Raw genomic sequence first — 56419 nt, 5'->3', positions numbered from 1 at the left:
GGCCGAGGGCGCCCGGGTGGCGGTGTGCCAGGTGGACGGCCGGCGCTGGGCCACACTGGAAGGGCGCGCACGGGTACGGACGGAACCGGAACGGGTCGCGGACGCGGTGCGGCGCTATGCCGAGCGCTACCGGCGGACACCGAGGCCGAATCCGGCGCGCGTGGTGATCGAGATCGAGGTGGAGCGCGCCCTGGGGAACGGCTGAGATGACCGAAAACTTTCGGCCACCCTGGAAGTGTCCCCATCTCCCTCCATATCCCCGCAAACTGCAGCGGCGTCACCGTGTTCAGGTCACGGTGACGCCGCTGCGGGGGGAAGCGCCTGAGCGATCTTTTACGACGGGGGAATCGCGTCAGGCACTGCGGGGGGTGGCTGAGATGGTCCTCAGGTCATGGTCCGCCGGCTCCGCGAGCCGGTGGTCACGCTGGTCGAGATTCACAAAGATCATTCCGTACCGGACGGCACACCGGACCGGCTGTGGCGCGCCACGCGGCTTGCGCAGGCACCGGTACGCCCGCACGTCCTCGTCCTCGTCCCGCGTCACGACGACCGGCTCACCGAACACGGTCACCATCAGCGAGTCACCGCTGTGGGGGATGGCGGTGACCAGGTCGATGAAGTGCCAGCCGGAGCGGTAGGCCGTGGCCATTTCGCGTCGGAAGGAGCGGTCGTCGGGCGGCGTGCTCATGCCGGTACACCCGCCCGCACGATGTCCCAGCCGAGATCCTGCGCGGACTTCGCCTGGTTCACCGATTTGGTGCTGTCCCAGCCGAGATCCAGCGTACTCACCATGCCGAAGACCAGTCCTGCGGAGAAGGCAACGGCAAGTACTGAGCGAAGCATTCTCTTGCACATGATGGGCTTCGTCCTCACTTCCCCAGTGTCTCTCCCCCGCCCTCATGACGATGGCTCATCAAGCCACGTCAAAGCCACAGAACCGGTGCATCATGTTCCTGCACGTTCAGGACCCTGGGGGGTGGAGATTTGCCACATAACGAGAAAATGGGGACACATCCGCATGGGATGACGGACCTCTGCGCCGAAGGCAAGCGACTCTATGCGGACGCGCTCCGGCTCGGCCGGGTGTCGCGCTCGGAAGTGGTCCCCGCCCCCTGCCTGCTGGAATTCGCGCTGCTCCACCCGGATCCCGACGACCCGAACTGGCTGCGACCGGTCCTGCCCGCGGCCGCCCTCGCCCAGCGCCTGCATCCCATCGAACGCGAGATCCAGGAGCGCAGACATCTCGCGATCGAACTCACCGACTCCTTCGAGCCATTCCTGGCCATCAGCGCCCAGGGCCCGAGGGAGACCCACGCCGTCACGGTGCACGAGGGCATCGACCGCATCAACGCGGCCATCGAGCGGGCCACGGCCGAGTGCCAGACCGAGGTACTCACCGTGCAGCCCGGCGGCGGACGCAGCGAGCACGTCCTCAGCACGGCCCTGAAACGGGGTCAGGACATCATCGACCGCGGCATCTCCATGCGCACGCTGTACCAGCACACGGTGCGGCACAGCCAGGGGACACTCGCCTACGCCGAGATCATGGCCAAGGGAAAGGTCGAGATCCGTACGCTCGAGGAACTCATCGAGCGGCTGATGATCTTCGATCGCTCGGTGGCGTTCATACCCGCGCGCGACGACCGCCAGGTCGCACTGGAGCTGCGCCATCCCGGCCTGGTCGACTACCTCGTGAAGGTCTTCGAGCAACTGTGGCGGCGCGCGGTCCCCCTCCTCGAAGAACCGGCCTACGCCCCTCCCGTCGACGGCATCACCGGCGTCCAGCGCTCGATAGCCAAGCTCCTGGTCGAGGGACACGTGGACGAGGCCATAGCCCGGCGCCTCGGCATGAACGTGCGCACCTGCCGGGCCCACATCGCCAAACTGGCCACGGCCCTCGGCAGCGGCAGCCGCGCACAGCTCGGCTATCTCATCGCACAGTCCGGACTGCTGGACAAGGACACCTCGCTGGGCGGTGAGCAGTGACCGGCGGGCACCGAGGAGCGGCACGGTGACAGCGGGGCCGCACGCCGCACACGGCGCCGACGAACTGTGCGCTCAGGGAGCGGAGTTGTACGCGCGTGCCCTGCGCGAAGGCCACATCAGCGGCGCGGAGGCGGAGCAGGCCCCCTGTCTGCCGGCCTTCGGGCTGCTCCAGCCGGCCGTGGCGGACCTGGACCGGCTGGAGCCGGTGCCCGCGGCCGTCGCCCTGCAGGAACTCCTGCACGCCTCCGCGGAACGCATCGCCGGCGAACGCCGGCGCGAGACCCGTCTCGCCCTGGCCTTCGAGCCGTTGCTGCGGGCGAGCGCCGACCTCACCGGCGCCACCGGCGAGACGCCGGCGATCCGCGTCCACAGCGGATTCGACCGGATCAACCACGCGATCGGCGAAGCGCTGACCCGTGCCGCCACCGAGGTGCTCACCGTCCAGCCGGGCGGCAAACGCCCCGTGGACCAGCTGGCCGTGGCGCTGCCCCGGGAGCAGGCGATCCTGGCGCGCGGCTGCCGTATGCGCACGTTGTACCAGCACACGAGCCGCCACGACCCCGCCGTCCTCGCGCACTACGAACTCCTGGGCGGTGACGTCGAGGTGCGCACCCTCGACGAGACGCCCGAGCGGCTGGTCGTCATCGACCGCACGGTCGCCTTCGTGCCCGCCAGCGCCGACCGCACGCTCGCGGTCGAGATACGCCATCCGCCGCTGGTGACGTACCTGTCCACGGTGTTCGACCGCCTGTGGCGCCTGGCCACCCCGATGTACCCCCAGGCGGTCCAGCACCCCACCGTGAACGGCGTCACCCCCCGCCAGCGCGCCATCGCCGCCCTCCTCGTCGAGGGCCACACCGACGGCGCCATCGCCGACCGCCTCGGCATGAACATCCGCACCGCCCGCCTGCACATCGCCAAGCTCGCCGCCACCCTCGGCAGCGAGAGCCGCGCCCAACTCGGATACCTCATAGGGCAGTCCGGCATGCTGGAGCAGCAGGGGGAGGTGGGCCCGTGACGCACCGCGAGCACGGCGTCGAGGAACTGTGCGCCGCCGGGCAGGCGGTGTACGAACGCGCCCTGCGGGAAGGGCGCGTGCCCGCCGTCGAGGCCGCCGACGTGCCCTGTCTCACCGACTTCGGCCTGCTCCACCCCGCCCTCGACGACCTCGGCCTGCTCGAACCGGTCCCGCCCGCCGCGGCACTGCACCGGCTGCTGCGCGCCTCCGCGGCCCGTGTCGCCGAGGAACGGCGGCGCGAGGACCGGCTGGTGGAGCGGTTCGAGCCGCTGATGCGGGTCGACGTACCGCAGCCACCGGGCACCGGAACCGGCACCACCATGCTGCGGCTGCTCAGCGGCACCGAGCAGATCAACCGGGCCATCACCGACGCGATGGTCGACGCCACCGAGGAGTCGCTCACCATCCAGCCGCACTCCGGCCTGACCGGCACGCGCGGCCAGGCGGCCCGCGACACCGCCTTCCCCCGCGACCAGGCCCTGCTGGACCGCGGCGGCCGCATCCGCGTCCTCTACCAGCACACCCTGCGCCATGTGCCGCTCGTGTACGGGCCGCTGGAGCACTTCCGGCGGGGCGACACCGAGGCCCGCAGCCTCGACGAGGTGCCGGACCGGCTCATCGTCATCGACCGCAAGATCGCCTTCCTGCCGGCCGACGACGACGGCACCCTCGCCCTGGAGGTCCGCCACCCGGCCCTGATCAAGTACTTCGTCACGACCTTCGACCGGCTCTGGCGGCTGGCCACGCCGATGTTCCCGGAGGCGGTGCAGCCGCCGTCCGTGAACGGCGTCACCCCCCGCCAGCGCGCCATCGCCGCCCTCCTCGTCGAAGGGCACACCGACGCCGTCATCGCCGACCGCCTCGGCATGAACGTCCGCACCGCCCGGCTGCACATCGCCAAGCTCGCCGCCACCCTCGGCAGCGAGAGCCGCGCCCAGCTCGGCTACCTCATCGCACGCTCGGGGATTCTTGATCAGGGGCCGTGAGCGCGCCGGCCGGCAGGCCCGGGCCGCGGTGGCCGTCCAGGCCGACCTGGGCTATCCGCACGCCCAACTGAGTACGGCTGGCCGCGCCGAGGGTCTCCGACAGACGGGCGATGTGGGCGCGGCAGGTGCGCACGCTGATGCCGAGCCGCTCGGCGATCACCGCGTCCTGGTGGCCCTCGGCGAGCAGCGCGGCGATGGACTGTTCGCGGTGCGAGATGCCCTCGATGCCGGTGTCGGGCAGCGGGGCCGTCAGGGGGATGGCGAGGCGCCACAGCCGCTCGAAGACCGTCACCAGGTAGCCGACCAGGGCCGGGTGGCGCAGTTCCAGGGCCATGGTGCGGTCGGCGTTGGCCGGGATGAAGGCCACCGTGCGGTCGAACAGGATGAGCCGGTCGATGACCTCGTCGAGGGTGCGGGCCTCGACCGTGTCGCCCATCAGCTCCAGGTAGTTGAGCAGCCCCTGGCCGTGCCGGGCCACATGCGTGTACAGGTCGCGCATGCGCACGCCCCGGCCGCGCAGGGCCAGCGCCCGGTGCAGCCCCTCGGTCAGCTCGGCCTCCCGGCGGATGCCGCCCGGCTGCACGGTGAGCACCTCGGTCGTGCACGCCTCGGTGGCCTCGTCCATCGCGGCCTGGATCCGGGAGAGCCCGTCCAGCACCCGGATCGCGCTGCCCTCGGCCGGCGCGGCCAGGGCGCCCAGCTGACGGCCGAGCCCGGCGTACCACTCGAAGGCGGCCACCGCCGAGCCCACCCGTCGCTGACTCTCGCTGACCTCGTCGTAGACCCCGCGCAGCAGCCTGCTCATGACCTCCTGCGGGGAGGTCGGCACCAGCCAGTCCATGTCGTCGGGATCCGGGTGCAGCAGGGCCAGCTCCAGCAGACAGGGCACGGGCTCGGCATCAGTGCGCGCCACCCGACCCCGGCGTACGGCCCGGGAATACACGCGATCCCCGGCCGCGCACAGTCGGTCGGCGCCATGTGGATGCTGCTCCGCCCCGCGCCCGGCCATCGCCCATTTCACCCCCGGTGTGCTGTCACTTCCGCAGCGCAACTATGCGCGGCGTCGACCGGGTCCGCAACACGGCTCTCCCCAACGGGACCTCCGCAAAGCGCCGTTATGTCCGGGTATCGGCCAGGCTCCGCCCCTCGCATTGCAACAAGCTGATGGTGGTGGGGCCGAGTGCGTCACGGCATCGTTGGTCCCGCTTCCCCCGGGTGTCACCGGATCACCGGACACCCGGAGCGGCCCCGGCCCGGCTCCCCCCGCCCTGCCGGGGCCGTGCCCCGCGCCCACGGGGGTGGCGCGAGGCGCTCCGCGCGACCAGCCGCGCTGTGGCCGCCGTTCGTCTGCGGCGCCGTGGTGGCTGGTCGCGCGGTTCCCCGCACCCCTGGGGGCGCCCCTGAGGGCCGCCCATGGGGCGCGTGGGGAACGGTCCCTACTTCAGCCGGAGCGCGGCGCAGGCCGCCTTGTACGGGGCCGTGCAGATGTCAGCCACCGTGTAGATGCCGTCCGCGATGACCGTGGACTTGATGTCGCTCTTGGTCAGCGCGGTCGGCTGGATCAGCTTGGACGGAATGCTCTTGGTGGTGGGGCTGTCGACCTTGTCCTGGGTGAGCGCGTCGAACTGGATGTCCTTGCCCTGGACCTTGGCGACGGCCATCTGCGCGGCGGCCTCGGCCTCGTCCGGGTAGGCCTTGTAGACGCTCATGTACTGCTCGCCCGCCACGATCCGCTGCACTGCGTCGAGTTCGGCGTCCTGGCCGGTGACCGGGGGCAGGCTGGTGACGCCGGCGGCCTTCAGGGCCTTGATGACGCCGCCCGCCATGCCGTCGTTGGCCGCGTAGACGCCGGCGATGTTGCTCTTGCCGATCGCGGTGATGGCCTTGGCCATCTCGGACTCGGCGAGCTCCGGCTTCCAGTCCGTGGTGTCGTACGTCGCCGCGATCGTCACCTTGCCGTTCAGCTCGGAGAGCGCGCCCTCCTTGAACTGCTTGGCGTTCGGGTCGGTCGGCGAGCCGTTGACCATGACGATCTTGGCGGAGCTGTCCGCGCTCGACCCGAGGGCCTCCAGCAGGGTGCGGCCCTGCACCTCGCCGACCAGCTCGTTGTCGAAGGAGACGTACGCGTCGATCGGGCCCTCGGCGAGGCGGTCGTAGGCGATGACCGGGATGCCCGCGTCCTTGGCCTTCTTCACCTCGCCGGCGATGGCGTGCGAGTCGACCGCGTCGACCAGGATGACGTCGACCTTGTCGTCGATCATCTGCTGCATCTGCGTGGCCTGCCGGGAGGCGCTCGCGTCCGCGTTGGCGTAGTCGACCTTGCCCTGCTTCCTGGTGAGCGCGGCGACCTGGGTCTTGATGATGGGGTAGTCGAACTTGTCGTACCGGGTGTTCGCCTTCTCCGGCAAAAGGAGGCCCACCGTGATGTCATTGCCCTTGCTGGGGCTCGCGTTCGCACCGTCCCCCGTCGCGTTCAGGACGCCACAGCCGGCGAGCGAGAGGGTCATCGTGGATGCAGCCACGGATATGGCGATACGACGCATTCGAGGGCTCACTTCAGGTGCGTTCCGGACGTAGGGCTGGTATACGACCCAGGTGTCTGAAAAGACAACGCGGAGGCCACACCCGGCGTCAAGCGGAACTACTTAACGAGTCCGCAACGCCACGCTCAGCTGACCCTGTGAAGGAAGAACGGAATCACCTTCAAACGCCCTTTACGGACCCTCCATCCAACGGGAGTTCATGAGATGGCAAAGAAAGGGGCCCGGAATCCGGGCCCCTTCGGCACCGCTTCGGGTACTCAGTCCTGCTGCCGCTTCGGCCGCCACACCACCAGCGCGCTGGTCTGCTGGACCTCCTGGTACGGCACCAGGTCGCGGCGGTAGGAGGCGTGGACGGCGGCCTCGCGCTGCTGCATCGCGGCCGCCGCGCCGTCCAGGGCCGCCTCCAGTTCCACGACGCGGGACTGCAGGGCGGCGACCTGGTTCTCCAGTTCGATGATGCGCTTGATTCCGGCCAGGTTGATGCCCTCGTCCTGCGACAACTGCTGCACCTGGCGGAGCAGTTCGATGTCGCGGGCCGAGTAGCGCCGGCCCCGGCCCGCGGTGCGGTCCGGGGACACCAGGCCCAGGCGGTCGTACTGGCGCAGCGTCTGCGGGTGGAGTCCGGAGAGCTGGGCCGCCACCGAGATGACGTAGACCGGGGTCTCCTCGGTCAGTTCATACGGGTTTCGTCGACGGCCGTCCATCTCTCTCTCAGTCTCCCTTCGCGGCCTCGAACAGCTCCGCCCGCGGGTCCTCGCCCGCGGTCGCCTCGCGGTACGCCTCGAGCGCGTCACGAGCCTTCCCCGACAGGTCCTTGGGAACACGCACCTCGACGGTGACCAACAGGTCGCCGCGGGTACCGTCCTTGCGGACCGCGCCCTTGCCCCGGGCGCGCATGGTGCGGCCGTTGGGCGTGCCGGGCGGCAGTTTCAGGGTGACGGAGGGGCCGCCGAGGGTGGGCACCCGGACCTCGCCGCCGAGGGCCGCCTCGGTGAAGGTCACCGGCACGGTGACGGTCAGGTTGTCGCCCTTGCGCCCGAACACCGGGTGCTCGCCGACGTGCACGACCACGTACAGGTCGCCCGCCGGACCGCCCCGCTCACCGGGCGCGCCCTTGCCGCGCAGCCGGATGCGCTGGCCGTCGGTCACCCCGGCCGGGATGCGGACCTGCATGGTCCTCGACGACTTGGCGCGGCCGCTGCCCTTGCACTCCAGGCAGGGGTGCTCGGCGATCAGGCCGCGGCCCTTGCAGTCGGGGCAGGGGTCGGTGAGCGAGAAGCCGCCGCCCGAGCCCCGGGCGACCTGCCCGGTGCCGACACAGGTCGGGCACACGCGCGGGGTGCCGTTCTTGTCGCCGGTGCCCGAGCAGGCCTTGCAGGGCGCCTGGGAGGACATCCTGAGGGGCACCGTGGCGCCCTCGATGGCCTCCGTGAAGCTCAGCGTGACCTCGGACTCGATGTCCTGGCCGCGCCTGGGCTGGGTACGCGTGCCGGCGGTGCCGCCGCGGTTGAACAGGCCCCCGAAGACGTCACCGAGTCCACCGCCGAAGCCTCCGCCCTGGGTGTTCCCGGCACCTCCGAAGAGGTCGCCCAGGTCGAAGTTGAAGGAGCCGCCGGCGCCCGGTCCGGGGCGGAAGCCGCCGTTGCCGAACAGGGTGCGTGCCTCGTCGTACTCCTTGCGCTTCTTGGGGTCGCCGAGCACGTCGTTCGCCTCGGAGATCTCCTTGAAGCGCTCCTCGGCCTTGGCGTTGCCCTTGTTGGCGTCCGGGTGGAACTCGCGGGCGAGCTTCCGGTACGCCTTCTTGATCTCGGCCTCGGTGGCGTCCTTGGGGACGCCGAGGACCTTGTAGTAGTCCTTCTCGATGAAGTCCTTGGTGCTCATCCCCGACGTCCCTCCTTCCCCTCAGTGGTCTTCACGTCAGCCCTCGTCCGGGCCACCGTTCTCCTTGTCGTCGGCCTGCTTCGCCTCGGTGTTCTCCTCGGCGCCCTCGGCCTTGACGGTCTGCGCGCCGGGCTGCGGCTCGGCGACGGCCACCCGCGCGGGGCGGATGGTGCGCTCGCCGATGCGGTACCCGGGCTGCAGGATCGCCACGCAGGTCGTCTCGGTGACGTCCGGCGCGTAGGAGTGCATCAGGGCCTCGTGGATGGTCGGGTCGAAGGGCTCGCCCTCCTTGCCGAACTGCTGCAGGCCCATCTTGGCCGCGACGGTCTCCAGCGACTCGGCCACCGACTTGAAGCCGCCGACCAGTTCGCCGTGTTCCCGCGCGCGGCCGATGTCGTCGAGCACGGGCAGGAGCTCGGTCAGGAGGTTCGCGATGGCGATCTCCTTGACCGCGATCCGGTCACGCTCGACCCGGCGGCGGTAGTTCTGGTACTCGGCCTGGAGCCGCTGGAGGTCCACGGTGCGCTCGTTCAGCGCGGTGCGCACCTGGTCCAGCTGGGCCACCAGACCCACATTCTCGTTTCCGTCCCCGGCCGGGGCCGCCCCCTTCTCGGGGGCGGCCTTCGACTCGGCGTCGTCGGGGGTGGCGCCGGAGGGGACGTCGGGCTTCTCCTCGAAGCCCGGGGTCTCCTCCGTCACGCGGCACCGTCCTTGCGCTCGTCGTCCACGATCTCGGCGTCGACGACGTCGTCGTCAGCGGCCTTGGCACCACCGGCGGCGGCACCCTCCGGGCCGGCCTGCGCGGCCTGGGCGTCGGCGTACATGGCCTGGCCCAGCTTCTGCGAGACGGCCGCGACCTTCTCGGTGGCGGTGCGGATCTCGGCGGTGTCCTCGCCCTTGAGCTTCTCCTTCAGCTCGGCGACGGCCTCCTCGACCTCGGTCTTGATCTCGCCCGGGACCTTGTCCTCGTTGTCCTTGAGGAACTTCTCGGTCTGGTAGACGAGCTGCTCGCCCTGGTTGCGGGTCTCGGCGGCCTCGCGGCGGCGGTGGTCCTCCTCCGCGTACTGCTCGGCCTCCTGGCGCATGCGGTCGACCTCGTCCTTCGGCAGCGAGGAGCCGCCGGTGACGGTCATCTTCTGCTCCTTGCCCGTGCCCAGGTCCTTGGCGGTCACGTGCATGATGCCGTTGGCGTCGATGTCGAAGGAGACCTCGATCTGGGGGACGCCGCGCGGCGCCGGCGGCAGACCGGTCAGCTCGAACATGCCGAGCTTCTTGTTGTACGCCGCGATCTCGCGCTCGCCCTGGTAGACCTGGATCTGCACCGACGGCTGGTTGTCCTCGGCCGTGGTGAAGATCTCGGAGCGCTTGGTCGGGATCGTGGTGTTGCGCTCGATCAGCTTGGTCATGATGCCGCCCTTGGTCTCGATGCCGAGGGACAGCGGGGTGACGTCGAGCAGCAGGACGTCCTTGACCTCGCCCTTGAGGACACCGGCCTGGAGCGAGGCGCCGATGGCGACGACCTCGTCCGGGTTCACACCCTTGTTGGCCTCCTTGCCGCCGGTCAGCTCCTTGACGAGCTCGGCGACGGCGGGCATACGGGTGGAGCCACCGACGAGGACGACGTGGTCGATCTCGTTGATGGAGATGCCGGCGTCCTTGATGACGTTGTGGAACGGCGTCTTGCAGCGCTCCAGAAGGTCGGCCGTCAGCTGCTGGAACTGGGCCCGGGTGAGCTTCTCGTCCAGGTGCAGCGGGCCCTCGGCGGACGCGGTGATGTAGGGCAGGTTGATCGAGGTCTCGGTGGACGAGGACAGCTCGATCTTGGCCTTCTCGGCGGCCTCACGGAGGCGCTGCAGCGCCATCTTGTCCTTGCCGAGGTCCACGCCGTGACCGGCCGCGAACTGCTTGACCAGGTAGTCGACGACGCGCTGGTCCCAGTCGTCACCACCGAGGTGGTTGTCACCGTTGGTGGCCTTCACCTCGACGACGCCGTCGCCGATCTCCAGCAGCGAGACGTCGAAGGTGCCGCCACCGAGGTCGAAGACGAGGATCGTCTGGTCGTCCTTGTCGAGGCCGTAGGCCAGCGCGGCGGCGGTCGGCTCGTTGACGATGCGCAGGACGTTCAGACCGGCGATCTCACCGGCCTCCTTCGTCGCCTGACGCTCGGAGTCGTTGAAGTAGGCCGGGACGGTGATGACCGCGTCGGTCACCTTCTCGCCCAGGTAGGCCTCGGCGTCCCGCTTCAGCTTCTGCAGGATGAACGCGGAGATCTGCTGCGGGTTGAAGTCCTTGCCGTCGAGCTGGATCTTCCAGTCGGTGCCCATGTGGCGCTTCACCGAGCGGATGGTCCGGTCCACGTTCGTGACCGCCTGACGCTTGGCGACCTCGCCGACGAGCACCTCACCGTTCTTCGCGAAGGCGACGACGGACGGCGTGGTCCTGGCACCCTCGGCGTTGGTGATGACGGTGGGCTCGCCGCCCTCCAGAACGCTGACGACGGAGTTAGTCGTGCCCAGGTCGATGCCGACCGCACGTGCCATGGTTGATTCCTCCAGCTGACTTGAGTGGAACGGACTCAAGTGTGCATGACTCGCCTCGCTGGGTCAACAGACCTGAGTCGACGGGGCTCAAGTCTTATCCGTTCCTTACACGCAATGGCCCGCTGACCTGCGTCGATGGCATCCTGCGAGGGTGCTGGACAGGGATACGAAGGAGGACGAGCACCAGGAGCAGCGCCCCTCCGGCCACCCACAGCACGGCACCCTCGCCGGTCCATCCGGTGTGCACGAGCACGCCCACGAGCACCGTGGAGAAGGATCCGGCACTCAGCAGAACGACCGAGCCCGGCGGGGTGAGCCCGAGCCCCCGCAGCCGGTGCGCGAGGTGGTCGGGGCCGCGCCGCAGCAGCGGGCGCCGGGCCAGCAGCCGGGCCAGGACCACCAGGAGGGCGTCGGCGAGGGCCACCGCGCCGAGGCAGAACATCACCGCCGCGCTCGGCGCCAGCCCGTACCCCGCACGCGTGAAGACCAGGGCGGACGAGAGCAGGAACCCGGTGAACAGCGAGCCGCAGGCGCCGAGACCGATCCGCGCGGGATGCCAGTTGTGCATCAGGAACCCGGTGAGGGCGGCCGCGAACACGCTCAGCAGGACGGCCAGCCCGTCCATCACCTCGGCGGCGGCGCAGGCCCCCGCCCCGAAGGCCGTGACGACCCCGACGGTGCCGGCGAGCCCGTCCGCGTGATCGAGCCCCTTGAAGGCGAGCGAGGCGACGACGATCCAGCCCACGGCGAGGATGCCGCCCAGTACGCCCGTCTCGTCGTACGGCACCACGCAGGCCGCCGCCACGACCGTACCGGCGACGAGCACGCGCGGGCGGAGCCGCCAGACGTCGGCGACCAGGCCCAGCGCGGCGACCGAGGTGGCGGCGACCAGCAGATCCCCGACCCCCTGCCCGAGCGGCGCGATCGCGGTCCACTGGCCCACCCAGGCGACGAGGCAGGTGACGGTCACCACCGCGAGCCCGCCGAGCAGCGGCAGTCGCCGCTGCCGGCGCCGGTCGACGATGCCCGCCCGCAGCGCGGGCACCCTGAGCAGGGCAGCGAGGACAGCGGCGAGGAGAAGGGCGGCGGTGGCGGCGGCGATCCCGTAGAGCACGGCTCTAAGGTAGGGGCGAAAGTATCAATTCGGTACGAATAACACGATCCGATGACCCGTGGGATGATGCGCATCACCCCGAGCCCTGCTGCATCCCGCAGGAAGATGGGGGTAGTCTCAGACGGACTACATAAGTTACCGCTTAGTAATTTCGCTTCCCCTGAACCACCTCGCAGGCCCGAGGAGCCCCCATGCAACTCGCCGCGATCATTGTGTCGCTGGTCCTGACCGTGGTCGGCGTTGCGCTCATCGCCCGAGCCGTCGCGCAGATCTATCGGTTCATCAAGCTCGGCCAGCCCGTCCCGGCGGGCGCCCGCACCGACGACTGGAAGGCCCGCACGCTCACGCTGGCCAGGGAGTTCGTCGGGCACACGCGGATGAACCGGTGGGGCGTCATCGGCGTCGCGCACTGGTTCGTCGCAGTCGGCTTCCTCACCCTGGGCCTGACGATCGTCAACGCCTACGGCCAGCTGTTCAAGGCCGACTGGACGCTGCCGGTCATCGGCGACTGGCTGCCGTACGAGTTGTACACCGAGTTCATCGGCACCATGACGACCCTCGGCATCATCGTGCTGATCGTCGTCCGCCAGCTGAGCCTGCCCTCGCGGCCCGGCCGCAAGTCCCGGTTCGCGGGCTCCAAGATGGGTCAGGCGTACTTCGTCGAGTACGTCATCCTCGTCATCGGCCTCGCCATCATGACCCTGCGCGGCCTGGAGGGCGCCCTGCACGGCGTGGACCACTACGAGGCCGGGTACTTCGCGTCGTACCCGCTCGTCGCCGCCTTCAAGGGGCTGAGCGTCTCCACCCTGCAGAACCTCACCTACCTCGTGGCCATGATCAAGCTCGGGGTCACCATGACCTGGGCGATCACCGTGGGCCTGAACACCAACATGGGTGTGGCCTGGCACCGCTTCCTGGCCTTCCCCAACATCTGGTTCAAGCGCAACGCCACCGGTGAGACCTCCCTCGGTGCCCTGCTGCCGATGACCTCCGGCGGCAAGCCGATCAACTTCGAGGACCCCGGCGAGGACGACGTCTTCGGCGTCTCCCAGGTCGAGCAGTTCTCCTGGAAGGGCCTGCTGGACTTCTCCACCTGCACCGAGTGCGGCCGCTGCCAGTCGCAGTGCCCGGCCTGGAACACCGGCAAGCCGCTCTCCCCGAAGCTGCTGATCATGTCCCTGCGGGACCACGCCCACGCCAAGGCGCCGTACCTGCTGGCCGGCGGCGGCAAGTCCATGGAGGGCGAGGAGAGGGCGTCCGAGGAGCAGCTGGCCGGGGTGCCCGCCGCGGCTCTCGCGGAGGCCGAGCGCCCGCTCATCGGCACCGCCGAGGAGAACGGCGTCATCGACCCCGACGTCCTGTGGTCCTGCACCACCTGCGGCGCCTGTGTCGAGCAGTGCCCGGTGGACATCGAGCACATCGACCACATCGTCGACATGCGCCGCTACCAGGTGATGATCGAGAGCGCGTTCCCCTCCGAGGCGGGCACGATGCTCAAGAACCTGGAGAAGAAGGGCAACCCCTGGGGCCTGGCGAAGAAGCAGCGCCTGGAGTGGACCAAGGAGGTCGACTTCGAGGTCCCGGTCGTCGGCAAGGACATCGAGGACCTCACCGAGGTCGAGTACCTGTACTGGGTCGGCTGCGCCGGCGCCCTGGAGGACCGCGCCAAGAAGACCACCAAGGCCTTCGCCGAGCTGCTGCACATCGCGGGCGTGAAGTTCGCGATCATGGGCGGCGACGAGAAGTGCACCGGTGACTCCGCCCGCCGCCTGGGCAACGAGCCCCTGTTCCAGGAGCTCGGCATGGAGAACGTCATGGCCCTGAACACGGCGTTCGGCGAGGAGCTGGACGACGACGGCAAGGTCACGGCGGAGTCGAGGAAGCCGAAGTCCGCGAAGAAGATCGTCGCCACCTGCCCGCACTGCCTCAACACGATCGGCAACGAGTACCCGCAGCTCGGCGGCGACTACGAGGTCATCCACCACACTCAGCTGCTGCAGCACCTCGTCGACGAGGGCAAGCTGGTCCCGGTGACCCCGGTCGAGGGCATCATCACCTACCACGACCCGTGCTACCTGGGCCGCCACAACAAGATCTACACGCCCCCGCGCGAGATCATCGGCAAGGTCCCGGGCCTCAGGAACGAGGAGATGCACCGCCACAAGGAGCGCGGCTTCTGCTGCGGCGCCGGCGGCGCTCGGATGTGGATGGAGGAGCGGATCGGCAAGCGTATCAACAACGAGCGCGTCGACGAGGCCCTCTCCCTCAACCCGGACATCGTCTCCACCGCCTGCCCGTTCTGCCTCGTCATGCTGACCGACTCGGTCAACGGCAAGAAGAACGACGGTACGGCGAAGGAGTCCATCCAGGTCGTGGACGTCGCCCAGCTGCTCCTCGACTCCGTCAAGACGCCCGTCGACCCGGCCGGCGCGGCGGAGACCGAGAGCGAGCCGGAGCCCGAGCCGGTCAAGTAACCGCGGCTCCACCGACGTACGGCGCCCCCTGCTGCGCACAGGCAGGGGGCGCCGTCGTTCGCCTACGCCTCCTTCGGCCCCGCCTGCTGCACCACCTCGAAGGACCACAGGGTGGAACCGGAGGCCGCGGGCTTCGGCCGCTCGGCGCCCTCGGCGCCGCCCTGGTGCGCGGCCTTCATCGGCCCCTCCAGCCACGCCTGGAACGACGCCTCGTCCCGCCAGCGGGTGTAGACGAGGTAGGTGTCGGTGCCCTCGACGGGCCGCAGCAGCTCGAACCACTCGAAGCCGTCGGAGTTCTCCACCGCGTGGACCCGCGAGGCGAACCGCTTCTCCAGCACCTCCCGCTGCTCGGCGGGCACGGTCAGCACATTGATCTTCACTACGCTCATGGCACCATCCTGGCCCACCACGACCGCGCCCCGGCGCTGCCCCGGGGTGTCGCGGTGAGTCGAACGCGTGCACCGTCGCCGGGCGTTGCCGGCGGGGTGGACCGGGACTCGTACGGCGGCCGCCCTCGGCTGTGTGCTCCGGCTCGGCGCCTGTGGCCCGGCGGCGAGGAGTCCGCCGCACCGGGCGAACCCCCGCACGCCGCCACCCGGCTCCCGTACCGCACGGCACGGGCAGCGCGGTCCCGGACCTCAACCACAGCAGCCACAGGAATTTACCGTTCTCACGTACAACCCTTACGTATCCCTGCGTGTCTCCTGACCACCGGCCGCCCGGTGAACCGTGGGACAACGCACGGCGAACGGGGGCGGTCCGCACCCCATCGACTGCGGATGCCCGCCGGGCATCCCCGCATGCCGCAGGAGAAACCCGCATGCACAGACCCCTGCGACTCGCCCTCGCGACGGCCACCGCGGCCGCGCTGACGGGCGGTCTGCTCACCTTCTCGGCCGCGACCGCCACGGCCGCGGACTCCACCACCGTCCCGCAGGCCGACTTCAACGGCGACGGAATCGGCGACGTGGCCTTCTCGGCCGACAGCGCCTACGTGAACGGCAGGGACGCCGCCGGCCAGCTGGTCGTCCTCTACGGCACCAAGAGCGGCGTCTCCTCCGCCAAGCGCTCCACCATCAGCCAGAACACCGCGGGCTCGCCCGGCACCGCCGAGGCCGGCGACCACTTCGGCGCGGAGACCGCGTACGCCGACTTCAACGGCGACGGCTACGACGACATCGCGGTCGGGTCCCCCGGCGAGGACGTCGGCAGCGACAAGGACGGCGGCGGCCTCGCGATCCTGTGGGGCTCGGCCTCGGGCATCACCGGCAAGGGTGTCACCGTCTCCGACCCGGCCCCCTCCAGCCACGACTACTGGGGCAAGAACCTCGCCGCAGGCGACTTCGACGGCGACGGCAAGGCCGACCTGGCCGTCGGCAGCTCCGCCGCCACCATCTACGTCCTCGAGGGCGGCATCAACGCCTCCGGCGTGCCCGGCGGCAAGTACACGATCAAGCCCAGGATCATGGGCGCGGACGCGAGCGGCCCGCTCAACCTGACCGCCGGCAACATCAACGGCGGCCGGGAGACCGACCTGGTCGTCGACGGCTACGAGACCGACACCAAGTACGGCTGGAACCGCAACTACTACATCCCCGGCACCTCGAGCGGCCTGGACATGTCCCAGTCCATGACGCTCAAGCCGGGCGTGATCACCGCGATCGGCGACATCGACGGCGACGGCTACGGCGACGTCGTCAGCGGCGCCTACTGGAACCCCACCACCGACGACGGGACCTCCGTGCCCGACTCCGGCAAGGGCGGCAAGGTCTGGGTGACGTACGGCTCCGACGGCGGGCCCCTCACCCCGAGCGCCACCGGCATCACCCAGGACACCGGGAACGTACCCGGCACGGCCGAGGGCAACGACTGGTTCGGCTACGAGCTCGACCTCGGCGACATCAACGGGGACGGGTACCTCGATCTGGCGATCGGCGTGGCCGGCGAGAACATCGGCAGCGCGACGAACGCCGGCTCCGTCACCGTCCTCTACGGCACGCCGACCGGCCTGAACACCACCGGTCGCGCCCAGGGCTTCGCGCAGTCCACCCCGGGCGTGCCCGGCGACGACGAGAAGAACGACTACTTCGGCACGGACGTCAAGCTCGACGACGTCACCGGCGACGGCAGGGCCGACCTGCTCGTCGGCTCCCAGGAGAACGCCGGCAACGGCGCGGTGACGTACCTGCCCTCCGACGGCACGAAGATCACCACGAGTGGCTCGCGCACGATCTCCCCGAGCACCTCGGGCGTCTCGACGACGGGGACGCCGTACTTCGGCGCGAACTTCGCCGACTGACGGTCGGTTCGGCGCCCCTTGGGCAGCTGCGGTTCGCCGGCGGAAATCGGGGGAAATCCCTGAAGATCCCCTGGTCCAGGCGCTGACGGTCCCTTAGGGGATGTCACAGGTCAGCCGCAAAGCCCGGCCGGTGCGCCCGGGCCGGGCATGTCACTCTCCGGGACCAGGTACGTTCGATGACGTGGCTGGATTCAGGATCGGACGCGGGGGCCGGGACAACCGCACCCCCCAAGGACAGCAGGCGCCGCAGGGACCGTCGTACGGCCGCCCCGGACCGCAGCACGGGGGTCCGGGGCCGTCGTACGGGCAGCCCGCGGGGCCCTCGTACGGCTACCCGCAGGCGCCGCAGCGGCCGTCCCCGCCCCAGGGACAGCAGCCGTCGTACCCCCAGCAGGGGCAGCCGTACGGCCGGCCCGGGCAGTCGTACGGCTACCCCGGCCCGGCCGACGACGGACCGGAGTACTTCGGCGACGACGGCGGCTACCCGGCCGGCCCCGCGGGCCGGGACCCCTACGCGGCCAACAGCCCGGGCCACACCCAGGCGTTCTCGATCGACGAGGCCGCCGACTACACCCAGGGCTCGACCTACCAGGCCGGCTCGGCCACCGCGCCCGCCGCGCCGATCGGGCCGCCCCTGCACTGGAAGGAACTGCTGAAGGGGATCGTCCTCTCCCCGAACCAGACCTTCCTGCGCATGCGGGACTACACGATGTGGACCCCCGCCCTCATCGTCACGTTCCTCTACGGGCTGCTCGCCGTGTTCGGCTTCGACGGCGCCCGCCAGGACGCGATCAGCGCCACGCTCTCCAACGCGATCCCGATCGTGCTGATCACGGCGATCGTGATGGTGCTGAGCATGTTCATCCTGGGCGTGGTCACCCACACCCTGGCGCGCCAGCTCGGCGGCGACGGCGCCTGGCAGCCGACGGTCGGCCTGTCCATGCTGATCGCGGCCCTCACCGACGCGCCCCGCCTGGTCTTCGCCATGTTCTTCGGCGGCGACGCCGGGTTCGTGCAGCTGCTCGGCTGGGCCACCTGGATCGGCGCGGGCGCCCTGCTGACCCTGATGGTCTCCCGCTCCCACGACCTGCCCTGGCCGAAGGCGCTGGGGGCGTCGGCGATCCAGCTGATCGCGCTGCTGTCGATAGTGAAGCTGGGCACGTTCTAGCGGGTCCGGGAGCTTCCCGGGAAACGGCACGGAGAAGGGCCCCCGGCGCTGCGGCCGGGGGCCCTTCTCCGTGCCCGGTGTGCTGCATGCCCGGTGTGCTCAGGCGTCGAGCACCTGCCCGGCCCGCTTCACCACGGGCGGCTCGACGCTCCACGGGAAGTTGATCCAGTCGTCGGTGCGCTTCCAGACGTACTCGCACTTCACCAGGGAGTGGGACTTCTCATAGATCACCGCGGAGCGCACCTCGGCGACGGTGTCCAGGCAGAAGTCGCGCACGAGCTTCAGCGTCTTGCCGGTGTCGGCGACGTCGTCGGTGATCAGCACCTTCTTGTCGGAGAAGTCGATCACGTTGGGCACGGGAGCGAGCATGACCGGCATCTCGAGCGTGGTCCCGACCCCCGTGTAGAACTCGACGTTCACGAGGTGGATGTTCTTGCAGTCGAGGGCGTAGGCGAGCCCACCCGCGACGAACACCCCGCCGCGGGCGATGCTGAGCACGACGTCCGGCTCGTACCCGTCGTCGGCGATGGTCTGCGCCAGTTCGCGGATGGCGGCTCCGAACCGCTCGTACGTCAGATTCTCCCGCACGTCGCTCATGCTGCGGCCGCCCTCACACCTGGGTCCGATGGAAATTGACGTAGGACCGCGAGGCGGTCGGCCCGCGCTGCCCCTGGTAGCGGGAACCGTAGCGCTCGCTGCCGTACGGGAACTCGGCGGGCGAGGTCAGCCGGAACATGCACAGCTGGCCGATCTTCATCCCCGGCCAGAGCTTGATCGGCAGCGTGGCGAGGTTGGACAGCTCCAGCGTCACGTGCCCGCTGAACCCGGGGTCGATGAACCCGGCGGTGGAGTGCGTGACCAGCCCGAGCCGCCCGAGCGAGCTCTTCCCCTCCAGCCGCGAGGCGAGGTCGTCGGGCAGGGTGATGACCTCGTAGGTGGAGGCGAGCACGAACTCCCCGGGGTGCAGGATGAACGGCTCGTCGCCTTCCGGCTCGACCAGCCGGGTCAGGTCGGGCTGCTCGACGGAGGGGTCGATGTGCGGGTACCGGTGGTTCTCGAACACCCGGAAGTACCGGTCCAGCCGTACGTCGATGCTCGACGGCTGCACCATGGATTCGTCGTAGGGATCGATCCGTACCCGCCCGGCGTCGATCTCGGCCCGGATGTCCTTGTCTGAGAGAAGCACGTAGCGAGGATACGCAAGGCGCGCGGAGCCGTGACAATCGTGACGACTCCGCGCGCCCGGTAACCGATCGTGTCGTTTGTGCGACCGCTTCTTCCGTGGCAGCTTTTCCTACGGCCTACTTCTCGGGCCCACTTTCCACGACCTTCTCCTGCTCCCGCTTCGCCGCTAGCGCTTCTCCAGGGCGACCGGCACCACACTGCGGAGCCGGGCGCACCGGGGACACCTCATGAGCCGGCCGGGGCCGAGCCGCTCGGCCTGCTGCATCGGGAACGAAGCGGTGCTGAAGACGTGCCCGTCCGCACATCGGACGACGGTGCGTTCCATCAAGTCCCTCAAGTCCCTTCCCCAAGAGCCTCGTCGGGCGTACGACCCTGACGACAAAAGCCACATTACGGGATCAGAGAGACGACCCTCCAGGCGGCACTCCGGCCTCGCCCACCCCCTCCGCCAGGCCTCCACGGTACGCCCCAACTCAGCCCGCCCGCAGCCGGATCCCACCCCCGAAACAGCCGCAGACCCCCAGGGCGCGGGCACCAGGGGTCTGCGATGATGTACAGTGAGCGAGCGTCCGGACGAGGACTCCGCGAGGATCATGTCCGTACTACGCGGGTGTAGTTTAATGGTAGAACATCAGCTTCCCAAGCTGAGAGCGCGAGTTCGATTCTCGTCACCCGCTCCAAGCGAAACCCCCAGGTCAGAGACCCGGGGGTTCTTTGTTGTCTAGACCGGTGCGCCCCCGCTCCACAGCGGGCTCCGAGCCGAAGCGGATCAGGTCCGGTGAGGGAAGGACCGAATCGCGGAGCCAGGCGATGAAGACGGCTGCTTCGCCGGCGGTGTTGTCTGCGAGGAGAGCCGTAGTTGGCGACCTTGCCGGGTCTCGTGGCGGACTTCGGGGAACGCCGCGTCAAGCGCGGCACCGAGGTCAGATGCCACCCCGCGAGCCAGGCGCCGTCGCTTCCCGAGCTGAGAGCGCGAGTTCAATTCTCGTCACCCGCTCCATGGAGAAGAAACGGTGCCCACCGTCGTGAATTGGCGGGCACCGTCGGCTGCCCGTGGGGCTTGTGCCGGGCCACACCCGCCGGGGTGCGGCTCAGTGCTTGTCGACCGCCGAGGCCCAGTCGAGGTTCACGCCCATGTCGGCGTACATCTTCGTGTAGCCGACGTAGCAGTTGAACTGCTCGACCTTGCCGTTGTGCAGGTACCAGAAGTCGGCGGTCGGCGCGTCGACCTTCGCGCCGGTCGGCTTGACGGTGCCCACCGGCGTCTGAAGCGGCCCCTCGAACGTGCCCTGGATCGACAGCTCGATGTGCGGGACATCGTCCGGCAGCTCTCGGCGAAGATTCCCGGAGTCGACGAGCGGGAGCTGGACTTCCGCATCCGGTGCGCGGCCGGCCTGCTGAACTGGCTCATGCTGGCGCCCATAGGTACCGAACTGGCCGCCGAGCCCCCTGAGCAGATCGAGCGGTGGCTGGTCCCCGTGTTGGCCGGGGCGTTCCGCGGCTCCCCGAACGTCGACTGAACCGGGCTGATACCGCCGGCCCGGACGGGAGATTCAGCAGAGCCGGTACGCCGTCGAGGTGTGCAACGCGACGGCGCCGTTCGGTGGGCATGCGAGCCGAAGTCACCCGTGACCGGGAGGGGTCTACCCGGCTGGCGCCGACTTTCTGCTACGGCGCCGTGCACACGGCGTGCCCTTCAGGAACGCAAGTGCCGTCGCCTCGCAAGCTGAGAGCGCGAGTTCGGTTCCCGCCACCCGCTCTTCTTGCAGCCCCAGGTCAGCGGCCTGGGCCTCGGCGGCCGGAGCCCCCGGTGGGCCTCAAGGTGTGGGGACGCCGATGCGTGCGGCGAGGACGGTGATGTCGTCCTCCGCAGGGGGTGGGGCAAGCCGGTCGATGAGGGTGCCGCACAGCTGGTCGAGGTCGGGGTGGGTGCCGGTGAGGAGGTGCACGAGTTCGTCCAGCCCCCGATCCAGGTCGGTTGTACGGGATTCGACGAGCCCGTCGGTGTAGAGGACGAGGATGCTGCCGGGGTCGAGGGTGATCTCGGTGGTGGTGTAGGCGAGCCCGCCGATGCCCAGGGGGATGCCGGGCGGCAGATCGAGAAGGCGGGCGCTGCCGTCGGGAGTGACGAGCACGGGCGGAGGGTGGCCTGCGCGGCTGAACCAGCAGCGACGGGCCGTAACGTCACAGACGCCGTACAGGCAGGTGGCCAGCACGGGGCTGTCGAGTTCCAGCAGTGCGTGGTCGAGGTTGCGCAGGAGCTGTTCGGGGGCCATGTCGAGGTGGGCGAGAGCGCGGGCGGCGGTGCGCATCTGGCCCATGACGGCCGCGGCCTGGATGCCGTGCCCCATGACGTCTCCGACCGCGAGGGCACCTCTGCCGGGAGCGAGGGCGGTGACGTCGTACCAGTCCCCTCCCACCTCGTTCACGTCGGAGGCGGGCAGGTAGCGGTGGGCGATCTCGATGCCCGACGGGGGTTCCACACGGCGCGGGAGCATGCTGCGCTGCAGGGTGAGCGCGGTGTCGTGCTCCCGGTGGTACAACCGCGCGTTGTCGATGCAGACGGCCGCGTGGGCGGCCAGGTCCCCGGCGAGCGTGAGATCGGCGGCGTCGAAGGCCGGCCTGTCACCACCGCGCAGGAAGGTGGCCATGCCGAGGACCAGACCGCGGGCGATGAGAGGAACCATCATCATCGACTCGACGCCCAGGGAGCGGAGCCTTTCGGGGGTGGAGGTGCAGGGAGCGGCGGCGGCCGCGTCACGGGCGTCGAGGTGCGTCAGCAGGAAGGGGCGACGGTCGACGACCGCCTGCGTGTAGGGGGCGGCGGCGGGGAAGCGCAGCGTGCCGCCGACACCGGCGAGGGTGTCGGCGCTCGGCAGCCCTGGGCTGGAGGCCTTGCCCTGACGGCACAGGGTGGCGCCGCCCGTCAGACTGATCATGAGGTCGGCGTCGTCGGTCAGAACGGCCAGGACGTCGACGGTGGCGGTGTCTGCGAGGCGGGGCACCGCCAGATCGGCCAACTCCTGCGCGGTGCGCCGCACATCGAGGGTGGTGCCGACCCGTAGCGCGGCCTCGTTGAGCAGTTGCAGGCGTTGATGTCCGGTGGTCTCCAGTTCGTCCTTCCCCGGGGCCGTGATGTCGACGATCGAGGCACTGATCCCGAGCGACTTGCCGACCGCGTTCTCCAGGCGGAAATAGAAGGAGGACCAGGAGCGGTCGTGGTCGGGGTCGGCGGGGGTGCGGCCGACGATGCGGAAGTTCACCACGGGGTCGCCGGTGATCAGCACCCGGCGCATCGCCGCCTCCATCTGCTCGCTGTTGACCCCGGGGAACAACTCCGGCAGCCGCCGCCCGACGTACGCCGAGGCGGGCATGCCGTTCATCGCCTCCAGGGCGCGGTTGATCTCCTGGAACCGCAGCTCGGTGTCGAAGACCGCCATCCCGACCGGCGAGCGGGCGAAGAGTCCGTCCAGCAGCGCCCCGCCTTCACGGGCCTGCCGTGCTGCGTCGGCCTCGGCGGCCAGGACCAGCACGTTCCAGCCCGGCCCGACCTGCGCGGCGATGGGGCAGGCCCACACCTCCACCTCGACGGTGCGGCCGTTCTTGTGCCGCACCGGGAACACTCCGGTCACACTGCGTCCGGAGGCCACGGAGTCCTGCACGGTGCGGGCCATCGGGTCGCTGTCGGAGTGGAGGAAGCCTGCGATGTCACGGCCCATGGCCTCGTGCGCGGTGTAACCGAGCAGCTCAGGGGCATCCCTTGCCCACTGCATGATCCGCCCGGAGTCATCGCAAATGATCAGGGCGACCGGCAGCGCCTTCCACCAGGCCGCGGTCTTCCCGACCGCGGCGACCGGCTCCCCCGCCCGGATGGGACCTGTCATCGCGGGTGCTCCAAGGGCGTACGTGTCTGTTCCGTCCAGTATGCGCGGCCCGGCGAGGGCATGTGCGGCGCTGCGTCTCACCGCCGGCGGCGGCACGGAAACGCATCGTGATCCAGCTGGGTCCTCAAGGACATACGCCTGCTCCTCGGCCCACGACCACCGGGGCCGCCGGCCTCGTGGTGGCCGCCACGGCCGAGCCGCAGAGGCCGGCCCCGTGCCACCGCGAGCAGGGCTTCGGACGCATCACACAGGACGCGAGCGTCTCGCGGCGCAGCCGACGGCGGTGTCCGGGTCCGCGGCGCGCGTCACGCCGAATCGCCGAATCGCCGAATCGCCGAATCGCCCGGAGCTGACCACGGCGAGGCATGGCGCCCGGCCCGCGGCAGCGCGGGCCGGGCAGGGCCCTGATCACCGCCTTGAGCAACGGCACTTCGCCGACGGCGCCCGGACGGTGCACGCCGTACTGCCCGAGGGCGAGACCGGTGCCGCCGCGCCGCGCGACCCACGACCTCGGTGCGCGCCCCGGACTGCCTGCCTCGACACGATCAGCGGCACCAGGCCCGCGGCCGGCTCCGCCATGGCCCAGGAACTCGTCCAGCGGACGGAGAGGTTCGCCCGCATCCAGCATCCTGGCCCCGTGCGGAATCTGCGACACAGGTGTCAGGCCGGCGTAGCCGGGGTGTCGCTGCGCGTATCGATGAGGATCTGTCTGGCCTCGGTGACGTTGTCGGCCCGTACGGCCCTGGCCATCGCGGCGCGTGCCGCGTCGGGCGACGTGTCCGGCGGGACCAGCAACAGGGAGAAGAGGTCCCGCTCGCCTCGGGTGATGAGGACGGTGTCGTCGCCGACGGGGAAGGAATCGATGTGCACGACCCGGTCGCCCACCGTCACCCGGGTCGGCAGTTCGTCCCAGGCACTGCCGTCCAGACCGACCCGGGTGACAGGCCCGAGATGCTCGGTCAGCGCGGTGATCAACGAGGGAAGCTCCGCACCGATGTCCCGGCTCCGCGGCCACCAGGCACCGTCCAGGATTCCCTCGCGTGCGTGTGTCGTCTCCAGCCTCAGCAGCGCCGTCCCGGGTCGCACCGACTGGTGGACGGCGTCCGGCAGGAACCGGGGAGTGCCGGGGATGTCGGATTCGGTCATGGTGTCCGCCCGCCCTTCGTCTGCCGGTCGCACACCCGGCGGCCGCACCGCCTCGGTGGACGCGGCTCAGCCACGTTCTTCCTCTCCTGCTCAGGGGTAGCGAGGTCGTCGCGGAGCTTCATCCCGTCGACGCCCGGGGGCCGATTGCCGCCGGCGCCCTCGTGCACAGCCGGCAGGATCTTCCCGCGGTACGTTCTCCGCTCGCGCAGTGTCGCCATGACGTGCCGTCCTTCACCGTCCCCGGTCGTGCCGAAGTCGATGTCATCGGCGTCGCTGTCATGGCGGGGCGTGCTGTCCCGCGACGGCCGATGCCCTGCCGGGTATCGGCCGTCGGACTGCGAGGCGCCGCCGGGCGGCGGTGAGCCGGTGTGCGAAAGACTCCCGGTTTCTTCAGCCTACTCCGCTCCCGAGCCCGGAAATGTGCGGAAGTCCGGCTGCTTTCCTGGCTCCGGAGCGACCGGCCCGCCAGCCCCGGGAACGCGAGGTCTCGACGGTCCCGTCGTCCCGGGCGCGTCCACCAGCGTGACCCCGAGCGCGGCGCCGTGGTCGGCGAGCAGCCGCCGCCGCACCCGCCGGGCGGGGTTTCCGGACACGGTCCTGTCCGTCGCGACCCTGGACCCACCACGGCCCGGCGCCGCCCGCGGGAAGGCCGCTGGCGCATGTTCCATGCCCATGGGCCGCCGGAGAACTCCGCGTACAGGTCGCCCAGCTCCTGCAGGCGGCCCCGCCCTGACCAGGCGTCAGCGGGCGGAGGTGTTCTGCCACCCGGGGCGAGGACCTGCTGCGCGCCGCCGCCGGCGACGTCGGTCCGCCGAGAACGGCAGCGGCCGTCCGCGAGCTGTCCCTGCCTTCCGTAACAGGCCGGCTCGTTCGGCCACCGGGGGCGGGGTGAGCGGGCCGGAGGGCCGGAACGCCGGTCGGCCGTGGCACGCGCGGCCGCCCTTGCCCGGCATACCCTTCACAAAGGGGACGCCGTGGAAACGCGTCGCTGCCCCACCCCGCACCGTTGCCCCGGCATGTCGGGCAGCGACCGCAATCGCGGGTCGTACCCAGCACCTGCCAGGAGGTCCGTATGGAGCACGAGCCCTTGCCCTCCGAAGGCCATGCCGAGGTCCGCATCGTCGCCGCGACGCCGGAGGTCGCCCGTCGTGTGGCCGAGGTGCTGCGGCGCTGCTTCGACTCGACCGAGCAGCGCAGCTACCCCGCCGGCCGCGCAGGGGGGACCCGGCTCCATCTCACCCTCGACACCGCGCACCCCGCGGAACCCGCACGGTCCTGGCTCGCGACCAGCGAAGCGGCGGATCAGGGCCAGGCACACGCCGATGAGGTGTGACCCGGGTCCCTGATGCCACGAGGATCCGCCGTCGCGTCCACCTTCCCGCGGCCGTCACCTCGGAGAACGACAACCATGACGAAACTCCGCGAACGCAAGAACAACCGGAATGCGGTCCTGCGATCCCTGTACGGGGCCGTCGAGCACAACCGCGCCGAGGTCAGCGGATCGGCGCTCCGCACCGAGCTGGGCCTGCCCGACGAGGATCTCACCGCTGCTTGCGCCTATCTGGCGGACGAGGGGCTGATCAGCGTGGAGTGGACCTCGCACCGGACCCCCGCCGCCGTCTCGCTGACCCACGAAGGCATCCGCCTGATGGAGGAGCAGGAGGAACAGGCGGAACAGGAGGATCGGGAGACGGCGCGGAGGGCACGATCGGACGACTGACGCCCGCTTCTCCTCGGCCAGGAGTAGCCTGACCGTACCGAGAGCTTTTCGCGCAGCGCGGTCGGCGGTGCCGTTCCCGGCGAGCGACGAAACGGGCGGTCGTCCGACGACTCCCGGAACGGGACCGCACGATGGAACCCAGCAGCACGCCGGCCGAAGAGCTGACCTCGGCCTCTTCGCACGGGTACCGCATGCCCCTGCCCCGCCTGACCCTCACCACGGACGTCAGCCATGGCCCTCTGGACGGGGCCTGGTGGCCGCGCTGCGCCGCGCTGGAACTCGAACTTCCCTCTCTCGTGGGCTCGTTGGAGCCGGACCCGGACACCGCGGTACGGGTCACCGTGGACCTCGGCGAATGGCCCGACGCCCCGAGCACGGTCATGGCACCCGGCAGGGTGATCGCCGTGGAGCCGGCCGGACCTGGAAGCGAGGCGCACGTCATCACCCTGGACTGCGGCACCGTGGGACGCTGGGTGCTGCTGGTCATCCCGCCCGAGGAGCGTTCCGGAACAGCCGCTCGGCTGCTCGCCGCCGCGGCCGACCCCGAGAACCCGCTGACCGCCACGCGGCTGCTGGCACTCGCCGAGACCGGTCTGCTCGAGGGCACGGCGGGGCAGGCGGACTGAGGAAGGCGCCCAGCCGGGAGCACATGGCCCTCCGCCACCACTGTGTGAGGCGCCGTGCGGCTTCCTCTTCACCGCCGCCGAAAATGACGCACTCGCGGGGATGCGCAAAGCATCTCCACGAGCGCGGGTCCGCCAAGCTGCGGTCCCAACCGGACGTTCCACATGCTGAGTACCCGAGCGGCGAGCAGCGAACGCACTTTGCGGAAAAGCCTCCGGTGCGGGGCTTGCCCGGACCCCTCGGTGCTCGGCGCGGTACCTCGCCGGCCCGCCGGCGCCCTCCAGCCTGTCCTCAAGGCCGGTGATGCGGCGGACCACCTCGACCGGCGCACCTGGTCGACCAGCTCACGCGTCCGGGCCACGATACGCAGCCGGGCCGTGAGCGTGGGCTGCGGGTGCCTGGACGGTCAGCGGTCGAGGACCAGGACGCGGCAGGGGGCGTGCCGGGGCGCCGCGCGGGTGCCCGGTGCGGGTGACCGCCATCCCCAGGACCGCAGTGCCCGCAGGGTCTGCACGTCGCCGCGGTCCACCAGCGTGACACCGAGCGCCGCGTCATGGTCGGCCAGGAGCCGTCGCTGCAGGCGCCGGGCGAGATTCCAGTCCCGGCCCGGGTACTGAGCGCGCACCGAGGGCCGGACGACGATCGCGGAGACGGCGAAGAGGCTCCCGGACACGGCGAGCCGGGGCAGGCTGGCCGGCAGGCACCGGTCGAGACCGCGCCACCGGGGTCCGTCGTCACACACGGGGAAGCCGTAGGCATACCCCGTCATGGTGGTGGCTTCCGCGATCAGCAGGGCGAAGCCCGGGCGCCGCAGATCCGTCGCGAGCCGGCGAAGGAACAGACCGCGACCCTCGTTCCACTGCCAAGGGCCTCCTCCGCAACTCTCCGCGTACAGGTCGCCGAGTTCCACGAGCCGGTCGGCGACCTGGCAACGGGTCAACGGACGGAGGCATTCCCCGACCCAGGGCGACGCGCCCCTCCCCGCTTTCTGTGGCCGCCGTCGCTGCCCCCGATCGCGCCACGGCACCGGGTCCTGCCCGTTGTCCGCGGACTCGGACCGGTCCGGCGCGTGCGCAGTCATGGAACGAACCCAGCCCCGGGTGACGGACGGATCCGCAGCCCGGCGTCGTCGAGCGCCGAGAACGGCAACGGCCCGAAGCCGGTGCGCGGGAAGCCCTCGGTAGGTCCACCGTACTCCGCGGCACAGGCGCACGACGGCAGTGGCCGGGCGGAGTGGCGCGCTGAAAGGCAACAACGGCGGAGCCGGCACCCGTTTCAGGCGGATCGCGCGGTGGACAGAGCGGCGTCCAGTGCGTGCCGGATCTCGTCGGGCAGACTCTCGCCGTACGTCCAGTCCACGATCTGTTCGGCGACCCGCCGCAGCTTGACGTTGGTGGTCTGCGAGACGTGCCGCAAGACCTCGAAGCCCTGGTCGGGGCGGAGACCACCGACGGCGATGACCACGCCGATCGCCTGGTCGACCACGGCGTGCGAGACAACGGCGTTGTGCAACTGGCCGATCTCGTTCTGCAGCTCACTGATCTTGTGGAGGAGGTCCTCCCGTCCGGGGTGCGGGTGCGCTCCGACCCGGCCGGCGGGGTCGTTCTGCGGGTCAAGCATCGTGGTCACATCCCTGACTGCGGATCTCCCGCCCGGGCCGCTGCTGCCCGAGCGGGATGTGAGGACGACACATCTCCACTTTTACCCCGGCATCCCGTTCGTGCATCCGGTTCCGCACCCGCCGTGTCGTCCGGCCACCGGTCACCGCCCGCTTCCCCAGGTCCACCGGCATGTGCACTCGCGAGGGCGCCGGTCGACCGGTGTCCGAGGCCCGGCGGTGGTGCCCAGCGCGCGCCCGTGAGGTGGGACACCCACACGTTCAGCAGGGGTGCGCATCGACGCTCGCGCCGTCGCTTCCCAAGCGGAGAGCGCGCCCGGTTCCTCGAACTCCCTCAGTGAGTACGGGCCGGTTCGGGTGCGGCGGATTCGGCCGCGGCGGCGATGTTGCGGGCCATGCCGCCGAAGACCGCGGCGTGGAAGGGCGCCACACCCCACCAGTACGCGTGCCCGGCCAATCCGTGCGGATGGAACAGTGCCCGCTGCCGGTACACCGTGCGCCCCTGTGGATCCCGGTCGACGGCCATCTCGAGCCAGGCCAGGCCCGGCAGCCGCATCTCCGCGCGCAGTCGGAGCAGCCGGCCCGGCTCGATCTCCTCCACTCGCCAGAAGTCCAGGCTGTCGCCGACCCGCAGCCGGGTCGCGTCCCGGCGGCCCCGGCGCAGGCCGACACCGCCCACCAGAGTGTCCAGCCAGCCCCGCAGGGACCAGGCCAGCGGCGAGGAGTACCAACCGTTCTCGCCGCCGATCGCCTCCACCACCCGCCACAGCGCCTGCGGCGACGCCGCGACCGTGCGCTCGCGGTGATCCGTGTAGAGGCTCCCGCCCGCCCAGTCGGGGTCGGTGGGCAGCGGGTCGCTGGGGGCGCGGGGAATCGAGGCCGAGGACCACCTGGTGGCGACGTCCGCGTCCTGTACGCGCCGCAGAGCGAGGCGGATCGCCCGGTCGAGGGTGACCGGTCCCTGCGGAGGGTCCGGCACGTACCGGACGATGTCCCGCTCGGCGCAGACCACCTCGTGCTTCAGCGACTCGACCAGCGGGCGCGCGAGAGCGCCCGGCACCGGGGTGACCAGACCGACCCAGAGGCTGGACAGCCGGGGGGTGAGCAACGGAACGGGGACGATGACGCGTTTCGGCAGCCCGGCGACGACGGCGTACCGCCGCATCATCTCCTCGTACGTGACGATGTCCGGTCCGCCGATGTCGAAGGCGCGGTTCACGTCGTGCGGCAGCCTCGCGCATCCCACGAGGAGGCGCAGCACGTCGCGGACGGCGATCGGCTGGATGCGGGTGCGCACCCAGCTCGGGGTCACCATCACGGGCAGCCGCTCGGTCAGATATCGCAGCATCTCGAACGAGGCGGAACCCGATCCCATGATCACGGCTGCCCGCAGTACGGCGGTCGGCACGCCCGAGGCCAGGAGGATGTGGCCCACTTCGGCGCGGGACCGCAAATGGGGTGAGAGGGCGTGCTCGGGTACTCCGGAAGGGCTCAGACCGCCGAGGTAGACGATCCGGCGGATTCCGGCGGCACGCGCCTGCTCACCGAAGATCCTGGCCGCGCGCCGGTCGGTCTCCTCGAAGCCCCGACCGGTGCCCAGCGCGTGCACCAGGTAGTACGCGACGTCCATGCCCTCCATGGCCGCGCGCACGGACACCTCGTCCGTCACGTCCCCGCGCACTGCCTCCGCCTGCCCAGCCCACGGATGGTCCCGCAGCTTGCCGGGCGAGCGGGCCAGGCAGCGCACGGAATGCCCGGCGGCCAGCAACTCCGGCACCAGCCGGCCGCCCAGGTAACCGGTGGCGCCGGTGACCAGACAGCGCAGCGGCCGGTCGTCGTCGCTCATGCCGATCGCGCGCAGGCCTGTCGGGTGCGCCTTGTCCGGCGACGGCCGGCGGAGCGGGGCGCAGGAAACGTCATGGCTCTCATGTCCTCCCGGGACGGGCGTTCCGATGTGGTCCGTCGTCGTTCCTCTGAGCCCATGCTTGGGGCCGAGGACGAGCACCGCAACCTCGCCGTCCCCGGCCGGAGGGGGCGCCGGTTCACCCCACCCAGGGCAGCCCTGCGGGGGAATCTTGTGACCGAGGACATCGCCGCCCTCGCCTCTCGGCGACGAGGGGCGTCATCGGGTCACCGCCGGTGCGGGCTCCGGTCGGGGGCGGAACGGCGGTTGCCGCAACGACACGACCGCCTCCTGGCGGGCCGCCCCGTCCGCCAACACCGATGGCGGAGACCCAAGATGCCGATCCTTCGGCTTCAACTGCGCGAGTGCGGGCTCGTGGCCTTCATTCCGCGAAGGGATACGGCCGGACAAGTCGGCACGACCGGCCGGAAGTTGCTTCCGGCGTGTGGCCGAGGCTAGTCCACGCCGGTGCGGTCTCCGCCTCCGCCAGGAGACGCACCGCGAGGTCAGGCCCGGGTACCCGGGCCGGAGCCGGCGCGAGATACGCACCCGAACGATGCATCGGCCTGAGCTTGTGACACCTGGTTGGCCCCACAGCCTCACACCTTCGATATGTCTGGAGTGCCAGGTATGTGATCTGTCGGTACGTTCATCGCAGGTCGGTCGTCCGGCCGACGCACATGAGAAAGAGAGAAGTACCCATGCCCTCGCGTGCTTTCGCTGTGGTCGGCGCCGGAATAGGCGCGACCGTCCTTGCGGCCGCCGGCATCACCTATGCCTCGACCGTCGAATCCACTCCGGCTTCCTCGCCTGTCCACCGGGCAGCCCAGCCACCTCACCACCCCATCCAACCGGCCCACCGCTCCGCCCGGCCTGCGCAGCACACCGCATCCGCAGCATCCGCAGCAACTGCCGCTTCCGCCATGGCTGCTTCGGGCGCCAAGACCGGGGACGGAGGCGAAAACGGGGGCCGCGACGGCGGGGGACGCGACGGCGGGGGACGCGACGGTGGCAGCTGGGGACGCGACGGCGGCGGGGGACGCGGCGGCGGCGAACGCGGTGACGGCGGCGGGGGACGCGACGGCGGCGGACGCGGTGACGGTCACGGGCGGGGCGGAAGGATCTTCGTCAACGAACGTTCGTACCCCGCCTTCATCGACGGGTGCATCACCGCGGTCAGTGGGCTGGGCGCGAGAAGCTTCAATGTTCGCAATGAGAGCAGGAGGACCGTCGAGGTCTTCCGGGGCCCCAACTGCGACGGTGGCCCTCCGGTCGCCACCGTGGGACCCCGCAGCGAGACCTTCGGCGTGATGCCCCGTGACCATGGGGGCGTATTCGTTCACCACGGCGTCGTGGGCAGCTTCCGGGTGGTCTGTGGGTGGTGGTGACGGCACCACCCGACGCACGGGAAAGTCTCCGGACCGGCTACGGTCCGGAGATGGTTCGTCCGTCCCCTGAAGTGGAGGCGGTCGGACGGGCAGTGCCAGGCCGGATCCGAGAGAAGAGGGGCCCTTCCGTGCCGGGGCGACGAGCCCTGGGTGACCACGTGCCGTTCGCCCTGGTCGACGTCTTCGCCGACGCGCCACTGACCGGCAACCCGTTGGCTGTGGTGGACGTGAGCCACCTGGACGAAGAGCCGCCTGTCGCGTGGATGCAGAAGGCGGCGCGCGAGTTCAACCAGGCCGAGACCACGTTCGTCGTGCGTCCGCCAGCCACCGCGGGCCGGGGTGTCGCGGCCCGCCTGCGGTCCTTCACCGCGGGCGGGGCAGAGGTCTTCGGGGCCGGCCACAACGCGTCGGTGGCACGGTGGTGGGTCTTCGAAACCGGCCGGGTGACACGACCGGACGACGGCGGCTGTGTCACGCAGATGATCGGCGACCGGGAATCGGACGTCCTGGCCCTCGGGGACAGGCTCGGGATGGTGCAGGAGCCGGCACGCTTCGGCCGGCAGGCGGAACCGCGGGCCGTCGCCGAGGCGCTGCGGCTGCACCCTGAGGAACTGGACCTCTCTCTGACCCCGCGGAGCACCGACACCGGCGCCAGTCACCACTCGGCGTTCCCAAGCGGCTGACCATCGCGCAGGGCGAGTCCATGGTTCGGCCCAGCCTCATCGATGTCCATCTCGACCACCTCTCCCCTCCACGCGGTGAGGTGACACGCCTTCCTGTCGGAGCCTGCGGCACAGCAGCCAAAGGGGCACAGAGGGAAGCAACGGATCCGCCTGCCAGGCGTCGACGCGCTTCCGCACGAATGGCGAGATCGCGCCCGCTGCGCACATGGACCCTGAAGCCCGCATGCAACCGCCATCAACTCGAGCCCCGCGTTCTTACAGCGGTTGATATAAGCCCGGGCGGGTGAACATGGGGGCGCCATTACGGCATCTGGACCACCTTTCCCTGCGTGTTTCGATACCTCTGCCATGCCAAGAGGCTGCAGGATCCGGTCAGTCCTCTTTTCTACCCGCAGAGAAAGGTAGTTCACCGATGAAGGCTATCCGGGGCCTCGTTGTAGGGCTTGTGACCGGCGCCCTGTCTTTGGGGGGCGTGGCACTCGCCAACCCGTCCGTTCTCCCCGCCCACCGAGTGATCACTTCCCTCGGCCACACCCTCGGCTACAGCAGCAGAGGCGCGGACCACGGGGACGGCTCCTCGTCTCTGAACCTGGACCACAACTGCAAGGGCGGCACCTTCGGGTTCTGCACCGAGAACGCGACGTTCAACCCGACGGTGACGCTGACCCTGATTCCCGTGGGTCTCATCGGGGGCTCCAACGGCAACAACGGAAACAACGGAAACAACCCGAACAACGGAAACAACGGCAACAACGGGAACAACGGGAACAACGGCAACAACGCCAACAACCCGAACAACGCCAACAACCCGAATAACGGGAACAACGGCAACAACGGCAACAACGGAAACAACGGCAACAACCCGAATAACGGGAACAACGGCAATAACGGCAACAACGGCACCAACGCCAACGGCGGCTGACAAGAGCCGTCTGATGCCGTCGGCCCTTGCATGACGCCCCTGTCGGTAACCGCAGCCGAAGCCTCGGCCTGCTGTAGGGGCGCCGGCAGGGCAGGGAATTCCGGCGTCGCCCGTGACGGGCGGCGCCGGGACGCCCGCGGTGCGTGAGGCGCCGAAGCGGCGCACGGTTCTTCCGCTGATGCACATGCCGGTGAGACGGCAGATCACGAGGATCATCATGGAGCAGTTCACGAAGGCACCCGGCAACTCCGCGCCGTCCAGTAGCTCCGACACCCTGGTAGGCCCACCCAGGACAGCCGACACGGCCGCCTCCGGCGACGTACCCACCACCGGAGGAGTCGAGGGAGATACCGCCACTCACGTCCGGTTCACGACCTCTCTGGCCGTATTGACGGCTACGGCCGTCACCCTGCTCGGTGCGGTGTTGTGGCACCTCGGCATGGTTTTCCTGACGCTCGCGCCAGCCAATTCCGTGACGAACAGATATCAGCAGACGATCAACGGTTACATTTATCCAGAATTCGGCCAGAACTGGCAGATGTTCGCACCCAACCCGCTGGCCCAGAATGTGTCGGTCGGTGCGCGGGTCCAGACAATGAGGCCTGACGGCACCCGGCACACATGGGACTGGGTGAATCTCTCCTTCGCGCATCTGGAGGCCATGAAGCACAATCCCGTACCCAGTCATCTGGACCAGAACGTGCTGCGCCGGTCCTGGGATTTCTATACGGAGACGCACGACCTGAAGGACAAGCCCACGAACGGCATTCGCAGCGCACTGTCCACCGAATACCTGGCGCGGATCGCGCTTCAGCGCTTCGGGCGCCAGTGGAACGGCGAGCGGATCGTCCGTGTCCAACTCGCCAGCCGCACCACTGCTGTTGCCCCTCCGAAGTGGACGGGACAGAAGGCACCGGACACGACGGCCTACAGAATCCTGCCGTGGTGGCCGGTCGAGGAGAAGTTCTACAAGGAGCTGTGACGTGTACGAAAACCGCAACGCGGCGACGGTCGCCGTTCCGGCGCCCCAACCTCCCGCGGAAGGCGTCACCGTGTCCCCGCCCCCATCGGCCCACGGGGCACAGCCGTCGACGACCGAGTCTCCTGCCACCCGGGTTGCCGTACGCGAGAGGGTCGTCGGGCAGCTGACACGATTCGTCGCTCTCGCCGGCCGCACCCGCTCCCCGTACCAGGCGGCTGTCATCCGGATCGGCTACGGCTTCTTCTTCACGTGCTACCTGCTCCGGGAGTGGCCGAACCGCCGCGTGCTGTTCGGTGACCGCAACCCCTGGTCGCTGGGCATGACCAAGGCCCTGACCGCCGACACACACGCGTTCAGCGTGCTCACCTGGTCGGGTGACCGGTGGTGGTTCGAACTCGTCTACCACGGGGCGATCGCGGCCGCCGTACTGCTGGTGCTGGGTTGGCGCACCCGCGCCACAGCGGTGCTCTTCCTCGTGGGCGTGCTCGCTGTCGAGAACCGGAGTCCTTTCGCGGGCGACGCCGGTGACGACATCATCCGCATCATGGCGGTGTACTTGGCGTTCACCCGCTGTGGCCAGGTCTGGTCGCTGGACGCGCGCCGCCGTCGGCGGCAGGCCGGCGACGCACGGCGGGACCGGGCCGGTGCGGCGCTGTGGCTCGCGCTCGGCCTGCCGCTGCTGGGGGCTTCCTGCGTCCACTGGGACGGCTGGCTCGGGGTTTTCTGGGTGATGTGGGGTCTCCAGGGCCTGCGGTTCGCCATGGACCGGTGGGCTCCTCGGCACGCGATGCGCTCGCTGCTGGACTCCGGCTCCGCCATGCTGCACAACTGCGCGATGCTGGTCATCGCCGCTCAGGTCTGCTTCATCTATGCCTCAGCGGGCCTGTACAAGAGCCAAGGGACGAAGTGGCAGGACGGAAGCGCCGTCTACTACGCGATGCACCTGGATCTCTTCCGTCCTTGGCCGTGGCTGACCGACCTCGTCTCGACGAACATGCTGGTGATCTTCCTGCTGTGCTACGGCACGGTCATCATGCAGATCTCCTTCCCCTTCACGCTCATGTACCGCAAGGTCAAGAACGTGCTCCTGGCGGTCATGATCCTCGAACACGTGGGGATCGCGGTCGTCCTGGGCATCCCCTTCCTGTCGCTCGCCATGATCGTCAGCGACTCGGTCTTCCTGCCCACGGCCCTCCTCGTCTGGGCGGGCGGCCGGTCCGCGGTGCTGGTGCGGCGGATCCGCGGGCGATACGGACGGTATGTGGGCGGCCCGTGCCTCGAAGGGGTCGTGAACGCCCGATGAACCTCCCCCACCGCACCGAGGGCCGCCCCCGGGGCCTCCCGCTGCTCGTCTACGACGGCGACTGCGGTTTCTGCGCCGGCACGGTGCGGTTCGTCGAGCGTCGCATCAAGCCCAAGTGCACCGTCTCCGCCTGGCAGTTCACCGACCTCGACGCGGTCGGTGTCACGGAGCAGCGGGCACAGCGCGAGGTACTGTGGGTCACCCCGACGGGCACGGTGTACGGCGGCTCCCGAGCCCTTGCCAAGGCTCTGCTGAGCGCGGGCCGAGGGTGGCACATCCTCGGCGGTCTGCTTCTCACGGCCCCCGTCCGGTGGCTCTCCCACGGCGTCTACCGGTTGGTCGCGACCAACCGCCACAAGCTGCCGGGTGGCACAGCGGCATGCCGTGTGGGCGCCCGTCCGGACCGGCTGACGAGCACCCCCCGGGCCGCCGGACCGGCCTCCGCGTCGGAGGGTGGCGGCCGCGGCTGAACCGGCAGCTCACAAACATCCGCCGCCGTGCACCGCCCAACCCGCACCACGGGTGCACCGGATCGAGCGGGGACAGATCGGCGTCGGCGTCCCCGGTGCGGTGCTATCAAGGGTGTATGGAGGTATTTTCCGGGCGGTCTCGGCGCCTGGAACGCCAGCCGCCTGCCGGACGCCCGCGCCGACGCCGGGCTTCCCTGCTGGACCTGCACAGCACGGCCGGTCAGGTGTTCCTTCTGCAGGTCGTCATCGTGGTCCTGCTGGTCCTGGCCGGTATGGCGGTCATGATCGTCCAGACGGCGCGCGACGCGCTGCAGCAGGGACGTCGTGAGTCGGTCGTCGCCGCCCAGACGTTCGCGAACGCCCCCGGCACCGCCGCGGCGCTGCGGAGCCGTGATCCGACGGCGGTGCTCCAGCCGCGGGCCGAGGCGGCGCGCAAGCGCGCGGGCGTGGACTTCGTCGTCGTCATGAACACGCAGGGGATTCGTTACACGTATCCCTACCCACGGGAGATCGGGAAGAAGTTCGTCGGCACCATCGCACCGGCGCTGAAGGGCCGTACCGTCGTCGAGCAGGCCGGTGGTCCGCCGCTGCCCGCGGGCAAGGGCACGGCCGTGCAGGCGGTGGTCCCGGTGCCCGACGCGCGCGGCAAGGTGGTCGGCCTGGTGTCCGCCGGAATCACGGTCAGGAACGTGGCGGCCCTGTGGATGCCGCAGCTGCCGATCATCCTGGGCAGCGGCGCGGCCGCGCTGGCGCTGGCCGTGGCGGGGACGACGCTGGTGTCCCGGCGGCTGCGCCGGCAGACGCACGGCCTGGGCCCGACGGAGCTGGCGCAGCAGTACGAGCATCACGAGGCGGTCCTGCACGCGGTGCGGGAGGGAGTGCTGATCACCCGTGCCGACGGACGGCTGCTGCTGGTCAACGACGAGGCGAGGCGGCTGCTCGGACTGCCGGCGGACACGCGGGGACGCACGGTGCGGGAGCTGGGGCTGCCGGAGTCGATCACCCGGCTGCTGGCGTCGCCGGAGGTGGTCACCGACGAGGTGCATCGCGTCGGCGACCGGTTGCTGGCGGTGAACAAGCGGCCGACGTTCCCGGACACCGACCGGGGCGGCAGCGTGGTGACCCTGCGGGACACCACGGAGCTGGCCGCGGTCTCGGGGCGGGCCGAGGCCGCGCGGGAGCGGCTGAAAGTGCTGTACGAGGCCGGAGTGGGAATCGGGACGACGCTGGACGTGGGGCGTACGGCCCAGGAGCTGGCCGACGTGGCGGCGCCGCGGTTCGCCGACCTGGTGACGGTGGACCTGCTCGACGCGGTGCTGCGGGGATGGGAACCGACGGCGGAGGGCTGGCGGCATCTGCGCCGGGCGGCGATCGGCGGCGACCGGCGGATGGTGCCGGTGTATCCGCTGGGCGAAGTGATCGCGTTCTCAACCCGCACCCCGCAGATGCGGACGTTGCGGGAGGGCCGGGGCCTGCTCGAGACGGATCTGCGGCAGGCACACGGCTGGCGGGAACAGGATCCGGAGCGCGCACGCAAGGCACTGGAGTCCGGCTTGCGTTCGCTGGTGACCGTGCCGCTGCGGGCGCGCGACGTACCACTGGGCGTGGCGAACTTCTACCGCACCGTTGACTCCCCGGCGTTCGACGCGGAGGACCTCGCCTTCGCGGAGGAACTGGCCGCGCGGGCGGCGGTGGCCCTGGACAACGCCCGGAGGTTCACCCGGGAGCACGCGATGGCGGTGGCGCTGCAGCGCAGTCTGCTGCCGAGGGCGCAGCCGGAGCAGGACGCGCTGGAGGTGGCCTGGCGGTACCTGCCCGCGGAGGCGGGGGTGGGCGGGGACTGGTTCGACGTCATCCCGCTGCCGGGCGCTCGGGCCGCCCTCGTGATAGGTGACGTCGTCGGTCACGGGCTGCACGCGGCGGCGACGATGGGCCGGCTGCGCACTGCGGTGCACAACTTCTCCACCCTGGACCTGCCGGTGGACGAGGTGCTCGGGAACCTGGACGACCTCGTCGTCCGCATGGACGAGGAGGAGAACGCGGACGACGCCGAGGGAGGCCACGAGGGGGAGGGGGTGACGGGAGCGACCTGTCTGTACGCGGTCTACGACCCGGTGGCGGGGGTCTGCACGATGGCCCGTGCGGGGCACCCCGATCCGGTGGTGGTGCGGCCGGACGGGACGGTCACCTGTGCCGACGTGCCGGCCTCGGCGCCACTGGGCCTGGGCTGCTACCCGTTCGAGACCGCCGAGCTGTCCCTGCCGGCGGGTTCCCGGCTGGTGCTGTACACCAACGGCCTGGTGGAGGACCGCGCCCACGGCATCGACGCCGGGCTGGAGAGGCTGCGCCGGGCGTTGGACGGGTCCGGGGGGAGCAGCCCGGAGGAGACGTGTCAGGCGGTGATCGACGCGCTGAAACCGTCGCCCTCCTCCGACGACGTCGCGCTGCTGGTGGCGCGTACCCGGATGACCCCGTCCTCGCGCGTGGTCGAGTGGGACGTGCCCTGGGACCCGGCGGCGGTTCCCTCGGCGCGGGAGCGGTGCCGGAAGACGCTGCGGGAGTGGGGGCTGGAGGAGACCGGGTTCGCCACGGAACTGATCGTCAGCGAGTTGGTCACGAACGCGATCCGGTACGGCTCGCCCCCGGTCCGTGTGCGGCTGCTGCACGGACGCTGTCTGATCTGCGAGGTGTCGGACGGCAGCGGCACCTCGCCGCGCCTGCGGCGGGCTGCGACCACGGACGAGGGCGGACGCGGGTTGTTCCTGGTGGCGCAGTTCGCGCAGCGTTGGGGAACGCGGTACACGACCCGCGGCAAGGTCATCTGGACGGAACAGTTCCTCGACGACGGCGCATCCGCCGCCTCGGGCCACGCACCGGTCGACTTCCTTCTCGACCAGTTCGACGATCCCGACGCGTGAGCCGGCGAGCGAGCGCCGGGCGGTCCGGCCGCGCCGGGCGCCCCCTGTGTTTCCAGGTGCGTGGAGCGTCCCCGGCTCAGCCCGCCTGAGGTCGGGCCAGGCCGTGGTCGTAGGCGAAGATCACCGCCTGGATGCGGTCGCGGGCGCCGATCTTGGACAGTACGCGGCCGACATGGGTCTTCACCGTGGACTCCGACAGGACGAAACGGTCGGCGATCTCGCCGTTGCTCCAGCCCTTGCCGATGGCGACGAGAATCTCGCGTTCGCGGTCCGTGAGCGAGGCCAGCCGCGGGTCCTCGACGGAACCGTCGCCGCCGGATGGCACCAGACGGGCGAACTCGTGCAGCAGGCGGCGGGTGAGCGCGGGCGCGATCACCGCGTCGCCGGCGGCCACGGCACGGATACCGGCGAGGAGCTCCTCGGGGCGGGCGTCCTTGAGGAGGAAGCCGCTGGCTCCGGCGCGCAGTGCCGCGTACACGTACTCGTCGATGTCGAAGGTGGTCAGCACGAGGACGCGGGAGCGGTCGCCGGCGGCGACGATCCGGCGGGTGGCCTCGATGCCGTCCATGCCGGGCATGCGCACGTCCATGAGGACGACGTCGGGGCGGAGTTCGGCGGTCTTGCGGACGGCTTCGGCCCCGTGCGCGGCCTCGCCGACCACCTCCGTCTCGGGCACGGAGTCCAGGAGCATGCGGAAGCCGTACCGCTGGAGCGGCTGGTCGTCCACGACGAGCACGGTCGTCACCGGGCACCGTCCTGGGGAGTGAGGTCGAGGTCGGCCCGCACCGTCCAGCCGGCGCCCGCGGGGCTCGCGCTGACGTGCCCTCCGTAGAGCGCCGCTCGTTCTCGCATGCCCACCAGGCCGTGTCCTTCCTCGTTCGCCGTACGGGGACGGTCGGTCGGACCGGGCGGACCGGAGTCCTGGACGGTGATGGTCAGCCGGGTGTCCTCCACGACGATCGCCAGGGTCGCACGCGCACCGGCGCCGGCGTGTTTGAGGGTGTTCGTCAGGGCCTCCTGCACGATGCGGTAGACCGTGAGCTGCACCCCGCTGTCGAGGGCGTCGATGTCTCCGGCCGTACGGTAGACGACCTCCAGACCGGCGGCGCGCACTCCCTCGCACAGCGCGTCGATGTCCGTGACGCCCGGCTGCGGGCTCAGCTCGGGCTCGGCCGGCGGACCGTCCGCCTCGCGCAGTACGCCGAGCACCCGGCGCAGTTCGCCCATGGCCTGACGGCCGGTGTCCCCGATGAGGTGCAGTGCCTCCTTGCCCCGTTCCGGAGCGGCGCCGGCCGCATAGGCGCCCGCGTCGGCGAGGGTGATGATGACGGACAGGTTGTGGCCGACGATGTCGTGCATCTCCCGGGCCACCCGTGCCCGCTCGGCGGCGACGGCGAGTCTGCCGCGCTGGTCGCGTTCGATCTCCAGCCGTGCCGCCCGGTCCCGCAGCCCGGCCAGCTGGGCCCGCCGGATGCGGATCACCATGCCGAGCGCGAGTGCCGCGGTCGCCGTGCTGAGCAGGAAGAACAGGGCGTCCCAGACCGACACCGCCGCCGAGACCCGCGCCGCGACCAGGCCGAGCGCGCCCGCGCTGACCGCGCAGGCCCAGGGGAGCTGTCGCAGCCGCCCGTGCAGGGCCAGGCTGTACAGGGCGACGAAGAGGGCGACGTCCGCGCGGAGCGCGGCACCGAGGGACCACTGGAGGACGAACACGGCCGTGACGGCGCCGAATGCTGCGGCGGGCGCCCGCCGCCGCCACAACAGCGGCAGCACCAGCCCGGCCTGCAGGGCCAGCATGCCCGCCACGGGCAAGCGGGTGAACGCCACACGGAAGCGGCGCGGGCCGTCACCGTCGCCGTCGCCGCCGATCACGCCGACCGCGTGCAGCAGGTCCGGCAGGCAGAACAGCAGGGCCACCAGGACCACCACCGCTGTGTCCAGCACCCACGGCCGGGCCCGGTCGGCGTGCCGGAGCCGCTGGCCGACCCGGCCGAGCCGGGCGACCAGCGGCCCCATGCCGCTGAGATCCTCGGTGGTCACGGACGTCACCACACCATGATGCGGGTGGCCGCTCAGACGTCGCTGCGCAGCAGCCGGTACGCCGCTCCGGCCAGCGCCAGGGCCGTCCAGCCGAGGAAGACCAGGAGTCCGGCGCCCGGCGACAGGGTCGTCGAGTCGTGGGTCAGGGCGAAGATCGACTCGCCCGCGTGGCTGGGGAGGTAGGGGTCGATGTTTCCCTGCCAGGAGCTGGGCAGCAGGGAGATCAGCCCGGGTACGAGCATCAGGGCGGCGACCAGGACCGAGATGCCGCCGGCCACGGACCGCAGCAGCGCGCCCAGGGCGGCGCCGATGACGCCGACCAGGCCGAGGTAGAGCCCGGCGCCCAGGAGGCTGCGGACGACGCCGGCGTGGCCGAGGCCCATGGCGGCGGGGGTGCCGGAGACGATCTGGCTGCCGACGAGGAAGGCGACGAACGCGCCGACGGTCGCGACCACCAGCGCGACCAGCCCGTACACCGCCGCCTTGGACCACAGCACGGGCAGCCGGCGCGGGACCGCGGCCAGGGTCGAGCGGATCATGCCGGTGGAGTACTCGCCCGCCGTGACCAGCACGCCGAGCACGCCGAGGGCCAACTGGGCGAAGTTCGTGCCGAAGAGGGACAGGCTCACGGCCGTCGCGGTGGCGAAGTCGCGGTCCATGTGCCGGCCGGAGTCGAGGTTCGACTTGTAGTGGCTCGCGGCGATGACGCCGAAGGCGACGAGGAACAGCAGGCCCAGGCCGAGCGTGATCCAGGTGGAGCGCAGGGACCAGAGCTTGGCCCACTCCGAGGCCAGCACGCGCCGCCCGGTCACCCGGTAGGCGGGCCGGGCCGGGGCGGCCGGGGCGGTCTCGGGGGTCTCGGGGGTTGCCGTGAGGGTGCTCATGCCGCGCTCCCGGAGGTCTCGGTGCCGGTCGTGGAGCCGTGGTACTCCACGGCGTCCCTGGTCAGTTCCATGAAGGCCTCCTCCAGCGAGACGGCCTTCGTGGTCAGCTCGAACAGGGGGATCCCGTGCTCGGCCGCCTTCAGCCCGATCTCGCGGGCGGACACCCCCGTCACCTGCAGCTCCTCGGAGCCGATGCGTCCCGTGATCTCCACGCCCGGCCCGGCCAGCACGTCCCGCAGCCGCGCGGGGTCGTCCGTCGCGACCTTCACGGTGTCGCCGCCCGCCTCGCGGACCAGGTCCTGCACGGTGGTGTCGGCCAGCAGCCGTCCCCGCCCGACGATGATCAGGTGATCCGCGACCAGGGACACCTCGCTCATCAGATGCGAGGAGACGAACACCGTGCGGCCCTCGGCCGCGAGGGAGGTGAGCAGGTTCCGGATCCAGAGCACGCCCTCGGGGTCGAGCCCGTTGACCGGCTCGTCCAGCATCACGGTCTGCGGATCGCCGAGCAGGGCCGCCGCGATGCCGAGCCGCTGTCCCATGCCGAGGGAGAAGGCGCCCGCCCGCTTCTTCGCGACGCTGCCGAGACCGGCCAGTTCGACGACCTCGTCGACCCGTCGGCGCGGGATGCCGTGGGTCAGCGCGAGCGCGCGGAGGTGGTTGTAGGCGGAGCGGCCCGGGTGGATCGACTTCGCCTCCAGCAGCGCCCCGACCTCCTGCAGCGGTGCCTGGTGGCGGGCGTAGCGCTGTCCGTTCACCGTGACGGAGCCGGCCGTCGGCGCGTCCAGCCCGACGATCATGCGCATCGTCGTGGACTTGCCCGCTCCGTTGGGGCCGAGGAATCCGGTCACCGTGCCCGGCTTCACGGTGAAGTCCAGCCCGTCGACGGCGGTCTTCTCCCCGTACCTCTTGGTGAGCTGCTGTGCCTCGATCATTCGCGTTCTCTCTTTCGGACTCCGGCGCCCGAAACGCCCGACGCCTCCTTGGGCACGCTAAGTCCGCGATCCGCCGGATCCGGTGGTACCGGGGGCTGAACAGTGGCGGGCGGGTAGTACCGGGGTACTACGGCGCTCCGCCCCTCATCGGAGCCGCCGGTCACCCTGTGGGGCCGTCCCGGCCGGATCCCGGGCCGGCCTGCACGGCATGCCCCGGGCGGCCGGATGCCCGGCCCGACGCGGAAATCTGCCACGGCGAGGCCACATGCCCGCACCCGGCGGAGTTAGGGTTTGGGTGCACGAGGCAGGTGGCGCTGAGACTTCAGCGCGGGTGCCACGCACGCCCGGCTTCCCCGCCGCGCCCCCGAAACGAAGGTGACATGCCCGCTGAGAACGCCCCTGCCGCCGGCAACCTCGACGACGACGACTATCCCGCCTACACCATGGGGCGGGCCGCCGACGTTCTCGGGATCACCCCCGCCTTCCTCCGCGCCGTCGGCGAGGCCGGGCTCATCACGCCCCTGCGCTCGGAAGGCGGCCACCGCCGGTACTCCCGCCGCCAGTTGCGCGTCGCCGCCCGCGCCCGCGAACTGGTCGACCAGGGCACTCCCGTCGAGGCCGCGTGCCGCATCGTCTCGCTCGAGGACCAGCTCGACGACGCCCTCCGCCTGAACCGGGACATGCGCCGGAAGCTGGACGGACGCGGCACGGATACCTAGTCCCGCCGGTACAGAATTACGGACCGTGACGGGACGAGAATTCCCGGACGCTCCGCCAAATACACGGGTGCGGCGACCGGACCTGTGTTAGCGTGATAGCAGTTGCAGTTTTGGTTGCCAGAGATTTTTTCTTTGCAGAGCTTTCCGGATCTTTCCGGAGGGGTGATCATCGCGGCGACTCGGCTCCGCAGAGTGCGGGGTCCGGCATTGCCCCCGAGGGAGATTCAATATGGCATCTGGCACCGTGAAGTGGTTCAACGCGGAAAAGGGCTTCGGCTTCATCGAGCAGGAGGGTGGCGGCCCGGACGTCTTCGCCCACTACTCGAACATCGCCACCCAGGGCTTCCGCGAGCTTCAGGAAGGCCAGAAGGTGACCTTCGACGTCACGCAGGGCCAGAAGGGCCCGCAGGCCGAGAACATCGTTCCCGCCTGACACTGACGCGAATCGTCGCGAGCCAGTGGTTCGCGCATCATGTGGCTGGGGCCCGCGCTCTTGGGGTGCGGGCCCCAGTTCGTTGATTTCCCCGCTTTCCGGATTTTACCGGGCCGCCGACGCCCCCGGCCGCCCCACGGAAGCCCGGTTTTTCTTTTTTCTCCGGCTCATTCTTGCGAATCCTTGTGCGGCCACAGCCGCCGGACGGAATTCCTCGATACGCCGCATCGAGGAGGTTCCCCCATGAACCGCACCCCCCGTCGCGCCGGCGGTGCTTCCGGCGGCTTCCGCAAGGACGGGAGGTCCGCGCGCTCGACAGGATCCGCTCGCGGCAGCCGCTTCCGTACGGACGAGACGGGCCGCCAGGTCCCCCGCCAGGGCGCCGGACGAAAGAGCGGCCAGAGCGCACGTTCCGCCCCGCGCCGACAGGAGTTCGCCCTGCCGGTCACCGTCACCGAGCCGTTGCCGGCGGTCGAGGCGTTCGCCGAACTGGACATGCCCGCGGAGCTGTTGGCCGCCCTCGGCACCGAGGGCGTCACCGTGCCCTTCCCGATCCAGGCGGCCACGCTGCCGAACGCGCTGGCCGGCCGGGACGTCCTGGGCCGGGGCCGTACCGGCTCGGGCAAGACGCTCGCGTTCGGCCTGCCGATACTGGCCCGTCTGGACGGGCAACGCGCCCAGCCCCGGCAGCCGCTCGCCCTCGTCCTCGTGCCCACCCGGGAACTGGCCCAGCAGGTCACCGACGCGCTCGCCCCCTACGCCCGCGCACTGCGGCTGCGGCTCGCCACCGTGGTGGGCGGCATGTCGATAGGCCGGCAGGCGAGCGCGCTGCGCGGCGGCACCGAGGTCGTCGTCGCGACACCCGGCCGCCTCAAGGACCTCATCGAACGGGGTGACTGCCGGCTGGACCGGATCGCCGTCACCGTCCTGGACGAGGCCGACCAGATGGCCGACATGGGTTTCATGCCGCAGGTCACCGCGCTGCTCGACCAAGTCCCCGCCGGCGGGCAGCGGTTGCTGTTCTCGGCCACTCTGGACCGCAACATCGACCTCCTGGTGCGCCGCTACCTCCACGACCCCGTGGTGCACTCGGTCGACCCGTCCGCGGGCGCCGTCACCACCATGGAGCACCACCTGCTGCACGTGCACGACGCCGACAAGGACACCGCCGCGACCGAGATCGCCGCACGCGACGGACGCGTGATCATGTTCCTGGACACCAAGCACGCGGCGGACCGGCTGGCCAAGCACCTCCTGTCCGTCGGGGTGCGTGCCTCGGCCCTGCACGGCGGCAAGTCCCAGTCACAGCGCAACCGGACACTCGACCAGTTCAAGGACGGCCACGTCACGGTTCTGGTGGCCACCAACGTCGCCGCTCGCGGAATCCACGTCGCGGGCCTCGACCTCGTCGTGAACGTCGACCCTCCCGGCGACCACAAGGACTACCTCCACCGCGGTGGCCGTACCGCACGGGCCGGCGAGTCCGGCACGGTCGTCACCCTCGTGCTGCCGCACCAGCGGCGTGCGATGGACCGCCTCATGGCCGACGCCGGCATCGTTCCGCACACCTCCCGGATCCGCCCCGGCGAGGCCGAGCTGCAGCGCATCACCGGCGCCCGGAGCCCCTCCGGCGTACCCGTCGTCCTCGCCACGCCGGTCGACGGACAGCGCGAGGGCGGTGGCTCCGCCGGCCGGCGTCGCAGGGGCCGGGCCGCCGGTCGTTCGGGGAACGGCCAGGGCAGCGGCCGTGTCGGGACCGGCCCGGCCGCTGCCCGGAGCCGTCGGCCTGCTCGCCGGAACAACCCGTAGCCCGACCACGGGGGGAAGCGCTCCCCGCGGTCGGGACGAGCCGTCACCCCTCCCGCCCGCCCGACGAAGAGGAGATGCCCTTGACGCCGTTCCCGCCCCGAACGCAGCAGGCCGACAGCGCCGGCCGGACCGCCCGCGACGCCCTCGGCATCCTCGCTCTCGCTTCCTGACCGCCGCCCGCTCCCCGTCCCACCCCGTCCGACCACCGTCAAGCGGTCGGCCTGCTCCGGCGTCCTTCCCCACCCCCTGTGGAGGCATCCATGCGCTGTGTCATCGCTCGTTTCCCCTTCGACCTGACCAAAGGTGAGGTCGAACAGTCCATGAGCGGCATCACGCCCGAACCCGTCACCGGCGTGTCCGTGACCATCGGTCACCACGTCTACCCCGTGATGCAGGTCGGAGAAGTGATCACCAGGCAGAACCGCCGGGACTTCACCACGGATGAGATGCGCCGGGCACTGACGCGACTCGGCTTCAACTGTCACGACGCGCGCCCGATCGCGCCGGCCCGGGAGGCGCGAGCCGACGAGGACACGTTCGGCTGGTGACGCCGTCACCAGCGGCGACAGGTGCCCGCGGTGTCCGGGGGTTGGACCGCCGACGATGTGGCACCCGGCCGAGGGCGGGCCGGACGCGCGATGCGCGTCCCCCAGGGCCGACGTTCGGCAATGAGCCGCAAGGCCGCACTTGGCCGGTACGGCCCGCTCCGCCGGTTGTCGCTGCCAGGCTGCCCGGCGACAACCGGTGCGGCCGGCCCGAGCCGTGCCGGGCGGCGCCGCGGACGCGCGACCGCGCAGGGGACGCACGGCTCCCCACTTCGAGGTCCGGTGCAGGCCGCCGGGAACCCGGGCTCTGGCGCTGAGCGAAAGCCCCGGCCGCCGTCCTCGATCACCGGGAGAGCTCATCGCCGAGGCGTCCCGTGGAGGAACGCAGCCGCCACCGGGGTCAGCAGGTGGAGACGCCCTCGCCCGCTCGATGCCGCGCCACCGCCGCCCGGTGTCACACGCGCCGTACGGCGGGCACCCTCGTGTCCGCCCGGCCGCCGGCTCGCCCGCGACGGCTTCCCCCTCACCGCGACGGCACTGACCCCCACCGCACCCGCTCCCTGACGGACCCCGCCCCCGCCCTCCCCCATGCCGACGCCTACCAGGACGGGCGGCTGATGTTCAGCGCCACCAGCGGTCTCGTCGGCGTCTGACCCGCCCCGCCCGCACCCCCTGACCGGTCGGACGGCCCGACCGGTCGGGGCCCGCACGGTCGTGCCGCCGGTCGTCCGACGGACGCGGTCCGCGTCAGGTGGCGGTGCGCCGCGGGCTGATCAGCAGCAGGGCGACGTCGTCGGTGCGGAGGCCGGATCGCCGGGCGCGGGCGATGAGGCTGTCGGCCAGGACGTCCATGGACTCGTCCCCCGTGCGCGCGAGCCGGTCGGCGAGGGCGTTGATCGCATCCTCGATGTCGGTGCCGGGCGCTTCCACGAGTCCGTCGGTGTAGAGGGCGAGCACGGCGCCGGGCGGCAGGGGGATGTCGCTGGTGGCGTAGTCGGCGGCGGGGTCGATCCCGAGCAGCAGGCCGGGCGGCGGGTGGAGGACCTCGGTGCGGCCGTCCGGGTGGCGCAGTATCGGCGGTAGGTGCCCTGCGGTGGCCAGGCAGGCACGGTGGCGGGCGAGGTCGAGGCTGACGTAGAGGCAGCTGGTGAACAGGCCGGCGTCGAGGTCGGTGAGCAGGCGGTTCGTGCGGGCGAGGACCTCGCCGGGCGGTGCGCCGGCGCCTGCGTGGACGGCGGTGCGGACCTGTCCCATGAGGGTGGCGGCCTGCACGTTGTGGCCCTGCACGTCACCGATGGCCGCGGCGGCCGCCGCCTCGTCGAGGCGGATGAGGTCGTAGAAGTCGCCGCCGACGTCCATGCCGTAGCTGGCCGGAAGGTAGCGGGCGGCCACGTCGAGGCCGGGGATGTGGGGCAGCGTGCGGGGCAGCAGGCCGGCCTGGAGGTTGTGGGCGAGCTGCTGTTTGGCGTCGTAGAGACGGGCGCGGTCCAGCGCCTGGGCGATCAGCCCGGCGGTCGAGGTGAGAGCGGAGCGCTCCTCGGTGGGAAACGCCCGCGGCCGGTCGTAGGCGAGGACCAGCGAGCCGACGGGGCGCCCGGAGGTGATCAGCGGGAGGAACGCCCACGCGGCCATCGCGTCGTGGAGGACGTCCGGCGGGTAGGCCTGTTCGAGGTCGCCGAAGGTGCCGAAGAAGCGCGGCACGCCCGTCGTCAGGACGTGCACCGCGGGGGTGCCGGAGGAGAGCGGGGCCGCGTCGAAGCGTTCCATGAGCTCCGCGGAGTAGCCCCGGTAGCCGATGATCCGCAGCCTGCCCTCCTCGGCGGCCATCAGAGCGAGGGCCTGGGCGCCGAAGGCGGGCAGTACCTGGTCGGCGACCCTTTCGACCACGTCCTGCACGCCGACCGCTTCGGTCAGCGTGGCAGCCAGGTGCATCAGGTGGTACAGGGCCGTGGCCCGGCCGGGTTCGGCGGCGGGCGCGGGGTGCAGCAGATGCGGAGGGGCTACGGCATCGGCCGAGGCGGTGGGGACGATGCGCACGCTGATGCCGGACGCGTCCGGGTACAGGTGGAAGGACAGCCACTGGTCCGGTGGACGCAGAGCGGTGAAGGACGTCGGCCGGCGGCTGAGCACCGCGGCCCGGTAGCGGTCCTCGGCGGCCGGGTTGTCCAGCCAGGCGAGCGCCTCCCAGGGCCGGGCGCCCAGCAGGTCGGGGATGCCGGCGCCGATGAGCTCGGCCGCGGCGGTGGTGAGGAAGGTGATCCGGCCGTCCGGGTCGAGCGCGCAGCAGCCGCTGGGGAGGCGCTCGGCGAAGTCGACCGCGGCCTGCGCTTCGGCCGGTCCGGCGGCGCGCTTCCGCGGGGCGGGCAGGATCCGCGGCTCGGGCCCGACCAGCGCACGGCCGCCGGCGGCGTCCTCCCGCAGGATCAGGCCCAGACGACGGCAGGTCGCGTCGATCACCTCACGCTCTTGTGCGCTCAGCGTGGGAGGGTGCGCGCTGGACCAGTGCAGCACCAGACCGCCCCACGCGCGCGGGCCGGTGGTGATCGGCGCGGCGGCCATGGTGAAGGGATACGGCAGGACGAGCGCCAGCTGCGGATAGCGCCGGGCCAGCTCCTCCTGGCTGCCGATCCAGACCAGTTCTCGCTGCCGCACGGCGGTGGTCACCGGGCTCGCGGCCGACAGCGCGACCCGCGCCCAGGGCAGGGCGATCCGCCGGGAGATCCCGCTCAGCACCGCGAGCTGCAGTACGTGTCCGTCCGGGGACAGGACGTAGACGGCGCTGGCGTAGGCGCCGGTCTCCCGCGCGCACTGCTCCAGGACAGCGTCCAGGGCATCCGGGCCGAAGCCCGGGGAGTGAGCGTCGGGGGCCGTGTGGGACACGCTGCTTCACCCCTCCGTACGGCGCCGCCCGGCGATCTCCATGGCCGCCCGAGGGTGCCGGGGGCCGCGTCCGCGCGGATACGCAGTCCCACGCCGCCCTGCGTCCGGCCGGCCCCGGTCTACCGGCACCGCCCGGCGCGGCGGCGGGCACGCCGTACCGTCTGCCGGTGGCTCCGGACCGCGGTACCGGCGGCGAGGAGAGGGCGGCCCCGGCCGGGCGAGACCGGCCCGGCCGCATCTGGCGTCACCCATATACGGACGATACGTCCGGTGCCGGCGGACGGCAGTGCGTCAGGCACACCGCCGGCAGGCGGGCGTGGCCGCTCCGACGCCGGACGGCGGTGGGGTGCCGCATGAACCTGCTGCGCCGGCCGGTGCGATGACCGGCAGGACCGTCCCGACCACCGGCGTCACGGGCACGGCGAACGGAGCTGTACGTCGTCCTTGTTCGATTCCCGCAGCGTGAACCAGCCGACCCTGCGGCCGAACAGCCAAATCGGGCCCAGGTACAGGTACGGGCCGACCTGGCGGATCTCGTCCCTCACGCCCGCGCACACCAGGGACGTGGCGGAGTAGTCGACGACGATGCACTCCTGGTCGTCCAGCCAGCTCTGGCCGGGCCCGACCTGGGCAACGGCGCACAGGATGTCCAGCGGTGTGAGCCGGTTGCTGAGGTAGCCCTCCGGGCTGAACACCTCGCCCCGCCACACGAACACGTTCACCAGGCCGGCGAACAGCCGCGCCACCGCGGTCCCGGCCTGCGGGAAGATCGCCGTGCCCTCCATCGGGCCGTGCGGGACCTCACCGGCCGGACTCTTGCGAAACAGCTCCTCGAGCCGCGCTTCGTCGGAGTTGAGCAGCTCGGTCTCGGTAGGCATCACGCTCTTCCTTCCGGGCTTCACTGTTCCATCCGCTGCCTCCCCATCGTGGGCCCTCCCGACGCGGCTCACCACCGCTGGCGAGCCCGGCGTCGCGGACCCGGCGGGCCGAACTCCCGCACGGGCTGGGCCGTCGGCTGGGCGAAACTCAGCAGGGGGTGCCGGGCACGCACCGCACCGCCAGGAGGGCCACGTCGTCGTCGTTGTCGGGTGGGCGCGCCCGTGCCAGCAACTCGTCCGCGAAGGGCTCCAGGGCTCGGTGGGCCAGGGACGCCGCATGCCGGCGCAGGCGGTCAAGGCCCTCGTCGAGGGTGTGGCCGGGGGACTCGATCAGGCCGTCGGTGTAGAGGAGCAGGGTCGCCCCGGGCGGCAGCTCCGCCGTCGCGTCGGGGCGGACCCGGTCGGGCATGACGCCGAGCAGGAGTCCGTGGCCGTCGGTCAGATAGCCGGCCACGCCGTCGCGGGTGACCAGCAGCGGGGGTGGATGGCCCGCGTTGGTCCAGGACAGCTCGTACTGTCCGGCGCCGTTCACCGTCAGGCGGGCGAAGACCAGCGTGGCCATGGACACCTCTGCGACGTCCAGGGTGGCGTGGTCGAGCCATTCCACGATCTTGCTCGGCGGCTTCTCCTGGGAGGCGGCGTACGCACGGAGCATGTTGCGCAGCTGGGCCATGCCGGCCGCGGCGTCGAGGTCGTGGCCGACGACGTCACCGATGGCGAGGGCGGTGGCGCCGTCCGGCAGGGTGAACGCGTCGTACCAGTCGCCGCCGACCTCGGAGGCGTCCGGCGCGGGCAGGTAGCGGGCGGTCATGCCCAGGCCGGGCGTACGCGGGAGCTTCGGCAGCAGATGGCGCTGCATGGTCTCGGCGACCTTGCGCTGGCGCTGGTAGAGGCGGGCGTTCTCCAGGGCCAGGCTGGCGCGGCGGGCGATGTCCTCCAGCAGGGCGGTGTCGGTGGCGGTGAACCGCTCGGGCTGGTCGGCACGGCCGAGGGTGAGGGCGCCCAGGACGTCGTGCAGGCTGCGGAGCGGGACCACGATCGCCGAGTGCATGCCGGTGGTCTCGAACAGGCGCCGCTGCTCGACCGCGATGCCGGAGTCGGGTGGGCCCTGGTAGGTCTCCGGGCCGGCGAGGGAGGAGGCGACGCCGCGCAGGGCACGGGACAGGGGCATCGGGGACTCCTGCGGCACCGGTGGCATGGGTCCCTGGAGGTCGTCCCGGAACACCAGGGTGCCGCCCTCCGCATGGGCCACGGCGAAGCGCCGTACGTCGTCCTGCTCGCCGATCAGGTCGATGACGGCCCAGTCGGCGATGCGGGGCACCACGAGGCTGATCAGGCGGCGCAGCGCCTCGTGGATGTCCAGGGTGGACGTGAGCAGGGTGGTCGTCTCGGCGAGCAGAGCGAGCCGTTCCAGTTCGGAGAGCCGTCCGTCGGCCGGCGGCCGCGGGGCGGGCCGCCCGGGACGTCCCGCGGAGTGGAAGAGGACGAGCGTGGCCGACTGGCGGACACCGATGTCACAGGGAGTGGCCAGCCACGCCACCCGCAGCAGGCTGCCGTCGCCGCGCTCGAGCCACTCGCCGTCACCCTGCGCCGTGCGCCCGGCGAGGATGCACTCCCGCATCCGGCACTGGGTCCTCGGGATGGGTTCCCCGCAGCTGGTGCGGTGCAGCAGGTCGTGGGCGTCCCGGCCGACCAGGCCGGAGGCGGGGCGGCCCAGGAGCTGTTCGCCGCGCGTGTTGACGGCGACGATGGAGCCCTGCTCGTCGGTCAGGCAAGCACCCGTGCCGAGCGCGTCGAGGGCCCTGGCAACCGCTTCCCGAGGACCGCCCGAGCCCGTCATGGCCTGCCTCCCGTCACCGGAGCGAAATCCTGGGCACCCCTGCTCTCCTGGGTTCCCCCGGGGACATGGCTGATGCCCACGGCAAGATCGAGCGCTGCAGTTCCCGGCCGGTCGGCTCGACCCGCCGGCGGGCGGGCCGGAAGCCGCTCGCGCCCTTCGGCCGACAGCCGATGGTCCGTGTGCTTCCCGTGGAGTCCGGTCCGCCGAAGAGGTCACCGCCCGGGCAGCCGAACGACATCGTCTTCCCCTCGATGGCCATACCGCAGCCCCCGTGGGGCAGCGCACGGGACGACAGGACCTTACCTGTCCGGAATAGTATGCCTTGCCCGTATATGCACATGCGTCTGTGGCTGATCCGACTCCGCCTACGTTGCTCGCCAGGCAGAGGGAAGGGAGCACAGCGGTGTCCGTTTCTCGTCGGGACGTCCTCCGGGCGGGGGGCGCGTTCGTGCTGGCCGGAGTCGCTTCCGGCGGGGTGACCGGGTGTGAGTCCCGGGCGGCGATGAGCGCGGCCGTCCCCTCGGGGAAGGCCGACCACACGCTGCGGATCGCGACCGGACGCGTCGAGCTCGCGCCGGGCACGGTCGTGACGACCACGACGTACAACGGTCGGTTCCCCGGGCCGCTGCTGCGGTTCACCGAAGGCCGCCCGGTCGTGGTCGACGTGCTCAACGACACCGGCACGCCCGAACTGCTGCACTGGCACGGCCAGCGGGTGCCCGCCGACGTGGACGGGGCCGCCGAGGAGGGCACCCCGTACATCCCCGCGCACGGGACGCGGCGCCTGTCGTTCACCCCGGGACCGGCCGGTTTCCGCTTCTACCACACCCATGTGGCCGCACTCGGTGACCTGACCCGGGGCACGTACTCCGGTCAGGCCGGGCCGGTGTACATCGAGCCGAAGACCGACCCAGGGGCCTACGACCAGGAAGTGTTCCTGACGCTCAAGGAGTTCGGGCCCTCGCTCAGCCACGGCGGGGACATTCCCCTGTCCTTCCTGGCCGGCTCCCCGGTGCCGGACCTGAAGCGCAGGGGCGAGAAGGCCATGGCCGACTCGCTGGCCCGGGGGATGCCGCGCGGCTACGAAGTCGGTTACCGCGTCTTCAGCGTCAACGGCCGCAAGCTCGGCCATGGTGAGCCGATCAGGGTCAAGGCCGGACAGCGCGTGCTGTTCCACGTCCTCAACGCCAGCGCCACCGAGATCCGCAGCCTCGCCCTGCCCGGCCACACCTTCGAAGTCGTCGCGCTCGACGGCAATCCGGTGCCCCGCCGAGCCGGCGTGCCGGTGCTGTGGATCGGCACCGCCGAACGCGTCTCGGCCCTGGTGGAGATGGACCACCCGGGTGTGTGGGTCCTCGGGGACCTCTCGGACGACGACCGGAACGCCGGCATGGGCACCGTGGTGGAGTACGCCGGCCGCACCGGTACCCCGCGGTGGACCACGCCGCCCGCGTTCACCTGGGACTACCGCGCCTTCACCGACGCCGGCCCCACCACCCGGCGGCCCGACCGCACGATCGACCTGCTGGTGGAGAAGCGCAACGCCGCCGAGAAGGGGTTCAACGTCTGGCCGCTGAACGGCGTCCCCTTCTCCCTGGACACCGACAAGCCGGTGCTGGACGTCGAGCACGGCAAGCGGTACCGGATGCGGCTGCGCAACGCCAGCGACGACATCCATCCCCTCCACCTGCACCGGCACACCTTCGAGCTCACCCATGTATCGGGCACTCCCACCCACGGCCTGCGCAAGGACGTCGTCATGCTGGGCGGCTACCAGACCCTCGACTTCGACTTCACCGCCGACCAGCCGGGGCTGTCCCTGTTCCACTGCCACCAGCAGCTGCACATGGACTACGGATTCATGATCCTGCTGCGCTGCTCCTGACCTCCCAGGACTGCTCGGGCCGAGGCGCCCGGCCACGACCACCGTTCCGCTCGCCTGTCCACCACGGCGTGCGGGGTCACGGCCCGCTTCAGCCGGTCGGTCTCCGCCCGCGGAGCCCTGCCGCGCCGCCGCCCCCGCTCACCCACGCCACCATCGGCCTCAGGCCGCGGTGCCGAGGGCCTCTCGGCCCGTCCTGTCGCCCGGCTCGGGCAGGAGCACCGGCGCGGGGGTCCGGCGTCCGTGGACGAGGAGGCCCGCGCCGATCGCGCCGGCGATCAGCAGGCCCCCGGCGACCAGGGCGCCCCGGGCCCCGGCGAGCTCCATGAGCAGGCCCAGGGCCGGCGGGCCGGCGAGGCCCCACACCGTGCCGATGCCGCTCCACACCCCGAGGACGCGTCCGCGCAGGTGAGCGGGCGGGTCGGTCTGCAGGACCGCCGTTCCCGCGGTGTCGGACACGGACTCGGCCACCGCCATGGGCAGGACGAGGACGAGGAGCACGGCGAGCGACGGCGACAGCGCCGCCGCCACCTGGAGCAGTCCGCCCACGGCGGCCAGGATGCCCACCGCACGCACCGACGGGCGCCGCAGCCGGGCGCCGAGCACCGCCCCGAGGATGCCGCCGACGGCCAGGACCGTGGAGACCGTGCCGAAGGAGCCGGCACCGCCGGCGAGCGGCCCGGTGACGAGCACGGCGAGCGTGAGGCCGTAGTTGCGGCCGAAGACCGCGCTGATCCCGTTGATCCCGGCGAGCGCGACCAGGCGGGGCCTGCGCACGAAGAAGGCCAGCCCCTCCCGCACGGTCATCCCGTCCCCGGCGGCGGGCTCCGGCGCCGGGGCCTCGACGGGCCGCACGGCCGCTCCGGGCGCCGGGCGCAGGAAGGGGATCACCGAGGCCACGAAGAGGAAGGACAGGCCGTTGGCCGCGTAGGCGGCGCCCGTGCCCAGGAAGGCCACGGTCACACCGGCGAGCGCCGTGCCCGCGAGCCGGCCCGCGCTGTGGACCAGGGCGCCCACGCCGATGGCGGACGGAACGTCCTCGACGGGCACGAGGTCGTTGCCGAGCAGGGCGCAGGCCGGTGCGTCGACGGTGGCGATGGTGCCGGTCACGGCGGCCAGCGCCAGCAGGGACGTCATGTCGAGTCGGCCCAGCGCCACCAGGGTCGCCGTGGTGAAGGCGACCAGGCCGAGCAGGGCCTGGCTGACGGCGGCCGTGAGCTTGCGCGGCCAGCGGTCCACGGCCGCGCCGCCCGCCAGGCTCATGAGGAGGGCGGGGGCGGCCTGGACGGACATGGACAGACCGGTCGCCGCGGCGGAGCCGGTGATGTGGAGCACCAGGAGGTTCTGCACCGTCAGCTGCATCCAGGTGCCGGTGTTCGACACCAGGTTCGCGACGGACCACCAGCGCATGCCGCGGTGTCTCAGGGACCGCCACGGCGAGCGCGAGGGAGCGGTGCGGGGGTGCGGGAGGCGGGCAGGGGCGGTGGGGGATGCGGAAGACACAGGGAGATACCCGAGGCGAGGCGGCGGTCGTGGAACGCAGCGGAACCGAGGAACGCCGGCGGCACTGCGCGGCCGCTCCACCTTGTCGGTCACGGCGTCGACCATCGTGGCAGACGGGCCGGGTCGGGCGTCGGCCGTCCTTCGCCGCCGCCCTGCTCTCCGGGTGCCGAATTGCCCGTTTACCAGGATATTTGCCCTGGTGAGTGTGGTTGCTCACAGGCACCCGCGCGGGCGTCCGATCGCGCGTTCCGGGGTACCGGGAGAAACCAGACATCAACGTGTGAAACGTACTCGCCCGGGAACTCGGCCCAGCGCCGTCGAGAGAGCGGCGGCCGCCGAGACGCTCCTGTTGATCGATCCGGACTCCGCGTCCCGCTCCCCCACGTTCCGCACACAGACCCCAGCACCGGACCCTTTTCGCTGCTTCACGCGCCGTGTGCGGCTAAGGACTCCCATGACTGACGCTTACTCCCGCCTGCCCTGGCACCGTGCCGCGGTGACCGGCGGCGCCGGATTCATCGGCAGCCACCTGTGCGAGCGCCTGCTGGATTCGGGTGTCGAAGTCGACTGCGTCGACAACCTGCTCTCCGGGTCCCGCGCCAATGTCGCCCATCTGGAGCGGCATCCCGGTTTCCGGTTCATCGAGTGCGACGTGTCCGCGCCCGAGTGCCCGGAGACCCTGGCCGGGCCCTACGACCTCGTCCTGCACTTCGCGTGCTGCGCGTCACCGGCCGACTACCTCCGGCTGCCGCTGGAGACCCTGGACGCCGGCAGTCTGGGCACCCGTGCCCTGCTGGCCGTGGCGGAACGCGACAGGGCGCGGTTCCTGCTGGCCTCGACGTCGGAGGTGTACGGCGATCCGCTCGTGCACCCCCAGCGCGAGGACTACTGGGGGAACGTCAATCCGGTGGGCCCGCGCAGTGTGTACGACGAGTCGAAACGGTTCGCGGAAGCCCTGGTCACCGCCCATGTGCGGACCCGGGAGGCGGACGCGGGCATCGTACGGCTGTTCAACACCTACGGGCCGCGCATGCGGGCCCACGACGGCCGCGCCGTCCCCACCTTCGTCTGTCAGGCGCTGGCCGGTGCGCCCCTGACGGTGGCGGGCGACGGCAGCCAGACACGGTCCCTGTGCTACGTGGACGACACGGTCGACGGTGTGCTGGCGGTCGCCGCGAGCCGGTCGGTCCGTCCTGTGAACATCGGCGGCACGGACGAGGTCACGGTCGCGGACATCGCCCGCCGGGTGCTGAGCCTGACCGGCTCGTCCTCCCCCATCGAGTTCGTCGGCCGTCCCACCGACGATCCGCAGCGGC

Annotated in this window: 50 protein-coding genes and 1 tRNA gene (2 of these 51 cut by a window edge); 24 read left to right on the top strand and 27 right to left on the bottom strand. The window is 71.2% G+C overall.

Features of this window, described 5'->3' with window-relative positions; genetic code table 11:
* A protein-coding gene (locus tag AB0L59_RS14190) for a PPOX class F420-dependent oxidoreductase (protein ID WP_365582598.1) crosses the window boundary here: on the top strand, positions 1 to 205 show its 3' portion. Its footprint begins 188 nt before the window's first position; 205 of the gene's 393 nt are visible here — the last part of the coding sequence; its start codon lies beyond the left edge, outside the window; its stop codon occupies positions 203 to 205.
* Positions 206 to 352: 147 nt separating this feature from the next.
* Here AB0L59_RS14190 and AB0L59_RS14185 read toward each other — a convergent pair whose 3' ends face one another.
* On the bottom strand, positions 353 to 688 hold the full coding sequence (locus AB0L59_RS14185; RefSeq protein WP_365582596.1) for a hypothetical protein: 336 nt from the start codon (positions 686 to 688) through the stop codon (positions 353 to 355).
* Positions 685 to 873: a hypothetical protein gene (locus AB0L59_RS14180; RefSeq protein WP_365582594.1), complete on the bottom strand. Its 189-nt coding sequence runs from the start codon at positions 871 to 873 to the stop codon at positions 685 to 687. The genes AB0L59_RS14185 and AB0L59_RS14180 overlap by 4 nt, the downstream gene beginning before the upstream one ends.
* 150 nt (positions 874 to 1023) lie before the next feature.
* Between AB0L59_RS14180 and AB0L59_RS14175 the strand changes: the two genes are divergently transcribed.
* From AB0L59_RS14175 to AB0L59_RS14165, 3 genes are read left to right on the top strand one after another with little or no spacing between them, the layout of a single operon-like run.
* Entirely contained in the window at positions 1024 to 1986 is a 963-nt protein-coding gene (locus AB0L59_RS14175; protein ID WP_365582593.1) for a helix-turn-helix transcriptional regulator, read from the top strand.
* Between the two features lie 25 nt (positions 1987 to 2011).
* Positions 2012 to 3004 carry a helix-turn-helix transcriptional regulator gene (locus AB0L59_RS14170; protein WP_365582592.1) on the top strand — a complete coding sequence of 331 codons (993 nt, stop codon included), beginning with the start codon at positions 2012 to 2014 and terminating at the stop codon, positions 3002 to 3004.
* Positions 3001 to 3990, top strand: a complete 990-nt coding sequence (locus AB0L59_RS14165) for a helix-turn-helix transcriptional regulator (protein WP_365582590.1) — start codon at positions 3001 to 3003, stop codon at positions 3988 to 3990. The genes AB0L59_RS14170 and AB0L59_RS14165 overlap by 4 nt, the downstream gene beginning before the upstream one ends.
* Here AB0L59_RS14165 and AB0L59_RS14160 read toward each other — a convergent pair.
* The 7 genes from AB0L59_RS14160 to AB0L59_RS14130 all read right to left on the bottom strand — a co-directional run bounded on the left by AB0L59_RS14160 (position 3953) and on the right by AB0L59_RS14130 (position 12068).
* Entirely contained in the window at positions 3953 to 4999 is a 1047-nt protein-coding gene (locus AB0L59_RS14160; protein ID WP_365582588.1) for a helix-turn-helix transcriptional regulator, read from the bottom strand. The two genes, AB0L59_RS14165 and AB0L59_RS14160, sit on opposite strands and share 38 nt — an antisense overlap.
* Before the next feature lie 427 nt (positions 5000 to 5426).
* On the bottom strand, positions 5427 to 6533 hold the full coding sequence (locus tag AB0L59_RS14155) for a substrate-binding domain-containing protein (protein ID WP_365582586.1): 1107 nt from the start codon (positions 6531 to 6533) through the stop codon (positions 5427 to 5429).
* 257 nt (positions 6534 to 6790) lie between these two features.
* Positions 6791 to 7237 (bottom strand): helix-turn-helix domain-containing protein, encoded by a 447-nt coding sequence (locus AB0L59_RS14150; protein ID WP_365582585.1) that lies wholly within the window; start codon positions 7235 to 7237, stop codon positions 6791 to 6793.
* A 7-nt stretch (positions 7238 to 7244) separates the two neighbouring features.
* Positions 7245 to 8414 carry a molecular chaperone DnaJ gene (gene dnaJ / locus AB0L59_RS14145; protein ID WP_365582583.1) on the bottom strand — a complete coding sequence of 390 codons (1170 nt, stop codon included), beginning with the start codon at positions 8412 to 8414 and terminating at the stop codon, positions 7245 to 7247.
* A gap of 36 nt (positions 8415 to 8450) precedes the next feature.
* Positions 8451 to 9113 (bottom strand): nucleotide exchange factor GrpE, encoded by a 663-nt coding sequence (grpE, locus tag AB0L59_RS14140; protein ID WP_365582582.1) that lies wholly within the window; start codon positions 9111 to 9113, stop codon positions 8451 to 8453.
* Positions 9110 to 10954 (bottom strand): molecular chaperone DnaK, encoded by a 1845-nt coding sequence (gene dnaK / locus AB0L59_RS14135; RefSeq protein WP_228621403.1) that lies wholly within the window; start codon positions 10952 to 10954, stop codon positions 9110 to 9112. Before dnaK ends, grpE begins: the two co-directional genes overlap by 4 nt.
* Before the next feature lie 94 nt (positions 10955 to 11048).
* Positions 11049 to 12068, bottom strand: coding sequence for an MraY family glycosyltransferase (locus AB0L59_RS14130; protein ID WP_365582580.1), 1020 nt, complete (start codon positions 12066 to 12068; stop codon positions 11049 to 11051).
* Between the two features lie 191 nt (positions 12069 to 12259).
* Between AB0L59_RS14130 and AB0L59_RS14125 the strand changes: the two genes are divergently transcribed.
* Positions 12260 to 14542: a (Fe-S)-binding protein gene (locus AB0L59_RS14125; protein ID WP_365582579.1), complete on the top strand. Its 2283-nt coding sequence runs from the start codon at positions 12260 to 12262 to the stop codon at positions 14540 to 14542.
* Positions 14543 to 14604: 62 nt separating this feature from the next.
* Here the strand turns inward: AB0L59_RS14125 and AB0L59_RS14120 are convergent, their stop codons facing one another.
* Positions 14605 to 14931: an antibiotic biosynthesis monooxygenase gene (locus AB0L59_RS14120; RefSeq protein WP_365582578.1), complete on the bottom strand. Its 327-nt coding sequence runs from the start codon at positions 14929 to 14931 to the stop codon at positions 14605 to 14607.
* 431 nt (positions 14932 to 15362) lie between these two features.
* On the opposite strand from AB0L59_RS14120, the gene AB0L59_RS14115 reads away from it, so the two are divergent.
* Together AB0L59_RS14115 and AB0L59_RS14110 are read left to right on the top strand one after the other, a co-directional pair.
* The gene (locus tag AB0L59_RS14115) at positions 15363 to 16841 is read left to right on the top strand and encodes an FG-GAP and VCBS repeat-containing protein (RefSeq protein WP_365582577.1); all 1479 of its coding nucleotides are present in this window, start codon (positions 15363 to 15365) and stop codon (positions 16839 to 16841) included.
* A 100-nt stretch (positions 16842 to 16941) separates the two neighbouring features.
* Positions 16942 to 18009, top strand: coding sequence for a YIP1 family protein (locus AB0L59_RS14110; RefSeq protein WP_365582575.1), 1068 nt, complete (start codon positions 16942 to 16944; stop codon positions 18007 to 18009).
* Between the two features lie 99 nt (positions 18010 to 18108).
* Here AB0L59_RS14110 and AB0L59_RS14105 read toward each other — a convergent pair whose 3' ends face one another.
* The 3 genes from AB0L59_RS14105 to AB0L59_RS14095 all read right to left on the bottom strand — a co-directional run bounded on the left by AB0L59_RS14105 (position 18109) and on the right by AB0L59_RS14095 (position 19519).
* Positions 18109 to 18606, bottom strand: coding sequence for a phosphoribosyltransferase (locus AB0L59_RS14105; RefSeq protein WP_365582574.1), 498 nt, complete (start codon positions 18604 to 18606; stop codon positions 18109 to 18111).
* Between the two features lie 13 nt (positions 18607 to 18619).
* Positions 18620 to 19195, bottom strand: coding sequence for a dCTP deaminase (gene dcd, locus AB0L59_RS14100; RefSeq protein WP_361245561.1), 576 nt, complete (start codon positions 19193 to 19195; stop codon positions 18620 to 18622).
* A gap of 165 nt (positions 19196 to 19360) precedes the next feature.
* Positions 19361 to 19519: a hypothetical protein gene (locus AB0L59_RS14095; protein ID WP_351812453.1), complete on the bottom strand. Its 159-nt coding sequence runs from the start codon at positions 19517 to 19519 to the stop codon at positions 19361 to 19363.
* Positions 19520 to 19800: 281 nt separating this feature from the next.
* Here AB0L59_RS14095 and AB0L59_RS14090 point away from each other — a divergent pair.
* Positions 19801 to 19874: transfer RNA gene (locus AB0L59_RS14090), tRNA-Gly, on the top strand.
* Between the two features lie 411 nt (positions 19875 to 20285).
* Here AB0L59_RS14090 and AB0L59_RS14085 read toward each other — a convergent pair.
* The gene (locus tag AB0L59_RS14085) at positions 20286 to 20453 is read right to left on the bottom strand and encodes a hypothetical protein (protein ID WP_365582572.1); all 168 of its coding nucleotides are present in this window, start codon (positions 20451 to 20453) and stop codon (positions 20286 to 20288) included.
* 48 nt (positions 20454 to 20501) lie between these two features.
* On the opposite strand from AB0L59_RS14085, the gene AB0L59_RS14080 reads away from it, so the two are divergent.
* Positions 20502 to 20714, top strand: a complete 213-nt coding sequence (locus AB0L59_RS14080) for a hypothetical protein (RefSeq protein ID WP_365582571.1) — start codon at positions 20502 to 20504, stop codon at positions 20712 to 20714.
* A 297-nt stretch (positions 20715 to 21011) separates the two neighbouring features.
* On the opposite strand, the gene AB0L59_RS14075 is transcribed toward AB0L59_RS14080, so the two are convergent.
* A complete protein-coding gene (locus AB0L59_RS14075; RefSeq protein WP_365582570.1) occupies positions 21012 to 23078 on the bottom strand; it encodes a SpoIIE family protein phosphatase in 2067 nt (688 codons plus the stop codon).
* A 660-nt stretch (positions 23079 to 23738) separates the two neighbouring features.
* Positions 23739 to 24224 carry a DUF5994 family protein gene (locus tag AB0L59_RS14070; RefSeq protein WP_365582569.1) on the bottom strand — a complete coding sequence of 162 codons (486 nt, stop codon included), beginning with the start codon at positions 24222 to 24224 and terminating at the stop codon, positions 23739 to 23741.
* 1072 nt (positions 24225 to 25296) lie between these two features.
* On the opposite strand from AB0L59_RS14070, the gene AB0L59_RS14065 reads away from it, so the two are divergent.
* The 3 genes from AB0L59_RS14065 (at position 25297) to AB0L59_RS14055 (ending at position 26570) form a co-directional block, all read left to right on the top strand.
* Positions 25297 to 25557 (top strand): hypothetical protein, encoded by a 261-nt coding sequence (locus AB0L59_RS14065; protein WP_365582568.1) that lies wholly within the window; start codon positions 25297 to 25299, stop codon positions 25555 to 25557.
* A gap of 75 nt (positions 25558 to 25632) precedes the next feature.
* Entirely contained in the window at positions 25633 to 25944 is a 312-nt protein-coding gene (locus AB0L59_RS14060) for a hypothetical protein (RefSeq protein ID WP_365582566.1), read from the top strand.
* Positions 25945 to 26075: 131 nt separating this feature from the next.
* Positions 26076 to 26570 carry a DUF5994 family protein gene (locus AB0L59_RS14055; RefSeq protein ID WP_365582565.1) on the top strand — a complete coding sequence of 165 codons (495 nt, stop codon included), beginning with the start codon at positions 26076 to 26078 and terminating at the stop codon, positions 26568 to 26570.
* Between the two features lie 404 nt (positions 26571 to 26974).
* Here the strand turns inward: AB0L59_RS14055 and AB0L59_RS14050 are convergent, their stop codons facing one another.
* From AB0L59_RS14050 to AB0L59_RS14040, 3 genes are all read right to left on the bottom strand, one after another.
* Positions 26975 to 27508: a hypothetical protein gene (locus AB0L59_RS14050; protein ID WP_365582564.1), complete on the bottom strand. Its 534-nt coding sequence runs from the start codon at positions 27506 to 27508 to the stop codon at positions 26975 to 26977.
* Positions 27509 to 27843: 335 nt separating this feature from the next.
* On the bottom strand, positions 27844 to 28188 hold the full coding sequence (locus tag AB0L59_RS14045; RefSeq protein ID WP_365582743.1) for an ANTAR domain-containing protein: 345 nt from the start codon (positions 28186 to 28188) through the stop codon (positions 27844 to 27846).
* 332 nt (positions 28189 to 28520) lie between these two features.
* Positions 28521 to 30032 (bottom strand): SDR family oxidoreductase, encoded by a 1512-nt coding sequence (locus tag AB0L59_RS14040; RefSeq protein WP_365582563.1) that lies wholly within the window; start codon positions 30030 to 30032, stop codon positions 28521 to 28523.
* 1573 nt (positions 30033 to 31605) lie between these two features.
* Here AB0L59_RS14040 and AB0L59_RS14035 point away from each other — a divergent pair.
* The 6 genes from AB0L59_RS14035 (at position 31606) to AB0L59_RS14010 (ending at position 38755) form a co-directional block, all read left to right on the top strand.
* Positions 31606 to 32160 carry a PhzF family phenazine biosynthesis protein gene (locus AB0L59_RS14035; RefSeq protein ID WP_365582561.1) on the top strand — a complete coding sequence of 185 codons (555 nt, stop codon included), beginning with the start codon at positions 31606 to 31608 and terminating at the stop codon, positions 32158 to 32160.
* A gap of 472 nt (positions 32161 to 32632) precedes the next feature.
* Positions 32633 to 33082, top strand: coding sequence for a hypothetical protein (locus tag AB0L59_RS14030; protein WP_365582559.1), 450 nt, complete (start codon positions 32633 to 32635; stop codon positions 33080 to 33082).
* A 112-nt stretch (positions 33083 to 33194) separates the two neighbouring features.
* Complete coding sequence (locus AB0L59_RS14025; protein WP_365582557.1) at positions 33195 to 34064, top strand: DUF5819 family protein; 870 nt, start codon at positions 33195 to 33197, stop codon at positions 34062 to 34064.
* Between the two features lies 1 nt (position 34065).
* Positions 34066 to 35367, top strand: coding sequence for an HTTM domain-containing protein (locus AB0L59_RS14020; protein WP_365582556.1), 1302 nt, complete (start codon positions 34066 to 34068; stop codon positions 35365 to 35367).
* Positions 35364 to 35837 (top strand): DUF393 domain-containing protein, encoded by a 474-nt coding sequence (locus AB0L59_RS14015; protein ID WP_365582554.1) that lies wholly within the window; start codon positions 35364 to 35366, stop codon positions 35835 to 35837. The genes AB0L59_RS14020 and AB0L59_RS14015 overlap by 4 nt, the downstream gene beginning before the upstream one ends.
* Before the next feature lie 116 nt (positions 35838 to 35953).
* The gene (locus tag AB0L59_RS14010) at positions 35954 to 38755 is read left to right on the top strand and encodes a SpoIIE family protein phosphatase (RefSeq protein WP_365582553.1); all 2802 of its coding nucleotides are present in this window, start codon (positions 35954 to 35956) and stop codon (positions 38753 to 38755) included.
* Between the two features lie 76 nt (positions 38756 to 38831).
* Here the strand turns inward: AB0L59_RS14010 and AB0L59_RS14005 are convergent, their stop codons facing one another.
* The 4 genes from AB0L59_RS14005 to AB0L59_RS13990 are packed head-to-tail and all read right to left on the bottom strand — an operon-like array spanning position 38832 to position 42614.
* Positions 38832 to 39500, bottom strand: a complete 669-nt coding sequence (locus tag AB0L59_RS14005; RefSeq protein ID WP_365582551.1) for a response regulator transcription factor — start codon at positions 39498 to 39500, stop codon at positions 38832 to 38834.
* Positions 39497 to 40795: a histidine kinase gene (locus AB0L59_RS14000; protein WP_365582741.1), complete on the bottom strand. Its 1299-nt coding sequence runs from the start codon at positions 40793 to 40795 to the stop codon at positions 39497 to 39499. The genes AB0L59_RS14005 and AB0L59_RS14000 overlap by 4 nt, the downstream gene beginning before the upstream one ends.
* Before the next feature lie 32 nt (positions 40796 to 40827).
* Entirely contained in the window at positions 40828 to 41679 is an 852-nt protein-coding gene (locus AB0L59_RS13995; RefSeq protein ID WP_365582549.1) for an ABC transporter permease, read from the bottom strand.
* Complete coding sequence (locus tag AB0L59_RS13990; protein ID WP_365582547.1) at positions 41676 to 42614, bottom strand: ATP-binding cassette domain-containing protein; 939 nt, start codon at positions 42612 to 42614, stop codon at positions 41676 to 41678. The genes AB0L59_RS13995 and AB0L59_RS13990 overlap by 4 nt, the downstream gene beginning before the upstream one ends.
* Positions 42615 to 42994: 380 nt before the next feature.
* On the opposite strand from AB0L59_RS13990, the gene AB0L59_RS13985 reads away from it, so the two are divergent.
* The 4 genes from AB0L59_RS13985 to AB0L59_RS13970 all read left to right on the top strand — a co-directional run bounded on the left by AB0L59_RS13985 (position 42995) and on the right by AB0L59_RS13970 (position 46123).
* Positions 42995 to 43333, top strand: a complete 339-nt coding sequence (locus tag AB0L59_RS13985) for a MerR family transcriptional regulator (protein WP_365582545.1) — start codon at positions 42995 to 42997, stop codon at positions 43331 to 43333.
* A 229-nt stretch (positions 43334 to 43562) separates the two neighbouring features.
* A complete protein-coding gene (locus AB0L59_RS13980) occupies positions 43563 to 43766 on the top strand; it encodes a cold-shock protein (protein ID WP_031482971.1) in 204 nt (67 codons plus the stop codon).
* 243 nt (positions 43767 to 44009) lie between these two features.
* On the top strand, positions 44010 to 45575 hold the full coding sequence (locus tag AB0L59_RS13975) for a DEAD/DEAH box helicase (protein ID WP_365582544.1): 1566 nt from the start codon (positions 44010 to 44012) through the stop codon (positions 45573 to 45575).
* Positions 45576 to 45835: 260 nt separating this feature from the next.
* The gene (locus AB0L59_RS13970) at positions 45836 to 46123 is read left to right on the top strand and encodes an SCO5918 family protein (RefSeq protein ID WP_365582542.1); all 288 of its coding nucleotides are present in this window, start codon (positions 45836 to 45838) and stop codon (positions 46121 to 46123) included.
* A gap of 744 nt (positions 46124 to 46867) precedes the next feature.
* Here the strand turns inward: AB0L59_RS13970 and AB0L59_RS13965 are convergent.
* The 3 genes from AB0L59_RS13965 to AB0L59_RS13955 all read right to left on the bottom strand — a co-directional run bounded on the left by AB0L59_RS13965 (position 46868) and on the right by AB0L59_RS13955 (position 51718).
* Positions 46868 to 49000 carry a SpoIIE family protein phosphatase gene (locus tag AB0L59_RS13965; protein ID WP_365582540.1) on the bottom strand — a complete coding sequence of 711 codons (2133 nt, stop codon included), beginning with the start codon at positions 48998 to 49000 and terminating at the stop codon, positions 46868 to 46870.
* Between the two features lie 410 nt (positions 49001 to 49410).
* On the bottom strand, positions 49411 to 49878 hold the full coding sequence (locus AB0L59_RS13960; protein ID WP_365582539.1) for a hypothetical protein: 468 nt from the start codon (positions 49876 to 49878) through the stop codon (positions 49411 to 49413).
* A 148-nt stretch (positions 49879 to 50026) separates the two neighbouring features.
* On the bottom strand, positions 50027 to 51718 hold the full coding sequence (locus tag AB0L59_RS13955; RefSeq protein WP_365582538.1) for a SpoIIE family protein phosphatase: 1692 nt from the start codon (positions 51716 to 51718) through the stop codon (positions 50027 to 50029).
* A gap of 403 nt (positions 51719 to 52121) precedes the next feature.
* Here AB0L59_RS13955 and AB0L59_RS13950 point away from each other — a divergent pair, with 403 nt between their 5' ends.
* On the top strand, positions 52122 to 53603 hold the full coding sequence (locus tag AB0L59_RS13950; protein WP_365582536.1) for a multicopper oxidase domain-containing protein: 1482 nt from the start codon (positions 52122 to 52124) through the stop codon (positions 53601 to 53603).
* A gap of 159 nt (positions 53604 to 53762) precedes the next feature.
* On the opposite strand, the gene AB0L59_RS13945 is transcribed toward AB0L59_RS13950, so the two are convergent.
* Positions 53763 to 55103: an MFS transporter gene (locus AB0L59_RS13945; RefSeq protein ID WP_365582535.1), complete on the bottom strand. Its 1341-nt coding sequence runs from the start codon at positions 55101 to 55103 to the stop codon at positions 53763 to 53765.
* Between the two features lie 454 nt (positions 55104 to 55557).
* Here AB0L59_RS13945 and AB0L59_RS13940 point away from each other — a divergent pair, with 454 nt between their 5' ends.
* Positions 55558 to 56419, top strand: the 5' portion of a protein-coding gene (locus AB0L59_RS13940) for an NAD-dependent epimerase/dehydratase family protein (RefSeq protein WP_365582533.1). The gene runs 134 nt beyond the window's last position; only the first 862 of its 996 coding nucleotides appear in the window; the start codon lies at positions 55558 to 55560; the stop codon falls past the right edge of the window.

The organism is Streptomyces sp. NPDC052109, from assembly GCF_040680195.1.
GTDB lineage: Bacteria > Actinomycetota > Actinomycetes > Streptomycetales > Streptomycetaceae > Streptomyces.
Note: the sequence above shows the minus strand (reverse complement) of the source record. Positions and strands in the feature narration are given on the sequence as shown.

Excerpts from the sequence above, each read along its gene's own strand:
- AB0L59_RS14105 (WP_365582574.1), bottom strand. The coding sequence starts at position 18,606 with ATGAGCGACGTGCGGGAGAATCTGACGTACGAGCGGTTCGGAGCCGCC.
- AB0L59_RS13955 (WP_365582538.1), bottom strand. The coding sequence starts at position 51,718 with ATGACGGGCTCGGGCGGTCCTCGGGAAGCGGTTGCCAGGGCCCTCGAC.
- AB0L59_RS14045 (WP_365582743.1), bottom strand. The coding sequence starts at position 28,188 with ATGCTTGACCCGCAGAACGACCCCGCCGGCCGGGTCGGAGCGCACCCG.
- AB0L59_RS14040 (WP_365582563.1), bottom strand. The coding sequence starts at position 30,032 with ATGAGCGACGACGACCGGCCGCTGCGCTGTCTGGTCACCGGCGCCACC.
- AB0L59_RS14055 (WP_365582565.1), top strand. The coding sequence starts at position 26,076 with ATGGAACCCAGCAGCACGCCGGCCGAAGAGCTGACCTCGGCCTCTTCG.
- AB0L59_RS14015 (WP_365582554.1), top strand. The coding sequence starts at position 35,364 with ATGAACCTCCCCCACCGCACCGAGGGCCGCCCCCGGGGCCTCCCGCTG.
- AB0L59_RS13990 (WP_365582547.1), bottom strand. The coding sequence starts at position 42,614 with ATGATCGAGGCACAGCAGCTCACCAAGAGGTACGGGGAGAAGACCGCC.
- AB0L59_RS14175 (WP_365582593.1), top strand. The coding sequence starts at position 1,024 with ATGACGGACCTCTGCGCCGAAGGCAAGCGACTCTATGCGGACGCGCTC.
- AB0L59_RS14065 (WP_365582568.1), top strand. The coding sequence starts at position 25,297 with ATGGAGCACGAGCCCTTGCCCTCCGAAGGCCATGCCGAGGTCCGCATC.
- AB0L59_RS14125 (WP_365582579.1), top strand. The coding sequence starts at position 12,260 with ATGCAACTCGCCGCGATCATTGTGTCGCTGGTCCTGACCGTGGTCGGC.
- AB0L59_RS14110 (WP_365582575.1), top strand. The coding sequence starts at position 16,942 with ATGTCACAGGTCAGCCGCAAAGCCCGGCCGGTGCGCCCGGGCCGGGCA.
- AB0L59_RS14185 (WP_365582596.1), bottom strand. The coding sequence starts at position 688 with ATGAGCACGCCGCCCGACGACCGCTCCTTCCGACGCGAAATGGCCACG.
- AB0L59_RS13995 (WP_365582549.1), bottom strand. The coding sequence starts at position 41,679 with ATGAGCACCCTCACGGCAACCCCCGAGACCCCCGAGACCGCCCCGGCC.
- dnaK (WP_228621403.1), bottom strand. The coding sequence starts at position 10,954 with ATGGCACGTGCGGTCGGCATCGACCTGGGCACGACTAACTCCGTCGTC.
- AB0L59_RS14115 (WP_365582577.1), top strand. The coding sequence starts at position 15,363 with ATGCACAGACCCCTGCGACTCGCCCTCGCGACGGCCACCGCGGCCGCG.
- AB0L59_RS14150 (WP_365582585.1), bottom strand. The coding sequence starts at position 7,237 with ATGGACGGCCGTCGACGAAACCCGTATGAACTGACCGAGGAGACCCCG.
- AB0L59_RS14060 (WP_365582566.1), top strand. The coding sequence starts at position 25,633 with ATGACGAAACTCCGCGAACGCAAGAACAACCGGAATGCGGTCCTGCGA.
- AB0L59_RS14160 (WP_365582588.1), bottom strand. The coding sequence starts at position 4,999 with ATGGCCGGGCGCGGGGCGGAGCAGCATCCACATGGCGCCGACCGACTG.
- AB0L59_RS14095 (WP_351812453.1), bottom strand. The coding sequence starts at position 19,519 with ATGGAACGCACCGTCGTCCGATGTGCGGACGGGCACGTCTTCAGCACC.
- AB0L59_RS14120 (WP_365582578.1), bottom strand. The coding sequence starts at position 14,931 with ATGAGCGTAGTGAAGATCAATGTGCTGACCGTGCCCGCCGAGCAGCGG.
- AB0L59_RS14075 (WP_365582570.1), bottom strand. The coding sequence starts at position 23,078 with ATGACAGGTCCCATCCGGGCGGGGGAGCCGGTCGCCGCGGTCGGGAAG.
- AB0L59_RS14155 (WP_365582586.1), bottom strand. The coding sequence starts at position 6,533 with ATGCGTCGTATCGCCATATCCGTGGCTGCATCCACGATGACCCTCTCG.
- AB0L59_RS13975 (WP_365582544.1), top strand. The coding sequence starts at position 44,010 with ATGAACCGCACCCCCCGTCGCGCCGGCGGTGCTTCCGGCGGCTTCCGC.
- AB0L59_RS14010 (WP_365582553.1), top strand. The coding sequence starts at position 35,954 with ATGGAGGTATTTTCCGGGCGGTCTCGGCGCCTGGAACGCCAGCCGCCT.
- AB0L59_RS14070 (WP_365582569.1), bottom strand. The coding sequence starts at position 24,224 with ATGACCGAATCCGACATCCCCGGCACTCCCCGGTTCCTGCCGGACGCC.
- AB0L59_RS13960 (WP_365582539.1), bottom strand. The coding sequence starts at position 49,878 with ATGCCTACCGAGACCGAGCTGCTCAACTCCGACGAAGCGCGGCTCGAG.
- AB0L59_RS13970 (WP_365582542.1), top strand. The coding sequence starts at position 45,836 with ATGCGCTGTGTCATCGCTCGTTTCCCCTTCGACCTGACCAAAGGTGAG.
- dnaJ (WP_365582583.1), bottom strand. The coding sequence starts at position 8,414 with ATGAGCACCAAGGACTTCATCGAGAAGGACTACTACAAGGTCCTCGGC.
- AB0L59_RS13985 (WP_365582545.1), top strand. The coding sequence starts at position 42,995 with ATGCCCGCTGAGAACGCCCCTGCCGCCGGCAACCTCGACGACGACGAC.
- AB0L59_RS13980 (WP_031482971.1), top strand. The coding sequence starts at position 43,563 with ATGGCATCTGGCACCGTGAAGTGGTTCAACGCGGAAAAGGGCTTCGGC.